General features: G+C 74.0%; 44 protein-coding genes and 1 pseudogene. 24 read left to right on the forward strand and 21 right to left on the reverse strand.

Translation table 11 applies throughout. The annotated features are described in order from the left end of the window. On the reverse strand, positions 1–1,761 hold a 1,761-nt coding region (locus IE330_RS19935; RefSeq protein ID WP_190137421.1), incomplete at its 3' end, for a helicase-related protein. A 127-nt stretch (positions 1,762–1,888) separates the two neighbouring features. Beyond that, positions 1,889–2,701: a class I SAM-dependent methyltransferase gene (locus IE330_RS19940; RefSeq protein ID WP_190137460.1), complete on the reverse strand. Its 813-nt coding sequence runs from the start codon at positions 2,699–2,701 to the stop codon at positions 1,889–1,891. A 378-nt stretch (positions 2,702–3,079) separates the two neighbouring features. On the opposite strand from IE330_RS19940, the gene rpsA reads away from it, so the two are divergent. Then, positions 3,080–4,579 (forward strand): 30S ribosomal protein S1, encoded by a 1,500-nt coding sequence (gene rpsA, locus IE330_RS19945; protein ID WP_190137422.1) that lies wholly within the window; start codon positions 3,080–3,082, stop codon positions 4,577–4,579. Positions 4,580–4,739: 160 nt separating this feature from the next. Here the strand turns inward: rpsA and IE330_RS19950 are convergent, their stop codons facing one another. Continuing rightward, positions 4,740–5,705 carry a right-handed parallel beta-helix repeat-containing protein gene (locus IE330_RS19950; RefSeq protein ID WP_190137423.1) on the reverse strand — a complete coding sequence of 322 codons (966 nt, stop codon included), beginning with the start codon at positions 5,703–5,705 and terminating at the stop codon, positions 4,740–4,742. Positions 5,706–6,088: 383 nt separating this feature from the next. Here IE330_RS19950 and IE330_RS19955 point away from each other — a divergent pair, with 383 nt between their 5' ends. From IE330_RS19955 to IE330_RS19970, 4 genes are all read left to right on the forward strand, one after another. Further along, a complete protein-coding gene (locus IE330_RS19955; RefSeq protein ID WP_190137424.1) occupies positions 6,089–7,027 on the forward strand; it encodes a PAC2 family protein in 939 nt (312 codons plus the stop codon). 45 nt (positions 7,028–7,072) lie between these two features. Beyond that, positions 7,073–7,672 carry a dephospho-CoA kinase gene (coaE, locus tag IE330_RS19960; RefSeq protein WP_190137425.1) on the forward strand — a complete coding sequence of 200 codons (600 nt, stop codon included), beginning with the start codon at positions 7,073–7,075 and terminating at the stop codon, positions 7,670–7,672. Positions 7,673–7,696: 24 nt separating this feature from the next. Beyond that, positions 7,697–8,077 carry a DUF3592 domain-containing protein gene (locus tag IE330_RS19965; RefSeq protein ID WP_190137426.1) on the forward strand — a complete coding sequence of 127 codons (381 nt, stop codon included), beginning with the start codon at positions 7,697–7,699 and terminating at the stop codon, positions 8,075–8,077. Between the two features lie 220 nt (positions 8,078–8,297). After that, complete coding sequence (locus tag IE330_RS19970; protein ID WP_190137427.1) at positions 8,298–8,684, forward strand: tetratricopeptide repeat protein; 387 nt, start codon at positions 8,298–8,300, stop codon at positions 8,682–8,684. A gap of 97 nt (positions 8,685–8,781) precedes the next feature. Here IE330_RS19970 and IE330_RS19975 read toward each other — a convergent pair whose 3' ends face one another. Further along, positions 8,782–9,039: a DUF6343 family protein gene (locus IE330_RS19975; protein ID WP_190137428.1), complete on the reverse strand. Its 258-nt coding sequence runs from the start codon at positions 9,037–9,039 to the stop codon at positions 8,782–8,784. 77 nt (positions 9,040–9,116) lie between these two features. On the opposite strand from IE330_RS19975, the gene IE330_RS19980 reads away from it, so the two are divergent. Beyond that, a complete protein-coding gene (locus IE330_RS19980) occupies positions 9,117–10,118 on the forward strand; it encodes an acyltransferase domain-containing protein (protein ID WP_190137429.1) in 1,002 nt (333 codons plus the stop codon). A 111-nt stretch (positions 10,119–10,229) separates the two neighbouring features. Here the strand turns inward: IE330_RS19980 and IE330_RS19985 are convergent, their stop codons facing one another. Next, complete coding sequence (locus tag IE330_RS19985; protein WP_190137430.1) at positions 10,230–10,658, reverse strand: RNA-binding S4 domain-containing protein; 429 nt, start codon at positions 10,656–10,658, stop codon at positions 10,230–10,232. A gap of 211 nt (positions 10,659–10,869) precedes the next feature. Between IE330_RS19985 and IE330_RS19990 the strand changes: the two genes are divergently transcribed. Then, positions 10,870–12,444 (forward strand): YfcC family protein, encoded by a 1,575-nt coding sequence (locus tag IE330_RS19990; protein WP_190137431.1) that lies wholly within the window; start codon positions 10,870–10,872, stop codon positions 12,442–12,444. Between the two features lie 263 nt (positions 12,445–12,707). After that, positions 12,708–13,688 carry a glycoside hydrolase family 6 protein gene (locus IE330_RS19995; protein ID WP_190137432.1) on the forward strand — a complete coding sequence of 327 codons (981 nt, stop codon included), beginning with the start codon at positions 12,708–12,710 and terminating at the stop codon, positions 13,686–13,688. A gap of 19 nt (positions 13,689–13,707) precedes the next feature. Here IE330_RS19995 and IE330_RS20000 read toward each other — a convergent pair whose 3' ends face one another. The 5 genes from IE330_RS20000 to IE330_RS20020 all read right to left on the reverse strand — a co-directional run bounded on the left by IE330_RS20000 (position 13,708) and on the right by IE330_RS20020 (position 18,126). After that, positions 13,708–14,163: a GNAT family N-acetyltransferase gene (locus IE330_RS20000; RefSeq protein WP_190137433.1), complete on the reverse strand. Its 456-nt coding sequence runs from the start codon at positions 14,161–14,163 to the stop codon at positions 13,708–13,710. Then, entirely contained in the window at positions 14,160–14,579 is a 420-nt protein-coding gene (locus IE330_RS20005) for a RidA family protein (protein ID WP_190137434.1), read from the reverse strand. The genes IE330_RS20000 and IE330_RS20005 overlap by 4 nt, the downstream gene beginning before the upstream one ends. A gap of 159 nt (positions 14,580–14,738) precedes the next feature. Beyond that, positions 14,739–15,743 carry a TolB-like translocation protein gene (locus IE330_RS20010; protein ID WP_190137435.1) on the reverse strand — a complete coding sequence of 335 codons (1,005 nt, stop codon included), beginning with the start codon at positions 15,741–15,743 and terminating at the stop codon, positions 14,739–14,741. Between the two features lie 4 nt (positions 15,744–15,747). Next, positions 15,748–17,055, reverse strand: a complete 1,308-nt coding sequence (locus IE330_RS20015; protein ID WP_190137436.1) for an MFS transporter — start codon at positions 17,053–17,055, stop codon at positions 15,748–15,750. Between the two features lie 21 nt (positions 17,056–17,076). Next, entirely contained in the window at positions 17,077–18,126 is a 1,050-nt protein-coding gene (locus IE330_RS20020; protein WP_190137437.1) for a metallophosphoesterase family protein, read from the reverse strand. Positions 18,127–18,389: 263 nt separating this feature from the next. On the opposite strand from IE330_RS20020, the gene IE330_RS20025 reads away from it, so the two are divergent. After that, a complete protein-coding gene (locus IE330_RS20025; protein ID WP_190137438.1) occupies positions 18,390–18,806 on the forward strand; it encodes a hypothetical protein in 417 nt (138 codons plus the stop codon). Positions 18,807–18,839: 33 nt separating this feature from the next. On the opposite strand, the gene IE330_RS20030 is transcribed toward IE330_RS20025, so the two are convergent. Further along, entirely contained in the window at positions 18,840–19,316 is a 477-nt protein-coding gene (locus IE330_RS20030; RefSeq protein WP_190137439.1) for a DUF3574 domain-containing protein, read from the reverse strand. A 389-nt stretch (positions 19,317–19,705) separates the two neighbouring features. Here IE330_RS20030 and IE330_RS20035 point away from each other — a divergent pair, with 389 nt between their 5' ends. From IE330_RS20035 to IE330_RS20055, 5 genes are all read left to right on the forward strand, one after another. Further along, a complete protein-coding gene (locus IE330_RS20035; RefSeq protein ID WP_190137440.1) occupies positions 19,706–20,764 on the forward strand; it encodes a phosphatidylinositol-specific phospholipase C domain-containing protein in 1,059 nt (352 codons plus the stop codon). A gap of 318 nt (positions 20,765–21,082) precedes the next feature. Beyond that, positions 21,083–22,438, forward strand: a complete 1,356-nt coding sequence (locus IE330_RS20040) for an amidohydrolase (protein ID WP_190137441.1) — start codon at positions 21,083–21,085, stop codon at positions 22,436–22,438. A 135-nt stretch (positions 22,439–22,573) separates the two neighbouring features. Further along, complete coding sequence (locus IE330_RS20045) at positions 22,574–23,845, forward strand: cytochrome P450 family protein (protein ID WP_190137442.1); 1,272 nt, start codon at positions 22,574–22,576, stop codon at positions 23,843–23,845. Between the two features lie 134 nt (positions 23,846–23,979). Next, positions 23,980–24,699 carry a DUF899 domain-containing protein gene (locus tag IE330_RS20050; RefSeq protein ID WP_190137443.1) on the forward strand — a complete coding sequence of 240 codons (720 nt, stop codon included), beginning with the start codon at positions 23,980–23,982 and terminating at the stop codon, positions 24,697–24,699. 189 nt (positions 24,700–24,888) lie between these two features. Then, positions 24,889–25,086 carry a DUF8839 family protein gene (locus IE330_RS20055; protein ID WP_190137461.1) on the forward strand — a complete coding sequence of 66 codons (198 nt, stop codon included), beginning with the start codon at positions 24,889–24,891 and terminating at the stop codon, positions 25,084–25,086. Between the two features lie 196 nt (positions 25,087–25,282). Here the strand turns inward: IE330_RS20055 and IE330_RS20060 are convergent, their stop codons facing one another. Beyond that, entirely contained in the window at positions 25,283–25,738 is a 456-nt protein-coding gene (locus IE330_RS20060; RefSeq protein ID WP_373314693.1) for a hypothetical protein, read from the reverse strand. Between the two features lie 99 nt (positions 25,739–25,837). Further along, the gene (locus IE330_RS20065) at positions 25,838–26,584 is read right to left on the reverse strand and encodes an ATP-binding protein (protein WP_229925783.1); all 747 of its coding nucleotides are present in this window, start codon (positions 26,582–26,584) and stop codon (positions 25,838–25,840) included. Positions 26,585–26,791: 207 nt separating this feature from the next. Here IE330_RS20065 and IE330_RS20070 point away from each other — a divergent pair. The 3 genes and pseudogenes from IE330_RS20070 to IE330_RS20080 all read left to right on the forward strand — a co-directional run bounded on the left by IE330_RS20070 (position 26,792) and on the right by IE330_RS20080 (position 29,006). Further along, positions 26,792–27,653, forward strand: a pseudogene (locus IE330_RS20070) (Sco1979 family transcriptional regulator). Between the two features lie 99 nt (positions 27,654–27,752). After that, entirely contained in the window at positions 27,753–27,968 is a 216-nt protein-coding gene (locus tag IE330_RS20075; protein WP_190137463.1) for a DUF397 domain-containing protein, read from the forward strand. Between the two features lie 198 nt (positions 27,969–28,166). Beyond that, positions 28,167–29,006, forward strand: a complete 840-nt coding sequence (locus IE330_RS20080; protein ID WP_190137445.1) for an SAM-dependent methyltransferase — start codon at positions 28,167–28,169, stop codon at positions 29,004–29,006. A gap of 144 nt (positions 29,007–29,150) precedes the next feature. Here IE330_RS20080 and IE330_RS20085 read toward each other — a convergent pair whose 3' ends face one another. Together IE330_RS20085 and IE330_RS20090 are read right to left on the reverse strand one after the other, a co-directional pair. Beyond that, complete coding sequence (locus IE330_RS20085; RefSeq protein WP_190137446.1) at positions 29,151–29,630, reverse strand: anthrone oxygenase family protein; 480 nt, start codon at positions 29,628–29,630, stop codon at positions 29,151–29,153. A gap of 206 nt (positions 29,631–29,836) precedes the next feature. Continuing rightward, entirely contained in the window at positions 29,837–30,568 is a 732-nt protein-coding gene (locus IE330_RS20090; RefSeq protein ID WP_190137447.1) for a DUF2293 domain-containing protein, read from the reverse strand. Between the two features lie 107 nt (positions 30,569–30,675). Here IE330_RS20090 and IE330_RS20095 point away from each other — a divergent pair, with 107 nt between their 5' ends. Together IE330_RS20095 and IE330_RS20100 are read left to right on the forward strand one after the other, a co-directional pair. Next, positions 30,676–31,308: a nucleoside/nucleotide kinase family protein gene (locus IE330_RS20095; RefSeq protein ID WP_190137448.1), complete on the forward strand. Its 633-nt coding sequence runs from the start codon at positions 30,676–30,678 to the stop codon at positions 31,306–31,308. Positions 31,309–31,411: 103 nt separating this feature from the next. After that, complete coding sequence (locus IE330_RS20100) at positions 31,412–31,831, forward strand: CBS domain-containing protein (protein ID WP_190137449.1); 420 nt, start codon at positions 31,412–31,414, stop codon at positions 31,829–31,831. Between the two features lie 109 nt (positions 31,832–31,940). Here IE330_RS20100 and corA read toward each other — a convergent pair whose 3' ends face one another. The 3 genes from corA to IE330_RS20115 all read right to left on the reverse strand — a co-directional run bounded on the left by corA (position 31,941) and on the right by IE330_RS20115 (position 35,439). After that, positions 31,941–33,095: a magnesium/cobalt transporter CorA gene (corA, locus tag IE330_RS20105; protein ID WP_190137450.1), complete on the reverse strand. Its 1,155-nt coding sequence runs from the start codon at positions 33,093–33,095 to the stop codon at positions 31,941–31,943. A gap of 272 nt (positions 33,096–33,367) precedes the next feature. After that, entirely contained in the window at positions 33,368–34,378 is a 1,011-nt protein-coding gene (locus IE330_RS20110; protein ID WP_229925784.1) for a carbohydrate kinase family protein, read from the reverse strand. A gap of 110 nt (positions 34,379–34,488) precedes the next feature. After that, entirely contained in the window at positions 34,489–35,439 is a 951-nt protein-coding gene (locus IE330_RS20115; protein WP_190137451.1) for a pseudouridine-5'-phosphate glycosidase, read from the reverse strand. A 46-nt stretch (positions 35,440–35,485) separates the two neighbouring features. Between IE330_RS20115 and IE330_RS20120 the strand changes: the two genes are divergently transcribed. After that, positions 35,486–35,854 carry a cupin domain-containing protein gene (locus tag IE330_RS20120; RefSeq protein ID WP_190137452.1) on the forward strand — a complete coding sequence of 123 codons (369 nt, stop codon included), beginning with the start codon at positions 35,486–35,488 and terminating at the stop codon, positions 35,852–35,854. Here IE330_RS20120 and IE330_RS20125 read toward each other — a convergent pair. The 3 genes from IE330_RS20125 to IE330_RS20135 all read right to left on the reverse strand — a co-directional run bounded on the left by IE330_RS20125 (position 35,851) and on the right by IE330_RS20135 (position 39,042). Further along, positions 35,851–37,146: an MFS transporter gene (locus IE330_RS20125; RefSeq protein ID WP_190137453.1), complete on the reverse strand. Its 1,296-nt coding sequence runs from the start codon at positions 37,144–37,146 to the stop codon at positions 35,851–35,853. The two genes, IE330_RS20120 and IE330_RS20125, sit on opposite strands and share 4 nt — an antisense overlap. 347 nt (positions 37,147–37,493) lie before the next feature. Beyond that, positions 37,494–38,072 (reverse strand): methylated-DNA--[protein]-cysteine S-methyltransferase, encoded by a 579-nt coding sequence (locus tag IE330_RS20130; RefSeq protein ID WP_190137454.1) that lies wholly within the window; start codon positions 38,070–38,072, stop codon positions 37,494–37,496. Between the two features lie 67 nt (positions 38,073–38,139). Beyond that, positions 38,140–39,042: a glycerophosphodiester phosphodiesterase gene (locus IE330_RS20135; protein WP_190137455.1), complete on the reverse strand. Its 903-nt coding sequence runs from the start codon at positions 39,040–39,042 to the stop codon at positions 38,140–38,142. A gap of 296 nt (positions 39,043–39,338) precedes the next feature. Between IE330_RS20135 and IE330_RS20140 the strand changes: the two genes are divergently transcribed. The 4 genes from IE330_RS20140 to IE330_RS20155 form a co-directional block, all read left to right on the forward strand. After that, complete coding sequence (locus IE330_RS20140; RefSeq protein ID WP_190137456.1) at positions 39,339–40,229, forward strand: MHYT domain-containing protein; 891 nt, start codon at positions 39,339–39,341, stop codon at positions 40,227–40,229. 63 nt (positions 40,230–40,292) lie between these two features. Further along, entirely contained in the window at positions 40,293–42,446 is a 2,154-nt protein-coding gene (gene uvrB, locus IE330_RS20145) for an excinuclease ABC subunit UvrB (RefSeq protein WP_190137457.1), read from the forward strand. Between the two features lie 149 nt (positions 42,447–42,595). Beyond that, positions 42,596–43,174 (forward strand): TerD family protein, encoded by a 579-nt coding sequence (locus IE330_RS20150; protein WP_190137458.1) that lies wholly within the window; start codon positions 42,596–42,598, stop codon positions 43,172–43,174. Positions 43,175–43,314: 140 nt separating this feature from the next. After that, a partial coding sequence (locus IE330_RS20155) for a TerD family protein (protein WP_190137459.1) occupies positions 43,315–43,983 on the forward strand: 669 nt, incomplete at its 3' end.

Genomic DNA, 43,983 nt, shown 5'->3' on the forward strand with positions numbered 1-43,983 from the left:
GGCCCCGGCGGGCCGGTCGGCCACCGCCACGGCCAGCCACGGCGCCCCGCCGAGCCGCGACCCGGCGGCAAGCTCGGCCCGGGTCCCGCCCGCCATGAGGTACGCCCCCTCGCCGGTGCGCCGGGCGACGCGCTCGGGGAAGGCGAGCGCGGCCACGAGCCCGAGCACGCCCTCGTCACCGCGGACGGGCGCCTCGGCCGTGGCGGGGCGGAGCCCGTCCGCCGCCGCGCCACCGGCGGCCGTGCGGGCAACCCCCGCGGTACCCACGGCGGCGGAGAGCCGCGACACCTCCGCCCGCCACCGCGCGGCATACCCGTCGCCCCCGCGCCGGGCCTCCCGCAGGGCCGCCGCCAAGTCGTCCCCGTACTCCCGGGGCGGCTCCTCGCTCAGCAGGGCGACGGCCTCGGCGACCCGGTGGGCGCCGAGCGCGAGCGCCGCGGCGAGCAGGGCCCGCGCCAGGCGCGGGTGCACGCCCACCCGGGACAGCCGCAGCCCCCGCTCGGTGGCCCGGCCGCTCGCCCCGTCGACCGCGCCGACGGCGGTCAGAACCTCCCGGGCCGCCGCCATGGCGCCGCCGGGCGGCGGGTCGAGCAGCGCGAGCCCGGACGCGTCCGGGTCACCCCAGCACGCCGTCTGCAGGGCGAACGCCGTCAGGTCCGCGACCTTGATCTCCGGGGCGGGGAACCGCGGCAGCCGCCCGTCCTCCGCCTGCGACCAGCACCGGTACACGGTGCCCGGCGCCTCACGCCCGGCCCGCCCCGCCCGCTGCCGCCCCGCCGCCTGCGAAGCCCGTACCGTCGTCAGGGAGCTCAGGCCCCGCGCGTGGTCCACGCGCGGCTCCCGGGCCAGGCCCGCGTCGACGACGACCCGCACCCCGGGCACCGTCAGGGACGACTCGGCCACGGACGTCGCGAGCACCACGCGCCGCCGCTCGCCCCCGGCGAGCACCGCGTCCTGCGTCGCGGCCGGGGCCCGCCCGTGCACCTGGAGGACCTCCACCCCGTCCAGGCCGCCGAGCTGTCCGGCCACCCGGCCGATCTCGCCGACCCCCGGCAGGAAGCACAGCACGTCCCCGTCCCGCTCCTCCAGGGCCCGCCGCACCACCGAGGCCACGTGCGCGAGCAGCGCCGGGTCCACGCGCAGGCCGTGCGGCGGGCGCACCGGGCGCGCCGGGGGCGCCCACACGACCTCCACGGGGTGCGCGGTCCCCGCCGCCTCCACCACGGGCGCGCCGCCGAGGACCCGCGCCCAGCCCGCCGCGTCCGTCGTCGCCGACGCGGCGATCAGCCGCAGGTCGGGGCGGAGCGTCTCGCGTACGTCGACGAGGAACGCCGCCACGGTGTCCGCGTCCAGGTGCCGCTCGTGGCACTCGTCGATGATCACGACGTCGACGCCGGGCAGCTCCTGGTCGCGTTGCAGCCGCTGCAACAGCACGCCGGTCGTGACGACCTCCACGCGCGTGCGCGGCCCCACCACGCGCTCCCCGCGCACCGTCAGGCCGACCCTGTCGCCTGGCTTCTCGCCGAGCAGCCAGGCCATGCGCCGGGCGGCGGCGCGCGCGGCGATGCGCCGCGGCTCGGCGACGAGGACGCGGTGCCGGGGGCCCTCGCCGGTCAGGCCCGCGAGCGCCAGTGGCACGAGCGTCGTCTTGCCGGTGCCCGGCGGCGCGCACAGCACGGCGGCACCGGACCCCTCCAGGGCGTCGCGCAGCGCGGGCAGCGCCTCACGCACGGGCAGGTCAAGAGCGGCGTCACGGATCACCCACCCAGTGTCGTACGGGCCCGGAAGCACCCCGCGCGCGGGCGCGGGCCTCGCTTCGGCCGAGCCACCCCCGCGCGCGGGCGCGAGCCGCACTCCGGTCCGGCCACCCGTGCGCCGTGCGCGCGCCTCAGTCCCGCTCGCAGACGAAGACCGCCGTGCCGGGGATCAGGTTGCCGCGCAGCGGGGACCAGCCGCCCCACTCCTGGGTGTTCCACGCGGGCCACTCCGGCTCCACCAGGTCCACCAGGCGGAACCCGCCGGCGACGACGTCCCGCACCCGGTCGCCAACCGTCCGGTGGTGCTCGACGTAGACCGCGCGGCCGTCCTCGTCCTGCTCCACGTACGGGGTGCGGTCGAAGTACGAGGCCGCCACCGTCAGGCCCTCGGGGCCCGGCTCGTCCGGGAACGCCCAGCGGATCGGGTGCGTCACCGAGAACACGAACCGGCCGCCGGGCCGCAGCACCCGCCGCACCTCCTTGAGGACCCGCACCGGCTCCGCGACGAACGGCAGCGCCCCGTAGGCGGAGCACGCCAGGTCGAAGGAGCCGTCCGCGAAGGGCAGCGCGCCCGCGTCGGCGCACACCAGCGGGAAGTCGCCGCCGATGCGCAGCGCGTGCTGGAGCTGGCGGTGCGAGAGGTCGAGCGCCACCGGGCGGGCGCCCTGCCCGGCCAGCCAGCGCGCGCACTGGGCCGCGCCCGCGCCGATCTCCAGGACGGTCTTGCCCTTCAGCTCCTCCGCCGGGCCGAGCAGCTCCGCCTCCACCTCGTCGAGCCCCTCGGGGCCCCAGACGAAGCGGTCGTCACCGAGGAACGTGCCGTGCTCGGTCTGGTACTCGTCGGCGTTCCGGTCCCACCAGCCGCGGTTGGCGCGCACACTTTCGGTGACGTCGGCGGCACGGCGCGTGGCCTCGGGCTCGGGTGCGGCGGACTCTTGGATGATCTGCTCCCTGGTCGGTACGCTGCGGGGCGCTGCCGTCCGGGCGCGGCGCGGCAGGGCGCGCTGCGGCCCGTGTGGCCTCTTGTAACTGGTTTTGTGCCGGGAATGCGGCGATCCGCCCCGGGTGTGCGCCTTCGCGCATTGACCCTGTCCGGCAGCCCCCGTATGCTACAAGTTGCGCTGCGGGCCTGCGTTCCTCAGACATAGCAGGTTGCGCTCGCGTCTGTTGTATGTCCCCTCGGTTGTCGAGGCGCCTTCCGTTTCCTTTGGGAACCCGGGAAGTAGGGCGCCTCCTAGGCTGTCCGGCTTCTGCAGAGCGAAACGGGCTCCGGCGTAAGCAGTACCTACGACTTCAATGTCCGTACCGGAGCCCTTTCCCACATGACGAGCAGCACCGAGACCACCGCCACCACCCCGCAGGTTGCGGTCAACGACATCGGTAACGAGGAAGCCTTCCTCGCCGCGATCGACGAGACGATCAAGTACTTCAACGACGGCGACATCGTCGACGGCGTCATCGTGAAGGTCGACCGGGACGAGGTCCTGCTCGACATCGGTTACAAGACCGAAGGCGTCATCCCGAGCCGCGAGCTCTCCATCAAGCACGACGTCGACCCGAACGAGGTCGTCGCCGTCGGTGACGAGATCGAGGCCCTCGTCCTCCAGAAGGAGGACAAGGAAGGCCGCCTGATCCTCTCGAAGAAGCGCGCCCAGTACGAGCGTGCCTGGGGCACCATCGAGAAGATCAAGGAAGAGGACGGGATCGTCACCGGTACCGTCATCGAGGTCGTCAAGGGTGGTCTCATCCTCGACATCGGCCTCCGCGGCTTCCTCCCGGCCTCCCTGGTCGAGATGCGCCGTGTCCGCGACCTGCAGCCCTACGTGGGCAAGGAGCTCGAGGCCAAGATCATCGAGCTGGACAAGAACCGCAACAACGTGGTCCTGTCCCGCCGCGCCTGGCTGGAGCAGACCCAGAGCGAGGTCCGCCAGACCTTCCTCACCACCCTCCAGAAGGGTCAGGTGCGCTCCGGCGTCGTCTCCTCCATCGTCAACTTCGGTGCCTTCGTGGACCTGGGTGGCGTCGACGGTCTCGTCCACGTCTCCGAGCTGTCCTGGAAGCACATCGACCACCCGTCCGAGGTTGTCGAGGTCGGCCAGGAGGTCACCGTCGAGGTCCTCGACGTCGATATGGACCGCGAGCGCGTCTCCCTGTCGCTGAAGGCGACCCAGGAAGACCCGTGGCAGCAGTTCGCCCGCACCCACCAGATCGGCCAGGTCGTGCCCGGCAAGGTCACGAAGCTGGTTCCGTTCGGTGCGTTCGTCCGCGTGGACGAGGGCATCGAGGGTCTGGTCCACATCTCCGAGCTGGCCGAGCGCCACGTGGAGATCCCGGAGCAGGTCGTCCAGGTCAACGACGAGATCTTCGTCAAGGTCATCGACATCGACCTCGAGCGCCGTCGCATCAGCCTCTCGCTGAAGCAGGCCAACGAGTCCTTCGGTGCCGACCCGGCCTCGGTCGAGTTCGACCCGACCCTGTACGGCATGGCCGCGTCCTACGACGACCAGGGCAACTACATCTACCCCGAGGGCTTCGACCCGGAGACCAACGACTGGCTGGAGGGTTACGAGGCCCAGCGCGAGGCCTGGGAGACCCAGTACGCCGAGGCCCAGCAGCGCTTCGAGCAGCACCAGGCGCAGGTCATCAAGTCCCGCGAGGCCGACGCCCAGGCGGCGGCCGAGGGCGGCGACGCCGCGGCTGCGGCTCCGGCCGCTTCCGGTGGCGGTTCGTACTCCTCCGAGGGCCCGGACAACTCCGGCGCCCTGGCTTCGGACGAGGCGCTGGCCGCGCTTCGCGAGAAGCTCGCCGGCGGCCAGAGCTGAGGCTCGCCTCTAGGCGTTAGCAGGTGACTGTGGGCCCGCACTCTTCGGAGTGCGGGCCCACAGGCGTTTTTTTGGGGGCCGCGCGTTTCTTCCTCGTCCGCGGGCCCCTTTGGGCTGGTCGCGCAGTTCCCCGCGCCCCCTTTGGGGCGGGGGCTTCGGGCTATGGCGTCACGGGGATGTTCGTCAGGCCCTTGCCGGACGTGACCGTGTTGCTCGCGTGGACCGTCGTGCGGCAGGTGTCGCTCTGGTTGGTCACGTTGATCGCCAGTTGCCGGGGGCCCGTCGCGCCCGTGAGGTCCGACCTGTTGCCGCGGAAGACCGTGCCGCAGCCCCAGCCGGGCTGCTGGGTGTGGGTCTCGTAGCCGTTGTTCGTGGTGTTCCTGCCGGTGTTGTCCTCGATGACGTAGCCGTTGCCCTTCACGTCGACCCACGAGTCGTCGTAGTGGTTGCCCGTCAGGCCCCGGCCGTCGAAGGTGTTGCCCGCGACGCGGCCGTTCCTGGTGCCCTCCTTGAGGTCGACGGCCTCACCGCCGACGTCAGGACCGATGACGTTGTTCAGGATCTGTACGTGGTCACTCCGGTCGGAGAGGGTGTTCGCCGAGCCGACGTACACGCCCTCGCCCATGCCGCGGTTGTCGTTCCCGGTGTCGTATATCCGGGAGTTCTTGATCACGCCGTCGCTGCTCGACCTGCGGAAGTGCACCCCCTCCATGGCGAGGCCGTGGACCGTGACGCCGTCCACGACGACACCCCGCGCCGCGTCGATCATGATGCCCTTCTGGCCGCCGGTCACGGTGACGCCCTTGACGGTCCAGTACGAGGCGCCGTCGAGGTGCAGGCCGTAGCCGCCGCCCGCCTTGAGGACCGCCTTCGGGGAGCCGGTCAGGGTGATGCGGGACCCGGCGCTCGCGGCGGCGGCAGTCTTGAAGTTCCCGGTGTACGTGCCGTCGGCGAGGCGGATCGTGTCGCCGGGCGAGGCGGACGCGAGGGCCGCCTTGAGCTGGGCGGCCGTGGAGACCTCGATGGTGCCGGCGGGCGCCGCGGCCCACGCGTGCGGGCCGAGGGTGAGAGAGCCCGCGGCGACGGCGGCGGCCAGGGCGGGGGTGAGCAGGGAGCGGCTGCGCATGGGGGGGTGCCTTCCCGTCGGGTTCCTGTACGCGGATTCTTGTGCGCGGATTCTTGTACGTGAATTCTGGGCGGGGATCTGAACCCTGCCGCTTCGTGACGGTAGGGCTGGGGCGCACCCGCGTCAAGGTCCGTACCAGAACCCTGGGTGCGACGACGTGCGTTGGGCGGGGCGCGGTGCGAACTCGTCGACGTGGATGGGCAGTTCATGGATGGGAACGCTCGGGGAGTCCCGGCCCGTCCGCGGGGCCTTCCTGGTCAGGCTCCGGTGCGCGTGTGCGCTGTGTCAGCGGCATATCAACCGACCCTGTGAATCTGGCCTGCGGGGAATGCCCGCCTCGCGGGGCGCGTTCTGCTCTATGAACACGAGGAGGAGCGGTCACTGTGCTTGATCCGCAGGGTTTGTACGCGTGGGAGCCCAAGGGGCTCGCGGTCGTCGACATGGCGCTCGCCCAGGAGTCGGCCGGTCTTGTCATGCTCTACCACTTCGACGGATACATCGACGCCGGTGAGACCGGCGACCAGGTCGTCGAGCGGCTCGTGGACAGCCTGCCCGGGCAGGTCGTGGCCCGCTTCGACCACGACCGGCTCGTGGACTACCGCGCCCGCCGCCCGCTGCTGACCTTCCGCCGCGACCGCTGGAGCGCCTACGAGGAGCCCACGCTGGACGTGCGGCTGCTCCAGGACGCCACCGGCGCGCCCTTCCTGCTGCTCTCCGGGCCCGAGCCGGACATCGAGTGGGAGCGCTTCGCCGCCGCCGTCAAGGAGATCGTCGAGCGGCTCGGCGTCCGGCTCTCGGTGAACTTCCACGGCATCCCGATGGGCGTCCCGCACACCCGCCCGGTCGGCCTGACCCCGCACGGCAACCGCACGGACCTGGTGCCCGGCCACACCAGCCCCTTCGACGAGGCGCAGGTCCCGGGCAGCGCCGAGGCCCTCGTCGAGTACCGCCTGGCGCAGGCCGGCCACGACGTCCTCGGCGTCGCCGCCCACGTGCCGCACTACGTGGCCCGGTCCTCCTACCCGGACGCCGCCCTCACCGTCCTGGAGGCGATCACCGCCGCCACCGGCCTGGTCCTGCCCGGCGTCGCGCACGCGCTGCGCACGGAGGCCCACCGCACCCAGACCGAGATCGACCGGCAGATCCAGGAGGGCGACGAGGAGCTGGTCTCGCTCGTCCAGGGCCTCGAGCACCAGTACGACGCGGCGGCCGGCGCCCAGGCGCGGGGCAACATGCTCGCCGAACCCGCGGACATCCCGTCGGCGGACGAGATCGGCCGCGAGTTCGAGCGCTTCCTGGCGGAGCGTGAGGGCGACGGCTGAGCACGGCCCCCCACGGCCCCGCGCCCAGGCCCTAAGCTGCCCGTCATGCTGAAGGTGGGTTTGACCGGCGGTATCGGCGCCGGAAAGAGCGAGGTGTCCCGGCTGCTCGTCGCGTCCGGGGCCGTCCTGATCGACGCCGACCGCATCGCGCGCGAGGTGGTGGCGCCCGGCACGGACGGGCTCGCCCGGGTCGTCGAGGCCTTCGGCGAGGACGTCCTCGCCGCGGACGGCTCCCTGGACCGGCCCAAGCTCGGCTCGATCGTCTTCGCCGACCCCGCGAAGCTCGCCACGCTCAACGGCATCGTCCACCCCCTGGTCGGCGCCCGCTCCGCCGAACTCGAGCGCGCCGCCGCGCCGGACGCGGTGGTCGTGCACGACGTGCCGCTGCTCACCGAGAACGGCCTCGCGCCGCTGTACGACCTCGTGGTCGTCGTCGACGCGAGCCCCGAGACCCAGCTCGACCGCCTGACGCGGCTGCGCGGCATGACCGAGGACGACGCCCGCGCCCGCATGGCCGCGCAGGCGACGCGCGAGAAGCGCCTCGCCGTCGCCGACATCGTCATCGACAACGACGGGCCCCTCGGCGACCTCGCCCCGCGCGTGGCCGCCGTGTGGCAGGAGCTGCGGAAGCGGGCGTCCGCCTAGCCGCACCGGGAGGGGGCGAGGCCCGTGGTCGTCCTGGCGTCGTTCACCGCGCTGGGCGGGCTCGTGGCGCTGCTCGCGGGCGCGTACGGCCTGTGGCGGACCCGGCGCATCACCGAGGCAGGGGCCCTGGCGGAGGCGCTGGTCAAGGCCGTACGACAGGGCGCGGACCGGCCCACGCTGCAGTTCGAGACGGCGGACGGCCGGGTCGTGGAGGTCGGCTCCCCGGTCCCGGGGACCCGGCGGCGGCCGCTGCGGGCCGGGCAGCGGGTGCCGATCGCGTACGACGCCGACGACCCGCGCGACGTGGTGGTGCTCGGCAGCGAACGCCGCGGCCTCGACCGCGCCTTCGTCGCCGCGGGCGCGGGCCTGGTGGTCCTCGGCCTGGCCCTCGCGCTCACGGCGTGACCCGCGCTCACGGCGTGACCCGCGCTCACGGCGTGACGGGACCGCGGCCCCCGGCGGCCCGGAGCCGGTGCGCGGAGCAGGCCCGTGCGAGACGCCGTACGGTGCGCGGAGCACGCCCGTGCGAGACGCCGCACCGCACGCGGCGCATGCCCGTGCGGGGCCCGGAATAGGCGTGCCCGTCCGAGGCGTTGCACCGGGGAGGCAAGGGAAGGAGTCCGGCGTGCCCGAACGCAGTCCGGAGAGCCATGTCATCGACTTCCGCGCGGCGGAGCAGCTCCTCGCCGCACGCGACCCCCGCGGCGCGGTGAAGCTCCTCGACGAGGTCATCGCCGCCCACCCGGAGAACACGGCGGCGCGCCTGCTGCGGGCCCGCGCGTTCTTCGCCTCCGCCCAACTGCGCGCCGCCGAGCTGGAGTTCAGCATCGTCCTGGAGCGCGAGCCGGACAACGCGTTCGCGCACTTCGCGCTGGCCCGCACCTATGAGCGCGCCGCGCGGCCCGACCAGGCCCGCCGCCACTTCCGGCTCGCGGCGGCGCTCGACCCGCAGCCCGAGTACCTGGCGGCGGCGCGGTTCGACCGGGCGGACGGCGCCGACGGCAGCACGTGAGGCCCCGCCCCCCCGGCCGCCCCGCACTCCGCCCCTCCTGGCCAGGGACCCCGGTGGGCTCCCACGCGGCCCCCTCCCGGCCCCGGCGGGCCCCCGCTCAGGACCCCGGCGGCTCGTACGGCGGCACGTCGCGGCCCGGCTGGTAGTGCGGCCCCTGCCGGATGTGGCGCAGCACCAGGACCAGGTCGACGGTGACCACGAGCCACAGCGCGCCGCACGCCGCCGCCCAGCCGGGGCGCCCGGCGAGCGCGAAGGCCACCGTGCCCGCAATCGTCCAGACCAAGCCCCATACGCTGAACCAGAAGCGCATGCGCAGGGGGCTGCGTGCCGTGACCGGTTCACTGCCTGTGCGCATCGGACGTCACCTCTCCTTCCAGGGTCCCCCCCGGCGCGGGCGGAGCGGAAGGGGCGATTCGAGGGAAGGGCGGGACCGTGCTGGACGTGCTGCGGGCCGCGGCGGAGAGTGACCAGGGGCTCGCCGCGTGGCTGAAGGAGCTGCGGGAGGCGGGGGAGCCGCGGACCGAGGTGGTCCTGCCGGACCCCGACGACCTGCCCGAGGTCCTGCTCGACCTGGCCGTGCCCCACGAGGACGTCAACGCGCTCGTCGCCCTGCGCGCGCACGTCCTGGGCCACGACGACACCCGCTGGCTCCTCGCACGCTGCGCCGACGCGCTCGTACGGGACCTGGGCGAGCCCGGCGGGCAGCCGCGGACGCCGGTCCTGCCGGAGGAGCTCGGCGAGCTCGGCACCTGCTTCTACGTGTTCGTGTTCCTCGCCGCGCTGCCGCACGTGCGCGCCTACCACCGCCGCCGCGGCATACCCGACGACGTCGCCCGCCGCACCCTCGCCGACCTCGGGCGGCACATGGCCGTCCACCGCAGGGGCCACGGCGGCCGGGGCGTCCCGGTGCCCGGCTGGAACGCGCTGCACTTCCGGGGCGAGCTCTACCAGCTCGGGCGGCTGCAGTTCCAGCGGGCGCGGCTCGGCGCGCGCATGGCGGAGGCCGTCGCCCGGGACGGCCGCGCGCTCGGCCCCGACGACCGCTGCCTGAGCGTGCACATACCCGACTTCCACGGCCCGCTCCCGCCCGCGGCGTGCGACCGGTCGGTGGCGCTCGCCCGGGACTTCTTCCGGCGCCACTTCCCCGACGAGCGCTACGAGGTCGCGGTGTGCCACTCGTGGCTCCTCGACCCCCAGTTGCGGCGCTACCTGCCCGCCGACGCGAACATCGTGCGCTTCCAGGACCGCTTCCGGCTCGTCCCCAGGGGAGCCGACGAGGAGCCGGACGACACCGTCCCCATCGGCTTCGTCTTCGGCGACCGCGACCTGCCGGTGGACCGGCTGCCCCGGCGCACCCGCGTGGAGCGCGCCGTCGGGGACCATCTGCGCGCGGGCGGCCACTGGTACGGCGGCGACGGCTGGTTCGCGCTGTAGGCGCCGTGCCCGGGGCGGAGGACGCGACGCCGTGCCCGGGGGTGGGGGCCGCGACGCCGTGCCCGGGGGCGGAGGACGCGACGCCGGGGGCGGTGGCCGCGGCCTCCGCCCTCACGCGTCCGAGGGACCGTCCTTCCGGCCCAGCACGCCCCGCAGCCGCTCCAGCTCGCGGCGGTCCCGCTTGGTCGGGCGGCCGGCGCCCCGGTCGCGGACGCCCGCCGGGGCCACGGCCTCGCGCGGGGGCGGCGGCGGGCTGTTGTCGACGTAGCACTCCACGGCGACGGGCGCCCCCACGCGCTTGCGGATCAGGCGCTTGACGACCACGACCCGCTCGCGGCCCTGGGCCTGGCGCAGCCGGACCTCGTCGCCGGGCTTCACGCCGTGGGCGGGCTTGACCCGCTCGCCGTTCACCCTGACGTGGCCGCCCTTGCAGGCCGCCGCGCCCATCGACCGGCTCTTGACCAGGCGTACCGACCAGATCCAACTGTCGACGCGCACGGTGCCGCCCGCCGCGTCGCCTCCCGAAGTCTCCGAAGCCATGTGCCGACCTTAATGCGACATCGGTGCGGGTGCCCGGGGCGACCGGCGAGCCGTCCGTCATCCGCGTGCCACCGCACCCGATAATGCGGGCTTATCGTGGCAAAGCGTGCGCCCCAGCCGGTGCGGAGGATGCGGAGGTGCTGCCCATGACGCCCCAAGAGCCCGCCCCCACGGCCGAAGGGCCGGCGGACGGCTCCCGCGGGGGCCGCGCATGAGCGCCCCGCCACCCCCGCCCGGCGGCGAAGGGCCCGCGGCCGGCGGTGAAGAGCCCGCGCCCGGCGGTGAAGGGCCCGCGCCGCGGGCGAAGTTCACCTTCCCCAGCGCCCTGACCGTGCTGGTGGTCGTCACCGTGGCGGTGTGGCTGCTCGCCTTCCTCGTCCCGTCCGGGGTCTACGACCGCGACGACAAGGGTGCGCCCGTCCAGGGCAGTTACCACCGCGTCCCCGGCGACCAGTCCGTCACCGACCGGCTCGACGAGCTGTTCCTGGCGCCCGTCAACGGCCTGTACGGCGTGCGCGACCCCGAGTCCGGCCGGGTCGGGCCCGACCTCACCGGGGAGCTGTACGGCAGCGCGGGCGTGTTCCTCTTCGTCCTCGCGATCGGCGCGTTCATCACCGTCGTCTTCGCCACCGGCGCCCTCGACCGCGGCATCGGCCGCCTCGCCCACCGGCTGCGCGAGCGCGGCGCGCTGCTCATCGCGGGCGTCATGGTGGTCTTCTCCCTCCTCGGGACGGTGGAGGGCTTCGCCGAGGAGACGCTCGGGTTCTACGGCCTGGTCGTGCCGCTGATGCTGGCCCTCGGCTACGACCGCATGACCGCCGTCGGCGTGATCATCCCGGGCGCGGGCATCGGCGTGCTGTGCTCGACCGTCAACCCGTTCGCGACGGGCGTGGCCTCCTCGGCCGCGGACGTCCCGCTCGGCGACGGCATCGTGCTGCGCGGGGTGATGTGGCTGGTCCTGACGGGGGTGACGGTCGCGTACGTCCTCCGGTACGCGCGGCGCGTACGGAAGGACCCGGGGCGCTCGCTCAGCGGCTTCCTGCCCGGCGACCGCGAGCGGGCCGGCGCCGGGCGGGCGGCCGCGGAGGCGCCGCCGCTGACCCGGCTGCACCGGACCGTGCTCGTGGTGGTCGCCCTCGTCTTCGCCTTCATGATCTTCGCGGTGGTGCCCTGGTCGAGCGCGCTGACCGGGGACGCGGACGCCGCGCCGTACGGCTTCGAACTCGGCTGGTCCTTCCCGCGGTTGGCGGCCCTGTTCCTGTGCGCGGCGGTGCTCGTGGGCCTGGTCGCCCGGATGGGGGAGCAGGAACTCAGCGCCACGGTCGTCCGCGGCGCGGCCGACTTCCTCACGCCCGCCCTGGTGATCGTCCTGGCGCGCGGGGTCACGGCCGTCATGAACAACGCGCGGGTCACGGACACCGTGCTGCACTCGATCGAGGGCGTGGTCGAGGACACCTCGTCCGCGGTGTTCGCGGTCGCCGTGTTCCTGGTCAACCTGCCGCTGGCCTTCCTCATCCCGTCCACGTCCGGGCACGCCACGCTCGCCATGCCGATCCTCGTGCCGCTCGCGGACTTCGCCGGGGTGCCGCGGTCGGTCGTCGTCACCGCCTGGACCGCGGCCAGCGGGTGGATGAACCTGTGGGTGCCGACCACCGCCGTGACGATCGGCGGGGTGGCGCTGGCGAAGGTCGGCTACGACGCCTACCTGCGGTTCGTGTGGCCACTGCTGGCGCTGCTCGCCGTGCTCGTCTGCGGGTTCGTGGCACTGGGCGCGGTGGTGACGTGACGGGCCGCCGTTCCCCGGGCCTGCCGGGTCGCCGTTCTTCGGGCCTGCTGGGTCGCCACGTTCCGGGCCTGCCGGGTCGCCGCGTTCCGGGCCCGCCGGGCCACCGCTCTCCGGGTCGCGCTTCGGCTCCACCGGGTCGCAGCTTCCCGGACCCACCGTCCACCCCCGGCGCGGTCGGCCCCGTCCGCCGCGCCCCGTTGTCCCCCGTCCTCCGCGCCCGGCCGCACCCGTCGGCCGGGCCCAGACCCTTCCCGGGAGCCCGGATGTCGTTCCTGCCTGCCGCCCGCCGCCTCGTCGTCGCCGTCCTCGCGCTGGCCGCCCTCGCCGCCGCCCCGGCCCCGGCTCCCGACCGGGACGAGGGCGACGACGACGTCTCCTTCTGGGTGAACCCGGACACCGGCGCCGCCCGGCAGGCCGCCGCGTGGAGCCGCCAGGGGCGGTTCGCCGACGCCTGGACGCTGGCCCGCATCTCCGTACGGGCCCAGGCCGAGTGGTTCAGCCAGGACGACCCCGGACCCCGGGTGCGGTCCGTCGTCGAGCGGGCGGCCGAGGCGGAGCGCGTCCCCGTGCTCGTCGCGTACTTCGTCCCGGACCGCGACTGCGGCGCGTACTCGGCCGGGGGCGCGAGCGACGGCGACCACTACCGGCGGTGGATCGACGACTTCGCGGCCGCGCTCGGCCCGCACGGCGCGTACGTGGTCGTCGAGCCGGACGCCGTCGCGCACGCGGTGGCGGAGGACTGCGAGGGGGCCGACGACGAGGAGCGGTACGAACTGCTCGCGTACGCCGTGGACCGGCTCAAGCGGCAGGCGGGCACCCGGGTGTACCTCGACGCCGGCAACGCCGGGTGGATCCCGCAGGTGCGCCGGCTGGTCACGCCGCTGCGGCTGGCGGGCGTCGAGCGCGCCGACGGCTTCGCCCTGAACGTGTCCAACTTCCACACCGACGAGGTGAGCGCCGCGTACGGGCACGAGCTCGCCCGGGCCCTCGGCGGCGAGCCGCACTTCGTCATCGACTCCAGCCGCAACGGCAACGGCCCGTACGAGGGCGACGAGCCGTGGTGCAATCCGCCCGGCCGCGCCCTCGGCAGGGCGCCCACGACCCGCACCGGCGACCCCGCCGTCGACGCCTACCTGTGGATCAAGCGCCCCGGCGAGTCCGACGGCACCTGCCGGGGCGGGCCCGCGGCGGGCCGGTGGTGGCCCCGGTACGCCCTGGAGCTGGCCCGCAACTCCCTGGTCTGAGGCCGGTCCCGTCGGCGGGTCAGGGGCGCCAGACGTAGCGCACGTCCGGCACGCCCTCCTCGTTGTCGCCGTCCGTCCAGCGGTCGGCGGTGAAGCCGTGGCGCTCGTAGAAGCGCCGGGCGGGCGCGTTGACCTGGAACGTCCACAGCGACAGACCGCTCGGGGAGCGCTCCTTGGCGAGCGCGACGAAGCGGTCGCCGATGCCGCGGCCGCGCCGGTCGGGGGCGAGGTGGAGCTGGCTCAGCTCGGTGCCGTCCAGGACCATCATCCCGACCACCGCGCCCGCCTCCTCGGCGACCCACGTGGTGCCGCGCTCCACCACGTGGCGGAAGAAGTCCCGCACCTCGTCGTCGGTGTGGGCGCGCCGCACGGTCGGCAGGGCCGCGTCGTACGCGCGCAGGTAGACCTCGGCGACGGCGGGTCCTTCGGCGGCGGTGGCCGGGCGCAGGGTGACCGTCGCCGGTCCTGCCGTCACGCGCCGGTGCCTTCCGGTACGACGGCCGTGGCGGTGATCTCCACGAGCTGCCCGGGGTAGCCGAGGACCGTCACGCCGAGCAGCGTGGACGTGTGCGGCTCGGTCGCGAGCAGCCCCGAGGCGCGGACGACCGCCCAGGCCTCGCTGAGGACGCCGGGCTCGTCCCCGACGACGTACACCGTGCTCGCCACCACCTGGGACAGGTCGCTGCCGACGGCGCGCAGGGCCTCGTCGAGGTTGGCGACGACCTGCCGGGTCTGCGCCGCGACGTCGCCCGCGCCGACGAGCGCGCCGTCGGCGTCCAGCGGCACGGAACCGGCCATGAAGGCGAGCCGGGTCCCGGCCTCGACGACGGCGGCGTGGGCGTAGCCCGGGGGAGGGAAGAGGGACGGGACGACGGTGCGGTGGGTGGCCATGGCCGCATCCTCCGGGTCCGCGCCCGCGCCCGCACCTGAATTTCACACGCCTCCGGCACGGCGCCGCACCCGCATGTCGCGCCCCTCCGGCACGGCGCCGCAGCCGCGTTCCGCGCGCCCCCGGCGCGTGCCGCGCCCCCGGGGCGCGCGGCGTCGGGCTCAGCGCACCACCGCCGGTGAACTCCCGCCCGGCACCAGCAGTTCCGGGCGGCCGGAGCCGTCGGCGGGCACCGTCCAGATGTCCGACTTCCGCCCGTCGCGGCCCGGCAGGGCGTACGCCAGGGTGCCGTCGTCGCGCCACGCCGCCTGGTCGTCGACGGAGCGGTCCTCGGCGAGCGGGCGCTCGCGCATCGTGCGCAGGTCCAGGACGTACAGCCGCCAGGGGTCCTTCGTGCCGCCCCGGACCCGCTTCTTGAAGGCGAGGCGCGTGCCGTCGGGGGACAGGGACGGGCACTCGGCGTTCTCGCGGAGGGTTTCGGCGGTCCACTTCCGCAGGTCGCCGCGGACGAGGTACGTCTTCCCGCGCGTCGAGACGGTGGCGTAGAAGCGGTTGTCGTCGCGGGCGAAGGTGACGCCCCAGTAGTTGACGTCGGGGGAGTGGTACCGGCGGCCGCCGAGGGTGAGCGGGATCTCCTCCATGTTCTTGATCAGGTAGCCGGTGCGGGTGTCGAGGAGGGAGGTGCGGGTCGAGAAGGACGCGCCGCCGCCCGCGTAGGAGTCGCCGGTGGTGAACATCGTCCACGACAGCATCCGGCCGGACGCCGACACGCGGGCCCGGTTCGGGATGCCCGGCAGCGCGATCCGGCGCTTCTCCCGCAGCCTGCCGTCCAGGACGACGGCGTACGCCTTGGGCGGGATGCCGGGGCGGCGCAGCAGGCACAGGCCGGTGCCGCCGGACGCGTGGAAGCGCTCGCAGGAGGGGCCGTCGGTGGTGCGCCGCCCCGCGCCGGTGAGGGGCAGCCGGGCGACACGGCCCGCGCCCGCCTCGGTGGAGCGGAAGTACAGGTGTCCCCGGTCGAGGGCGAACGCGGAGGTGGCGGCGGTGGGCTGGGCGTCGTGGGCGGCGCGCACGGTGTAGGTGACCGCCACGGTGGCGAGGACGGCGGCGGCCACCGAGACGGCGAGGACGCGCAGTTTGGGGGAGACGTGCGGGAAGGCGTTCATACGGTCACGCGGTCCTTTCCGAGGCGCGGGCACCGGCGGGGGGAGCGGAGGAGCCGGTCCGGGGCAGCAGGGCCGCCGCGCCCGCGATGGCCGCCGTGAGCGCGAGGGCCGCGCAGGCCAGCGCGGTGCCGACGCCCCACAGCGTCCAGGCGGCACCGAACCCGGCGGCGGCGACGAGGCGGCTGAGCGCCTGGCCGGTCTGCACCACGGCCATGCCGCTGGCCCGCCGGTCCGGCGGCACGTACGGGGCGACGAGCGCCATCAGGACGCCGTCGGTGGCGGCGTAGAACACCCCGAGGGCGAGCAGCACCCCGACGAGCAGCGTCCGGCCGCCGGTCGGCAGGAGCAGCAGCGCGTACGCGGCGAGCAGCGCGGCGTGCCCCGCGAGGAACGGCCCGCGGCGCCCGAACCGGTCGGCGAGCCGCCCCACGGGGACGGCGAGCAGCAGGTACACGGCGGCGGTGCCGAGCGGAAGCAGCGGGAACCAGCTCTCCGCGAAGTCGAGCCGCCGCTGGAGCAGCAGGTACAGGAAGGCGTCGCCGACGGTGGCGGCGCCGAGCAGCGCGGCGGCGCCGCACACCCGCCGGAAGGCGCGGTGGCGGAGCAGGGCGAGGGCGGAGCGGGCCCCTGCGGCCGCGCGCGCCCTGCGGCCGGCGCGCCCGGCGCCGGGGGAGCGCTCCGGCGACGGCGGGCCCGCGGGGACGAACGCGACGAGCAGCAGCACCCCGAACAGCCCGAAGCAGAAGCTGACGACGAACACGGCGTCGTACGCGTCCGCCGTCGCCCACAGCAGCGCGAACGCCGCGAGCGGGCCGAGCAGCGCGCCGACCGTGTCCATCGCCCGGTGCACGCCGAAGGCGCGGCCCAGGGCGTCGGGCGGGCTGTGCAGGGAGATCAGCGCGTCGCGCGGGGCGGTGCGGACGCCCTTGCCGAGCCGGTCCGCGGCCAGGGCCGCGCCGATCCCGGCGGTGGCCCCGCCCGCGAGCAGCAGCCCGAGCCGGGAGAGCGCGGACAGCAGGTAGCCGGAGCCGGCGACGGCCTTGTGCCCGCCGCGCCGGTCGGCGACGTACCCGCCGAGCAGCCGGACGACGGCCGTCACCCCGTTGTACAGCCCGTCGAGGAAGCCGAACTGGAGCGGGGAGAGCCCGAGCCCCAGCACGAAGTAGAGCGGGAGCACGGCGGCGACCATCTCCGAGGAGATGTCCGTGACGAGGCTGACCGCGCCGAGCGCGAGGACGGGACCGGTGACGCGGCCGCGCGTGCGGCGGTTGCCCGCGGCGGTGGCGACCGCGTCCGTACTGGCCAGATACATGGGCGGGGACCGGGTCCGGCGTCAGCGGCAGGAGTAGGCGGGGCTGGTGTCCTTCGTGGACCCGTCGGTGCCGACGAGCTTCCACGAGTACCCGTCGTCCCTGAAGTCGAACTGCACCACGCCGTAGACGTTGGTGATCCGCTTCTGGCTGTGGGGCTGCACTTCCTCGATCTTGTACGGGTTGGCGCCGCCGGTCCCGGCGATGACCTCGACGATGCCCTTGCTCGCGTCGGCCTTCCCGTTCTCGTCCTGCGGCGCGAACCGCTCGTAGTGGTGGTCGTGCCCGCCGAGCACGAGCTCCGTCCTCGCGCCGCGCAGCAGCTTCCACACGGGCTTGCCGACGGGGTTGTTGCCGTGCCCGCCGGAGGAGAACAGCGGGTGGTGGAAGTACGCGGCCACGCACTTCTTGTCGTTGTCGGCGAGGTCCCGCTTGAGCCAGTCGATCTGCGCGCGGTCGTCGAAGCTGTTGGAGTCCAGCGCGATGAAGTGCCAGTTGCCCTTGTCGAAGCTGTAGTAGCTCTTGCCGTCGGGGTAGGCGACGGACCCGAAGTAGCTCTTGTACCCCTTGAGCGGGCCCGCCGGGTCGTACGTCTCGTGGTTCCCCGGCACCGGCCGCGTCTTGTCCTTGAAGGCGCCCCACGTGGTCGCGTAGTACTTCTGGAAGTCCTTGAGCCGGGCGTCGTCGTACTGGTTGTCGCCCATGGTCATCACGAAGTCCGGGTTGAGCCGCTGCACGAGCGCGGCGGTCTTCGGGTGCGCGCAGTCGCTGTCGCTCTTGGTGCACTGCTCGGCGATGTCGCCGACGGCTACGGCGGAGAACGCGGCGGCCGCCCGGCTGGGACTGGCGCCGGCCTCCCCGGCGGGGGACCAGAGCAGCAGCCCTCCGGTGACGGCGAGCGCGGTGGCGGCGGCCACGGGCACGAGCCGGCGGGCGCGGCGCGCACGGTGGCCGGCGGCGGGGCCGGTGTCGGTGGTGGTGCCCGTGGCGGTCTCGGCGGTGGCGGCGCCGGGCTCGCTCGCGGCGTCGCCGTTCGTGGCGTCGCGGTTCGTGGCGTCGGGTGTCTGCGGCATGTCCGTCTCCTGGGTGGGGGGTGCGGGAGGGGGCGTGCGGAAGCGGCGCGCGGGGCGGTGCACGGGCTGTGCACCGGCGGTCCGCGGGGCCGTGACAGGAATGGTGGCCACTGGTCATGAGCAGGTCAATGGGCTCGACCGAGAATTGTTAGGAAAGTTTCCTACCGGATGTGGGCGGCGCGCAACACCAACTGCCGGACACGCGGCTACCGTTGACGTGAAGCGGCCGCCGACCGCTGTCGGCCCCTGACGAAGGAGACCCCGTGGACGCAGAGTTGGCCGCCCTCGCGGCGTCCGGTGCTACGGCGCTCGTGCAGGCGATGGTGGGGGACGGGTGGGCCGCCGCGCGCGGGCGCGTCGCGGCCCTCCTCGGGCGGCGGGGCGGCGCCGGTGAGGACGCGGTGGGGCGCGAACTCGACGCGGCCCGGGCCGAGTTCACCGCGGCCCAGGACGCCGGGGACGGCGCGGCCGCGGACGACGTACGGGCCGAGTGGCGCGCCCGGATGCGGCGGGCGCTGCGCGCGGACCCCGAGGCGGCGGCGGAGCTGCGGGCACTCCTCGACGAGCTGGGGTACGGGGACGACGGCCGGGGCGGGACCGTGCGCAACACCATCAGCGGCGGGGTGCAGCACGGCGGCGTGATCCAGGCGCACACCGTGGGGGACGTGCACCTCGGGTAGCGCCCCGGCCGGGCCAGGCCGGGGCGCGCTCTCTCAGAAGTCGACCCGGGCCCGGTCGTCCAGCCGGCCCACCGACTCCTGCGCGAACTTCTTCTCGTAGTCCGAGCGGATCTCCTCGATGAGCTTGTCGCGCCGCCCGGCCTGGGCCGTGGGGTACAGCAGGATCAGCTCGTAGCTGCGCTCCCGCTCGATCGTGCCGCTGCGGTCCTTCCACTGGCCGCGGCCCTGCTGGATGGTCAGGCCGTCGGGGAAGCCCGGTGTCACCTCGGTGTCGACGAACCGCATGAACTGCTTGTCCGTGACGGCGGGGCCGCCGTCGGGGCGTGCGGTGCCGAAGAACAGGTGGGTCTCGACGTAGGGCTCGCCCCGGGACTGCGTCGCGCCGGCGGCCGCGGGCCGCGGCTGGTCGCCGTCGAGCGCCGCGTACGCGGTGGGCGCACCGACCGCGAGCGCGGCGGCCGTCGCCGCCAGGGCCAGGCGGGGGCCGGTGAGCGTGAGGGTGAGGGGCATGGCGGGGGCCTTTCCGTGGTCGGGCGGGGCAGGGGGGTGGACCTCTGCCCGCGGGCTCCGTCGGCGGGCGTGTGGCTGTGGTGGTGGCTGGTGCGGTCGGGGGGGGGTGCGGCCGGGGGTGGTGCGATCGGTGGTGGTGCGGCTGGTGATGATGCGGCCGGTGGAGGTGTGTCCGGCGATGGTGTGTCCGGCGGTGGTGCGACGGGTGGCGGTGTGTCCGGTGGCGGTCGACCACAGTAGGGGCCGCGGGGGGTGCGCGACGGCCACGCCGTGCCGGGTGGCCGTAAAGAGCCGTCTTCCGTGACGCCACGTCAATCCCGTACGTTTCCGTGGGCTTGATCAGCGGACCTGATCAGCGGATTCCATCAGTGGTGCGGAAGGGGACGGTTGTGCGCGCGGTGACGGTGCGGAAGGCGGTACGCGGGGTGGTGGCGGGGTGTGTCGCCGCGGGGGTGCTCGCGGGGACACCGGTGGCGGCACAGCCCCGGACCACCGCCACGGACGACCCCTCGTACGCCGCGACCACCGGGGTGGGCCTGCACAACGCGTACGAGAAGGCCAAGTACCCCTACCTCGCCGACGCGCTCGACTCCGGCGCCGCCATGCTTGAACTCGACGTGTGGACCAACGCCTTCGGCCGCGGCTGGCGCGTCTCGCACGGCAACCCCCTCGGCAACGACAACAACTGCGAGAACGCGCAGCGGCCCGAGGAACTGCGCACCAAGCCGCGCGACCAGCGGCTCGACGGCTGCCTGGCGGACCTCAGGGCCTGGCACGACGCCCACCCGGGGCACCGGCCCGTGCTCCTCAAGATCGAGCTGAAGGACGGCTTCCAGGCGCGCCACGGGCGCGGCCCCGCCGACCTCGACGCGCTGCTGCGCACCGGGCTCGGGGACGCCCTGTACCGGCCCGGCGACCTCGCGACGGGCGGGCAGACGCTCGACGCGGCCGTCCGCGCCAAGGGCTGGCCCGGCCGGTCCGCGCTCGCGGGGAAGTTCGTCGTCGAACTGATCCCCGGCACCGTCGAGCAGAACAACCCGGTCGACACCCTGTGGACCGACCGCGAGTACGCCACCCACCTGCGGGACCTGGCCGCCGCGGGCGGACTCGGCGACGCCGCTGCCTTCCCCGCCGTGCTCGGCGCCGCATCCGGCGACCCGCGCACGCGGTACGCGGACGCCTCGATCCGGCCGTGGTTCGTGCTGTTCGACGGGGACGCGTCGGTGTACGCGGGCGGGTCCGTCGACACGAAGTGGTACGCCGACCGGGGCTACCTGGTCGTCATGACCGACGCCCACAAGGTGCCGCCCGCCATCGACGGCACCCGCCCGACCGAGACCCAGGCCCGCGACCGGGTCACCCTGCTCGCCCGCCGCCACGCCAGCGTCGTGTCGGCGGACTGGTATCCGCTGCCGGGGGTGCTGTCGACGGTGCTGCCGCGCGGTTAGGGCGGCGCCTTCGGGTCTGGGGGCTCGGGCTCGGCGGCCTGTCCGGGCTCAGTGGCCTTTTCGGGGAGTGGTGGCTGCCCCTTGGGGTGTGGCGGGCCCTTCGGGTGGCGGGCGCGCGTGCGGTGGTCGGGCCGCGAGGGGCGCGTGTCCGGGCCGGAGCGGCCGTGCGCCCTTGCTGGACCCCGCCCGGCGCCCGCGCCGGACCTGCCCCGCACCCGCGCCGGACCTGCCCCGCACCCGCGCCGGACCTGCCCCGCACCCGCCCCGGGCCCGCCCCGCACCCCTGCCGGAACGGCCCGCGCCCCGTACCGTGAACGGATGACAGCGCCCCCCGCCCCCGCCGACCTCGTCATCAGCGGCTGCACCGTCCTCGTCCACGACCCGGCGGAGGGCATCGCCTTCGCCGAGGACGCCGCCGTCGTCGTCCGCTCCGGCGTGATCAGTGACGTCACCACCGCCGCGGCGGCCGCCGGGATCGACGCCGTCGAACGCCTCGACGCACGCGGGCAGGCCGCCCTGCCCGGCCTGATCAACTGCCATACGCACGCGCCGATGGTGGCCCTGCGCGGGGCCGCCGAGGACCTGCCCGTGGAGGAGTGGTTCAACGACCGCGTGTGGCCCATCGAGTCCAACCTCCGCGAGCGCGACGTGGAGCTCGGCGCCCGGCTCGCCTGCGCCGAGCTGATCCGCGGCGGCGTCACCACCTTCGCCGACCACTACTTCGCCATGGACACCGTCGCCGACGTCGTCGCCGAAACCGGTCTGCGTGCCGTGCTCGGACAGGCATACTTCTCCTCGCAGGGGCCCGGCGGCCGGGAGGCGTCCCTGGACTTCGCGCTCCGCCGCGCGGGCGCCGCCGAGGGCCGCGTCACCACCTGCCTCGCCCCGCACGCCCCGTACACCGTCGACGACGCCGACCTCGCCGCCACCGCCGAACTCGCCCGCGACCACGGCCTGCTCGTCCATCTGCACGCCGCCGAGAGCCGCGCCCAGACCGAACACAGCCTCGCCCGGCACGGCGCCACCCCCGTCGAGATCCTGCACCGCGTGGGCCTGCTCGACGTCGACGTCCTCATCGCCCACGGCACCGGCATCGTCGACCGCGACGCCGCCGCGCTGCGCGCCGCCACCGGCCGCGTCGCCGTCGCCAGCGCGCCGCGGGGCTATCTGAAGTTCGCCTGGGACCCCACCCCCGTACGGTTCCTGGCCGACCTCGGCATCCCGGTGGGGCTCGCCACCGACGGCGCGGCCTCCAACAACACCCTGGACGTGTGGGAGTCCATGGCGCTCACCGCGCTCGTGCAGAAGTCCGCCACCGGCGACCCCCGCCGGCTGACCGCCCGCCAGGCCCTCCACCACGCCACGCTCCAGAGCGCCCGCGCCGTCGGCCTCGGCGACCGGATCGGCTCCCTCGCCCCGGGCCGCCGCGCCGACCTGATCCTCGTCGACCTCACCGGGCCGCACACCCAGCCCGTGCACGACCTGGCCGCGACGCTCGTCCACAGCGCCCGCAGCGGCGACGTCCGTACGACGATCGTGGACGGGCGGATCCTGATGCGCGACCGCGAGCTGCTGACCGTCGACGTCGCGGCGGTGGCGGCCGAGTTGACCGAGCGGCTGCCCGCCCTCGTCGAGCGGGGCCACGGCCGGCGGATCCAGGAGTACGACGCGTGAAGGAGACGGTGGGGGTACGGCGCGTGAGCCGCCGCGCGGGCCGGGCCGTTGCCCGTGTGCCGAAGCGGCCTCCCGCCCGTGCGCGACCACAGCCCGGCCGTGAGCCCCCGACCACCACTCCTTAGGGTGAGCACCATGGCGACACCCCGGCCCTCCGCGTCCCCTGACGAGTCCTCCGCGGCCCCTGCGGCTCCCGCACCGCTCGAAGGCGCCCCCGAAGGCGCCCCCGGCACCCCCGACGGGCTCGTCGACGACCCCTACGGCACCTACGCCGCGCTGCGCGAGCACGCGCCCGTGCGCCGCGTCACCGGCACCGACGGCAACGCCGCCTGGCTCGTCACCCGTTACGCCGACGTCCGCGAGGCCCTCGCGGACCCCCGCCTCTCGCTGGACAAGTCGCACGCCCTGCCCGGCAACTACCAGGGCTTCGCGCTGCCGCCCGCCCTCGACGCCAACATGATGAACATGGACCCGCCGGACCACACCCGGATCCGCCGCCTGGTCGTCAAGGCCTTCACCCCCGGCCGCGTCGAGCGGCTGCGCGCGCCCGTGCGCCGCGCCGCCGCCGAACTCCTCGACGCCGCCGAGGAGGCGGGCCGCACCGGCGGCGTCGACCTCGTCGCCGCGTACGCGGCCCCGCTGCCCATCGCCGTCATCTGCGACCTGCTCGGCGTGCCCGCCGCGCTCCGCCGGGACCTGCGGACCTGGACCGACGCGCTCGTCGTACCCGACCCGGAACGGCCCGGGCGCGCCAAGGAAGCCGTCGGTGAGCTGCTCCGCTACTTCACCGCGCTCCTCGCGGAGAAGCGCGCGGCGCCGGGCGACGACCTGCTCTCCGACCTGATCGCCGCCCGCGACGAGGGCGACCGGCTCAGCGAGGACGAACTGATGTCGCTCGCCTTCCTGCTCCTGTTCGCCGGGTACGAGAACGTGGTGCAGCTCATCGGCACCGCCGTCATCGGACTGCTCCGCCACCCCGCCCAGCTCGCCGCGGTGCGCGCCGACCCGGCCCTGCTGCCCGGCGCCGTCGAGGAGTTCATGCGCCACGAGGGCCCGGCGCTCCTCGCGATCCGGCGCTTCCCGCTGGAGGACGTCACCATCGCCGGTGTGCGGGTGCCCCGTGGCGAGACCGTCCTGCTGTCCCTCGGCTCCGCGGGCCGCGACCCGGAGCGCTTCCCCGACCCCGACCGCCTGGACATCACGCGCGACACGAGCGGCCACCTCGCCCTCGGCCACGGCATCCACCACTGCCTGGGCGCGCCCCTCGCCCGCCTCCAGACGACGATCGCGCTCGACGAACTCCTCCGGCGCTTCCCGCGGCTCGCCCTCGCCGTACCGGAGGAGGAGCTGCGGTGGCGCCCCTCCATCCGGGCGCGCGGTCTGCTCGCCCTGCCGGTCACGCTCTGAGGACGTCGTGCCGCTGTGCCGCTGTGCCGCTGTGGGAAGCCCTTCCCGAAATTCCGCGCCGCACCGATGAGTTCCGGTGGCGGCGGGGGTCAACCCTGCCGAGAACCGCGGACCGCGACCCGGAGGAATGCGCCATGGGACTTCCGCACATCGTCACGCGCGAGGAGTGGCAGGCGGCGCGCGACGAACTGCTGGCCAAGGAGAAGGCCGTCACGCGCGCCCGCGACGCGCTCAACGCCGAGCGGCGCGAGCTCCCGATGGTGGAAGTGGTCAAGGAGTACGTCTTCGACGGTGCCGACGGCAAGGTGACGCTGCTCGACCTCTTCGAAGGGCGCGCCCAGCTCGTCGTGCACCACTTCATGTTCGCCCCGGAGTGGGACGCGGGCTGCCGCGGCTGCGCGGCGTTCCTCGACCAGATCGGGCACCTGGCCCACCTGCGGGCCCGGGGCACGACGTTCGTCGCGCTCTCCCGCGCCCCCTTCACCCGCATCCTGCCCTTCAAGGCCCGCATGGGCTGGGTCGTGCCCTGGTACTCCACGTGCGGCGCCGAGTTCAACCGCGACTTCGACGCGACGCGCCCCGACCCGCGGGGGCACCTGGTGGACCGCCCCGGCATCAGTTGCTTCCTGCGCGACGGCGACCGCGTCTTCCACACGTACTCGACGTTCGACCGCGGCCTCGACGGCCTCGGCTCCACCACCAGCCTGCTCGACCTCACCGCGCTCGGCCGCCAGGAGCAGTGGGAGGAGCCCAAGGGCCGCGCCACGGCACTCGGCGCGCCGGCCGGCGGCGGAGAGGTGCGCTACCACGACGAGTACGAGGAGTACGAGCTGCACGGACCGTACGGGTACTGAGCCCACGGGACGGGAGGGGGGACCTGGGGACGGTGGATTCCGTGGGGGCGGGGGTGCGGAATGCCCGGGAACGGCCCCGGCTCCGTCTCGGTTGGGTCACGCCGCGAGTCCTTCCGCGTGTGTCGCGCGTTCTCCTCAGTGCGGAGCCGTCGCTCCGCACGGGACACACACGGGGGATCAAGGAACATGATGAACGGACGAGTGGTGCTGGAGCGCTTTCCCGCGGGCGGGCCGCGTGGATCGTGGCCCGCGGAGGAGTTCGCGCGGGACCGGCGCAGTGAAGGACAGCCCGCCGAGGTCGTGATGGACCTGGCGACCGACGCCTTTCTCGTGATCGTGCGGGACGGGCCGGAGCGCCGGGGTGCCGACGAGTGCTCCGTCGCCTGAGCGGGAGCCGGGCCGAAGGCCATATGCCCGCGACCCGGTGGTGACGGACGGTCATAATGAGCGGTGACAGACAGTCACCCATGCTCCATGGGCCAGGGTCCGTCCGTATCTGACGCAAAACGAACGGATTGCGCCAACAAAAGGGGCGGCGCACGCCGATCGGCGTGCGCCGCCCTCAGTGCTGTGCGCCCGGGAGTCAGGCGCGCACGGGCCCGGCCCAGCCCGGGACGGCGCCGGACATCCGGCACAGGGCCAGGTACAGGGGGATGGGCGGCGTGTACGGCACCGAACTCTCCGGCCGGTGCACGAGCACGGGCTCCCGCGTCGCGTCCGGCACCAGCGCGCCCGGCGAGTAGAACGCCGAGGGCGGCCACTCCAGCGCCACGTCGGACTCCGCGGGAACGATCCACCACCAGCGCGGTCCGTCCTCGTACACGCAGCCGACGCGGGGCAGCCGTTCGAGGAGCCGCGGTCCGAACTCCGCGGGTGCGGCGACGGCGTCGCAGCCGAGCGGCTGCCGCATTCCGGCGGGGACGGCGAGCCGTGCCACTGGCTGCACAATCACGGCTCGCCGTCCGGTCGCCCGCTCCCGCTCGCGCGAGAGCCGTACCAAGGTGTCAAGGTCGAACGGTCGTGCTGTCCCCGTGCTCACATATCCCCCGACCGCATCACTGTCGCACTCGCATCCCTGCCCCGGCGGCTCGCGGGCCGTCGGTCACGCGCTGGTTGGTCCGATGGCGCACGCCGCCGGTCAGGCCTCTGCCGTGGCCGCCGGGGGCGCGGCACCCGCAGGCGCCGAAGCCGTCCGTCTCTGCTGTGTTCCCTGTCCCGGCCGCCGGCCGGAGTGACCGCCGCCGAGGCGATCGGTCCCGCTCCCGCGGTGCTCGGTTCCGAGGCGATCCGTCCCGAGGCGATCGGCCCCGAGTGGATCGCTCACGCGTGGATCGCTCCCGAGTGGACCGGTGCCGAGGAGATCGGTGCCGGTGTCGAAGGCCAGGCTGTCGAGATCCCCGCCGAACTGGTCGGTCGGCGGAGACATCGGTAGCTCCGCCCACACCGAAAGGCCGGTTCCGGACTGCTGGACACCCCATGCGTTGCTCACGGCACTCACGAGGAGCAACCCCCTCCCGTGCTCCTCGTCAGGCCCGCGCAGGCCGGTCGGGCGTGGAACCCCCGATCCACAGCCCTCGTCGCGTATGGCTATCCGCACGGTGTCGGCTTCCGTGCGGATCTCACAGACGACGGTCCGGCTCGCGGTGTGCACGATGGCGTTGGTGACCAGCTCCGACACGACGAGCGCCGCGGTGTCACAGGCGTCGTCGCCGACCGCGAGGGAACTGAGCCGGTCGCGCGTCAGCCGCCTGGCACGGCCGACAGAGCTCGGCAGCGCGGCCAGGGTGAAGGTGACGCAGGGATCGGCGCCCTCGGTCCGCTCCTCGGCGCGGGCGCCAAGTCGGGGCTCGGTGGCTTCAGTTCCTAACGATGCGGGCGGAGTCACGCTCTCCACTATCGCCCCGTCGCGAACACCTTGGCAAGAGCCACTCTGAAAAGTGCACAGTGACATGTTCCTTTGAGACGTCCCATGGCACACTTCTCGCAACGCCTCACCATGCGGCGTGAGTTGACGCACCGCGTGACTACGTACAGTGACGCGAAGTGGCAAGATGCGATGCAGAGAGTGACGCGTAGTGGGTGGAGGTAAGTCGTGAGCGAACCGCGGTCGGCGCCGACCGTCGGGCAGGTCGTTCTCGGTCGTCGCCTGCAGGACCTGCGTGAGCGCGCGGGACTCAAGCGCGACGAGGCCGCGCGGGTCCTGCGTGTGGCCCCGGCCACCGTGCGCCGCATGGAGACCGCCGAGGTCGCGCTGAAGATCCCGTATCTGCAGCTCCTCCTGAAGGCGTACGGCGTGCCGGACGACGAGGCCGAGGCGTTCGTCGCCCTCGCCGAGGAGGCGAACAAGCCGGGCTGGTGGCAGCGGTTCCACGACATCCTGCCGAACTGGTTCAGCATGTACGTCAGCCTGGAGGGCGCCGCCAGCCTCATCAGGTCGTACGAACCGCACTTCATGCACCGGTCTGCTGCAGACCGAGGACTACGCGCGTGGCGTCCTGCTGTCCGGGGCCATCGGTCAGACCCGGCCCGAGGACATCGAGCGCTACGTCGCCCTGCGCATGGAGCGCCAGACGCTGCTCAGCCGCGAGGACGCGCCGCGCCTGTGGGTCGTCATGGACGAGACGGCGCTGCGGCGGCCCGTCGGCGGCCCCGAGGTGATGCGCGCGCAGATCGACCGGTTGCTCGAGGCGACCGAGATGCCGCATGTGACGTTGCAGGTCGCGCCGTTCGCGGCGGGCCCGCACCCGGGCACGTTCGGACCGTTCGTGCTCTTCCGCTTCGCCATGGCGGAGCTTCCGGACATGGTCTACAGCGAGTACCTCACCGGCGCCGTCTACCTGGACGCACGCGCCGAGGTGGCGACGCACCTGGAGGTCATGGACCGCATGGCGGCCCAGGCCGCTACCGCACAACGCACGAAGGAGATCCTCCGGGATGTCCGCAAGGAGCTGTGAATGGACCGAGATCGACACCGTGCGGGCACGGGCCCCGCGTCCCGGCCCGACACCCGCGCCGATTCCCGGCCCCCAGGGTCCTCCCGGGTCTACAACGGCATGCCCGCCCGCGACCTCGGCAACGAGGGCTGGCACAAGCCCTGGAGCGGCGGCAACGGCGGCAACTGCCTGGAAGCCATGAAGCTCGCCGACGGCCGCGTCGCCGTACGCCAGTCCTCCGACCCCGACGGCCCCGCCCTCATCTACACCGATGGCGAGATCCGGGCGTTCATACAGGGCGCGAAGGCGGGGGAGGCGGACTTCCTGCTGTCGTGACGCGCGTAGCGGCCCCGCGCCGCACGCGTCCGGATCTGGCGCGATCCCTACGCCCGCCCGCACCTTTGTCCGTACGGTGTCCGTAAGTTGTCCACCGCCCCTTCCGTACGTGGCTGTGCCTGGGCCACCGTGCGGGACGTACGAGGTGCGCGTGCAAGCTGCCGCGGTCCGTTGCGGCCGAGCCGACGAGGAGTCCCCATGACCGGGTCCGGAGCCGGCCGCCCCCGCGCCGCGGCGGAGGCGGCCGCGTCGCCGTACATCGACACCAGCAAGCCGCACCCCGCGCGGATGTACGACTGGTGGCTCGGCGGCAAGGACAACTACCCGGTCGACGAGGAGATGGGCCGCCGGCTCGTCTCCATGGACCCGCGCATCCCCGGCATCGCGCGGGCCAACCGGGCGTTCATGCAGCGCGCGACGCGGTGGCTGGCGGCGTCCGGGGTCCGCCAGTTCCTCGACATCGGCTCCGGCATACCGACCGAGCCGAACCTCCACCAGATCGCGCAGGGCGCCGTACCCGACGCCCGCGTCGTGTACTGCGACAACGATCCCATCGTGCTGGCCCACGCGGAGGCACTGCTCCGCTCGACCCCCCAGGGCGCGACGGAGTACATCCAGGCGGACGTCCGCGAACCGGCGGCGATCCTCGACCGGGTCCGCGCGACGCTCGACCTCACCCGGCCCGTCGCCCTCTCCCTGATCGCCCTGCTGCACTTCGTGCCGGACCAGGACGGCCCGTACGAGCTGGTGGACCGGCTCATGTCCGCGCTGCCGTCGGGTAGCTGGCTGATGCTGTCGCACGGCACCGGCGAGTTCACCCCCGACCGCGCCAAGGCCGCGGGGGACCTGTACAGGTCCCGCGACCTGGACCTCGCCCTGCGCGACCGCGCGGACGTCCTCCGCTTCTTCGACGGCCTCGATCTCACACCCCCGGGCGTGACGGTCGTGGACGCGTGGCATCCCGAACTGGGGGAGCCCGTTCCGGTGGCGGGCGAGGGGCCGGTGCCCATCTACGGCGGCGTGGCACGGAAGGCGTGACCCGCGGGGTGTGACCTCTCGCGGTGTGGTGCCGTGGCGTGGTGCCGTGGCGCGGGGGAGGGGCACGGGAGTGCCGCGGGACGGGCAGCGGGTCAGGCCGCACGTCAGGCCGCGGGGCGGGCCGCGGGTCAGGTGATGCCGAGGTCAGGTGATGCCGATGACGAAGGACGCCGCGGCGGCGGTGGCGGCACCGGTGCGGACGTGGTTCCACACCGTCCACTCCCGCACGTACGTACGCCAGTACGCGGCGCCCTGCTCCGACTCCGCGTCCACCTTCGCCAGCGCGTCGTTGCGCGGCACGTTCGCCGCCACGGTCACGCCGAAGCAGCCCACCAGGTACAGCGCGGCGCCGAGCAGCAGCTCCACCGTGCCCTCGTCCGGCCACAGCACGAAGGTGACCACGGCGAGCACCGCGCACAGTCCGGTCGCGCCCATGAACAGGGCCATGAATGCCGGCGTGACCGCCGCGACGTTGATGGCGTTCATCGCGGCGATGCCCCGGGCCGGGTCCAGCGCGGCCAGGCCCTTCATCACGAACGTGGAGAAGCCGATGAACACACCCGCGACCAGACCGCAGGCGACGGCGCCGAGGACGGTGAGCACGAAGTAGGGTCCCTCGATCATGGCAACTCCCTGACTGGTCCGGCCTTCGGACGATCGCTGCTCCCGGGGGACCGGGCCTCGGGGCGGTCGGCGCGCCGCGCAAGATCCTGCACGGTGTGGTGTGTCTGCGACAAGTGAAATGCCACGACGCGCTTTCGGCCATGTCCCTGCCCCGCCCCCTCATACGCGCCCGTCTCACCGCCCTGCCGGGCCCCGCCCCGGCGGGGTCACTCCCGCCAGACCCGCAGGGCCGCTTCCACCGCGCCCGCCGTGTGGCGCCTGGCCTCGCCGCGGGGGACGCCCCGCATCAGCAGCGCGTCGTACTCCGTCCCGCCGTGGCGGACCGCCGCGGTCACGGCCGCCGTCACCGCGCCCGGCGTGAGCGCCCGGCCGGCCGCGCTGCGGCCCACGCGACCGCTGCCGCGCACCGAGGCGTGCCCGGCGATCCGCCGGGCCCGCTCCGGCGGACAGCGGGGGAAGAGCCGCAGTATCTCCGCCGCGAACGCCGCCGCGAACCGCTCGTCCCCCGCCGCCCGCCGGACCGCGTCCCGCGCGCGGCGCCGCGCCCGCGCCTCCGCGTCCGCGAGGCACCGCTCCTCGGCCCGCGCGAGCGCCGCCTCCTCGACCAGCACGCCCTGGCGCTCGTACCGGCTCTTGCGCCGGTTGAAGCGGACCACCACCGCCCACAGGCCGCTCCCCTCCCGCGACCGCCGGGTCAGGGCGGTGTCGCCGCGCGGCAGGTACACCAGGTGGCCGAGGTCGGCGCAGCCCAGACAGCGCGGCCTGCCGTCCGCGAGGACGAGCAGCGACAACGGCCCGGCCCCGCACTCCGCGCACCGCTTGCGCTTCAGGGGCCGGAACACCACAAGGCGCGCGGTGCCCTGGGCCGCCGCCGGCTGGGGCGGGGTCGTGGAGGGCTCCAGGGCGGGTTCCACGGCGGGGTCCACGGTGGGTCTCATGGGAGGTTCCTTCCCGCCCGATGGCAGGCCGTACGCGGAAGCGCCCCCAGGCCGATCGGCCCGGCCCGGCCCGGCCCGCGCCCCGGGCCGCCGGGCATCATGGCCCCGTGCGACTCGAAGCGATCACCTGGGAACGGCTCACCGACAGCCTCGCCGACCGGCTCCTGGAGCTGAGCCCCGCGGACGGCGCCCCCTGGCCCCGCGTGGCCTTCGACGGCGCGCCCGCGGCCCGGCCCGGCGACCTCGCGGCCCGGGTCGGCGAGGCGCTGCGGGTACGCGGGCGGCCCGCGCTCGTCGTCGGCACGCAGGGCTTCCTGCGGCCCGCCTCGCTGCGGTTCGAGTACGGGCACGAGGACGTCGAGGCCTACTACAGCGGCTGGTTCGACACGGCCGCCCTGTGGCGCGAGGTCTTCGGCCCCCTGGAAGCGGGCGGCACCGGCCGGGTCCTGCCCGACCTGTGGGACCCGGTGTCCGACCGCGCCACACGCAGCCCGTACGTCCACCTCGCTCCCGGCAGCCTGCTGTTGCTGCACGGCCCCCTGCTGTTCGGTCACTGGTTCCCCTTCGATCTGACGGTGCACGTACGCCTCTCCCCGGGCGCGCTGCGGCGGCGCACGCCACCGGAGGAACAGTGGACGCTGCCCGCCTTCGAGCGCTACGAGGCCGAGCACGACCCCGCGGCCGCCGCCGACGTGCTCGTCCGGGCCGACGACCCCCGGCACCCGGCCTGGAGCGGCTGATTCCGCTGCGGGTGCACCGGCCGGGCGGGGCGATGACAATGAAGTCGTCGGGACTAGCGGTGCCCCCGCGCCGCGCCGGCCGTCCGGCACCGGGAGGTACGTCATGACCACCGCCGGAGACATCATGCACAGCGGGGCCCATTGGATCCCCGCCCACGAGACCCTGGACCGCGCGGCGCAACTGATGCGCCAGCTCGACGTGGGCGCCCTGCCCATCAGCGACGAGAACGAGCGCCTGTGCGGCATCCTCACCGACCGCGACATCGTCGTCCGCTGCGTGGCGATGGGGCACGACCCGTCGCAGGTCACCGCGGGCGAACTCGCCCAGGGCACGCCGCGCTGGATCGCCGCGGACGCCGACGTCGACACCGTCCTTGAGGAGATGCGCGGCCACCAGATCCGCAGGCTGCCCGTGATCGAGAACAAGCGCCTCGTCGGGATGATCAGCGAGGCCGACCTCGCCCAGCACCTGTCGGAGGAGCAGCTCGCGTCGTGGTGCGAGAGCGTCTACGCCAAGAGCTGAGACTGCGCCGGGCCGAGGGCTGACACCTCGCTGCGCCGAGGGCCGGAACCCCACGCGCCGGAGGCTGGGCCCCGCCCGGAATGGGAGCCCGCCGCCGGCGCGGCGCCCCTCACAGCCAACCGTTGCGCCGGAAACCCCGGTACAGCGCGCAGCACGCCGTGGCGATCACCCCCATGACCAGTGCGTAGCCGTACTGCCAGCGCAGCTCGGGCATGTGGTCGAAGTTCATGCCGTAGACCCCGCACACCATCGTTGGCACGGCCACGATGGCGGCCCAGGCGGTGATCTTCCGCATGTCCTCGTTCTGCGCGACCGTCACCTGGGCCAGGTGGGCCTGCAGGATGGAGTTCAGCAGTTCGTCGAAGGCGGCTATCTGGTCGGCCACGCGCTTGAGGTGGTCGTCCACGTCGCGGAAGTACGCCTGTATCTCTGGGGCGATGACGCGCATGGGCTGGGTGGCGAGCACCTGCAGCGGGCGGCCGAGCGGCACCGCCGCCCGCTTCAGCTCCAGCAGTTCACGCTTGAGCTGGTAGATACGGCCGGGGTCGGCCGTGCGCCCGCCGGTGGGGGAGAACACCTCCGACTCGACCTCGTCGATGTCGTTCTGCACCGCCTCCGTCACCGCGAGGTAGTCGTCCACGACCTGGTCCGCGATGGCGTGCAGCACCGCCGCCGGGCCCTGCGCGAGCTGCTCGGGCGTCGACTCGAGCTGCTCGCGGAGCGGGCCAAGGGAACCGTGCCTGCCGTGCCGCACGGTGATGACGAAGTCCCGGCCGACGAAGACCATGATCTCGCCGGTGTCCACCACCTCGCTGGTCGCCGTCAACTCGGCGTGCTCCACGTAGCAGACCGTCTTGAACACGGCGAACAGCGACTGTCCGTACCGCTCGACCTTCGGGCGCTGGTGGGCGTGGACCGCGTCCTCCACCGCCAGCGGATGCAGGTCGAACAACTCGGCGACGTCCCCGAACTCCGCCTCCGTCGGCTCGTGCAGACCCAGCCAGACGAAGCCGTCGTCGTCCTTGCGGACCCGCGTCACGGCCTCGACGAGATCGTCGTCGCGCGCCGTGCTCTGCCGCACCCCCTTGCGGTACGTCACGCACTTCACCACCGAGGAGCCCAGAGGGGACCGGGCCGGGTGGCTCAGGTCGACACGCGGGCTGCGCCGGGTCAGGCGCGCCACCTTCCGCAGACCGCGGACGGTCCGCAGGCTCCCGACCTTGCGGAACCCGCCCACCTTCCGCAGATTGACCCCCATCGACATGAGCGACTCCTTGCATCTGGACTCGATGAACAAGTCTGCCAGCCGACCCCGACATCGCGTGGAGGCCTGTGGGAACGGAAGATTCCGGTCCATATCCCCCTGCCTCGCGCGTTTTTCCTCGCCGCTCCTTCGCTCCTCCCGCTCTCCATCCTCCGCTCCTGGCTGCACTACTCCTTCGCCGCTCCTGCGCTCCTCCTCCGGCGCTCCTGCGTTACTCCTTCGGTGCTCCCGCGATGTCATCCGCCTCGCGGCCGTTCGGCGCTCCGGCGATGTCATCCGCCTCGCGGCCGTGGCAAGGGCGCCGTCGGCGCGGGCACCGGTAGGGAGGCCGTCCGTGGTGGCGGCGCCGGCTCGGGCCGTGCCCCCACCCGCGACACCGCCCGTGCCCCGGCCCGGCAGCCCTCGGCCACCGCGTCCCGCAGGCCCGCTCCGGCGAGCCGCGACGCGATGAACGCGCCGGTGAAGGCGTCGCCCGCGCCCGTGGAGTCCCGTGCCTCCGCCCGCACCGCGGGTGCGCGGACCCGCACCGCGCCACCCCGGGCGACCAGCGCGCCCTCGGCGCCCAGCTTCACGACCACCTCGGCGAACCGGCGGTTCAGTTCCACCGCCGCGGCCGCCGGGTCCCGGAGGCCGGTGAGCAGTTCCGCCTCGTCCCGGCTCGGGAGCAGGACGTCGACGCCGTCCGTCCACGTCAGGAACCGGTCCGGCCCGTGCCGGGCAAGGAAGCCCGCCGAGGCCGGGTCCACGCTCACCGTCACACCGCGCGCCCGGGCCGCGTCGAGAGCTGCCCGCGCCGCCGCCCGGCTCGGCTCGGCGAAGAACAAGTAGCCGGACAGGTGCAGCCAGCCGACCCCGTCGAGCAGCTCGGGCGTCCAGTCGCCGGGCGTGAGGCGCAGGGACGCGCCGCTGTCGGTGAGGAACGTACGCTCCGCCGCGGCGTCGCCCGTGTCGACGAGGCTGATGACCGTGCCGGTCGGTGCCTCGGGGTCGACGGCGAGACGAGCCCGTACGGCCGCCCGGGACAGGTGCTCCTCGTGCCATGACGCCGCGTCGGCGCCCACGCGGCCCAGGAAGCGGACGTCCGGGTGGCCCCAATGGGACGCCCAGCAGGCGACGTTGGCACCCGCGCCGCCCGGCACCACGCGGACGGCGGCGGCCGTGTCGGTGCCGGGGGAGAGCGGCGCGCGGTGCCGGGCGACGATGTCGGTGACGACGTCTCCGACGACCAGCAGGCCTGGGGAGCGGTTGGGCAGGTGGGCGCTGTTCGACGCGCTGCTTGGCATGGTGGTGTCGCCTGGCCGGTGGGCGCTGCTCGGCTTGGAGGCACCGCCTGACCGGTGGCCGCTGCCTGCTGTGGAGGCGCCGCCCGGCCCGCTCCCGGGGCCCTCCTGCCTCATCCCTGCGCCCACGCGGTGGCGATCCGTGCCGCGAGGCGTACGTTGCCGCGTACCGCCGCGAGGTTCGCCTCCAGTGACGCCCCCTCGGTGTGCCGTACCAGGAAGTCCAGGAGGAACGGGGTCACTGCCTGCCCCGTCACGCCCCGCGCGTCGCACTCCCGTAGGGCCCGGTCGAGTACGCGCGCGTGCAGCGTGGGATCGAGCTGCTCCTCCTCGGGCACGGGGTTGGCCACGACGAGCGCCGACTCGGGCCCGTCCAGCGCGTCCTGGGCCCGCATCACCTCCGCCACGTCGTCCGGCGTCCGCAGCGTCCAGTCCACCGGGTGGCCGGAGTCGGCGAGGTAGAAGCCGGGGAAGCGCTCCGTCCGGTACCCGGCGACCGCGACGCCGAGGGTCTCCAGGCGCTGGAGGGTCGCCGCCACGTCCAGGATCGACTTCACGCCCGCGCACACGACCGTGACGCGCGTCCGCGCCAGCAGCCCCAGGTCCGCCGACTCGTCCTGGGTCGCCGTCCACTCGCGGTGCACTCCACCGAGCCCGCCCGTGGCGAACACCCGCAGTCCCGCGCGCGCGGCCAACAGTGCCGTCGCCGACACCGTCGTCGCCCCGCTCGCGCCCGTGGCGACGGCCAAGGGCAGGTCGCGGTGGCCGAGCTTGCGGATGCCGTCCTCCCCGGCGATCCGCTCCACCTGCTCGTCGTCCAGGCCGACGTGCGGGCGCCCGTCCAGGACGGCGATCGTCGCCGGGACGGCGCCCTCCTGGCGTACGGCCGCCTCCAGTTCCCGTGCCACCCGCAGGTTGCGCGGGCGCGGCAGCCCGTGCGCGATGATCGTGGACTCCAGGGCCACGACCGGCCGCTGTCGTGCGAGAGCCGTCTGTACCTCGTCGGACACCACCAACACAGGTCTGCCTCCTGCCGGTCGGGACGCCTTCGCTCCTGGCTTCATCCCTGGCGGCCGGTGCGGCACGGCAAACCCATTAGGGTGACCGGCCATGACCACGAACGATCAGAACGCCGCGTCTTTTGTCGTCCACATTCCGGATGCCGAGCTGGAGGAGGAGCCGCTCGACCCCGAGCAGATCGTGTCGGGTGACCCCGTGGTCACCGGCAAGGTCCTGTGGGAGTCCGCCGACGGCAAGCAGGTGCGCGGCATCTGGCAGATCACCCCCGGCGTGGTGACCGACACCGAGGCCGACGAGCTGTTCGTGGTCGTCAGCGGGCGGGCCACCATCGAGGTGGAGGGCGGCGGCGTCCTGGAGGTGGGCCCCGGCGACGCGGCCGTCCTGCGCGAGGGCGACCGTACGACGTGGACCGTCCACGAGACGCTGCGCAAGGCCTACCACATCACGCAGAGCGCCTAACCGGCCCCTGCGGCGTCCGAGCCCCGCCCGTGGCCCGGCCCCCGGGTACACAGGGCCAGGGCGGCCAGCGGCAGGAGCAGCAGCGCCGCCCCGAGCGTGAGCCAGCCGTAGCTCGCCCGCGCGACCACGAGTCCCGCGACCGCGCCGCCGACGCCCGCCGCCGTGTTCATCGTCAGGTCCGACAGACCCTGCGCGGCGGCCCGCGCGGCCTGCGGTACGGAGTCGGTGAGCAGCGCGGAACCGGACACCAGCCCCGCCGACCAGCCGAGCCCGAGGAGGAACAGGCCCGCCGCCGTCTGCGCGTGGCGGCCGCCCGCCGTGCCCGCCAACAGGGCCGAGACGGCGAGCAGGCCCACGCTGAGGCCGATGACACCGAGCCGCCCGAACCGGTCCGCGAGCCGCCCCATCACGGGGGAGAAGGCGTACATGCCCGCGATGTGCCCGCTGATGACCAGGCCGATCAGGTCGATGCCCGCCCCGTGGTGGCCGAGGTCGACCGGTGTCATCGACATGACGGAGACCATGGCGGTGTGCGCGACCGCGACCGTCATCAGGGCCAGCCGGGCCCGGCCGGACGCGGCGACGGCGGCGATTCCGGCGCGCAGCGAACGGCCGGCCGCCGAGGTGTCCGCGTCCGGCTCCAGGGCGCGGGCGGTCAGCAGCGGGTCGGGGCGCAGCAGCACCGCCACGACCACCGCCGAGAGCAGGAAGGCCCCGGCCGCCCACACGAACGCGCCGGACGCCTCCGGGACGCCCAGGGCCGAGACGCTGCGCCCCGCGGGCGCCGCGATGTTCGGGCCGAGGACCGCGCCGATCGTGGTGGCCCACACCACGTTCGAGATGGCCCGGGCCCGCACGGAGGGCTCGGCCAGGTCGGCGGCCGCGAACCGCGCCTGCAGGTTCGCCGAGGACGCCGCGCCGAACCCGGCCATGCCCACGAGCAGCAGCGGGAAGTTCCCGACGGCCGAGGCCACGACGACGACCACCGCGCCCGCCGCGCCGATCAGGTACGCCAGGACGAGGCCGGGACGCCGGCCCCGCGCGGTCATCAGCGCGGCCAGCGGCACCGAAAGGACGGCGGTGCCCGCGACCGTCGCGGTGGGGGCCAGACCGGACAGCGACTCGGTGCCGCTGACCTCCTTCGCCAGCACGGCGGCGAGCGCGACACCGGTGGCGACGCCGAGGCCGCCCAGGATCTGACTGGCGACGAGGACCGCGGAGACGCGGCGGCGCAGCGCGGGCAGATCGGCCACGGCGACGGGCGCGAGGCCCGCCCCCTCCACGGCGGTCACCGGCCACGCGCCGGACAGCGGTCCGACAGGCCGTCCGTCAGGTGCCCCGGGCGGCGGGACGGACGGCGCGACGGGCGCGGCGGGCGCGGGGCGTGCGGCGAGCGCGATGAGCGCCGGGCGCGCGACGGGTGCGGCGGGTGTGAGGCTATGGAGGATGCGGTCACGCGCGCAGTGTGCCAGCACCCCCTGACAGCCCTGACAGCCCTGACCCTGACAGCCCGACAGCCCCGGCTTTGAAAGCCCTGACGGCGCAGCCCCTCCATGACAGCCCTGGCAGCAGCCCCGGCCCCGACAACCTCGGCTCCCTGGTACGCGGCCTCGTCGGCGCTGCGCCCCGGCGCCCCGCCTCAGAACAGCGGCGCGGGCAGGACCCCCTCCAGCGCGAGCAGGTGCCGCTTCGTCTCCAGGCCGCCGCCGAAGCCGCCGATGCCGCCGTCGCTCTCGACCACGCGGTGGCAGGGCACCACGACCGGCAGCGGGTTGGCGCCCATCGCGACGCCCACGGCCTGGGCCGCGCCGGGCTGGCCGACGCGGCGGGCCAGGTCCCCGTACCCCACGACCGTCCCGTACGGGACGCCGGTCGCCAGCTCGCGGAGCACCTGGCGGTTGAAGCCGGAGATCAGCGACCAGTCGAGCGGCAGCTCGAAGTCGCGCCGCCCGCCCGCGAAATAGGCCTCGAACTGGCGTATGGACTCCGCGAGCAGCGGGGACGTGGGAGCCTCGACCGGCTCGGCGCCCAGGCGGGCGCCGAGCCGCTCGACGGCCTTGTCCCGCACGGCGTCCGACGCGTGGAAGACGACGTTGACCAGGCCCTTGCCGGTCGCGGCGAGCAGCAGCGGGCCGATGTCGCTGGGGACGACGGCCCACACCGGGCCCGGCTGCGCGCCCCGCTGCTGACCCTGCTCGGTGTGCCCCATGGCGTTCATGCACACCACCGTACGACCGGGCACTGACAACGCCCCCGGCACGGTCCCGCCGCCGAGGGCTTCGCGGTCAGTCGCGCAGGGCGGCCCGGACCACGTCGGGCTTGTTGGTGATGATGCCGTCCACGCCGAATCCGGCGACCCGCCGCGCCGCCGCGGCCTCGTCGACGGTCCAGGTGAAGATCTCCAGCGGCTTGCCGTGCGCTCCCTTGAGCTGGTGGATGCGGGCCACGTAGTCGGCGGTGATCGACGTGTGCGTCGAGTTGATCTGGTCGGCGAACTCCGTGTACTTGGGCAGCTCCGAGGCCGCCGGCGTGCCCAGGAAGCCCGTCTTGACGTCGGGCCGCAGGTCGTGCACCGTCCGTACGCTGTCCGCGCTGAAGCTCTGGACGACCAGCTTGTGCTTCACGTGGTGGCGGTCGAGCCAGCCGGTCTTGCGCAGCACCCGCAGTGTGTCCCGCTCGATGCCGGGGTACAGCTCGGGCTTCTTGATCTCCAGGACGAGCCGCTGGTGGTTGTGCGAGACCCGGTTCATGTACTGGGTGAGCGTCGGCACGCGCGCGCCCTTGTACGCGGGGCTGAACCAGCTCCCCGCGTCGAGCTTCGCGATCTCCTTGTAGGTGAAGTCCTTCACCTTCCAGGGCGCGCGGTCGGGGAAGACCTCCTCGACGTTCGTCGTCCGCTTCAGGTTGTCGTCGTGCACGATGACGAGCACGCCGTCCTTGGTGCGCTGCACGTCGTTCTCGACCCACCGGAAGCCCATCTCGTCGGCCTTGTCGATGGCCGCGAGGGTGTTCTCGGGGGCGTAGGCGGAGGCCCCGCGGTGGGCGACGACCAGCGGCCTGTGGTGCTGACCGGCCGCCTGTACCCCCGCCTGCGGCGCGGGCGTCGCGGCGGTGGCGGTGCCGGGCAGGACAAGGGCGCCTGCCCCCAGGAGGGCGGCGGTCGTGGCGGCGGCTGCGCGTGCGGGCACGTCTTCTCCTCGCGTCAGAACTCGGGGACGCGACGAGCGTGACAGTCCACGGCCAACGAGAAACAGGTGCAGGATGGCCACAGGTTGAACACCAGCCCCCCATGTGGGGACCCCGCGCGTGGGACCCGTGTCTCTTTGCCGGAAAATCGTTCGTACGTTCCTGGACGGGCCCTACCCTCGCCTCAGCCGACGCCCCGTCACCTGACGGCCGGCCGGGGCCGGACGGGCTGTTCCGGGGCGCTCGGGCACGACCATCCCGGGGCATTCGGGTACGACAGGCGGGAGGGCTAGCGCTCATGGAGGGCACGGTCGACGGCTTCAGCTACGGGCTCGTCACACCTGTGGTCGCGTACCTCATGGCCTGTCTCGGCGGTGCCCTCGGCCTGCGCTGCACCACGAGGTCCCTGCTCGTCGCGCACTCCTGGCGGCCGGGCTGGCTCGCCCTCGGCTCCGCCGCGATCGGCTCCGGCATATGGACCATGCACTTCATCGCCATGATGGGCTTCACCGTCCAGGAGACCCCGATCCACTACGACCGGGCGACCACCTTCGCGAGCCTCGCCGTCGCCATCGTCATGGTCGGCGTCGGGATCTTCATCGTCGGCTACCGGGGGGCCGGGGGAACCGCCCTGTTCACCGGGGGCACCCTCACCGGCCTGGGCATCGCGACGATGCACTACCTGGGGATGGCCGGTATGCGCCTTGGCGGCAGGCTGGAGTACAACACCCTCACCGTCGCCGCCTCCGTGGTGATCGCCGTCGTCGCCGCCATCGCGGCGCTCTGGGCGGCCGGGCAGGTGCGCGGCTTCCTGTGGAGCCTGGGCGCCAGCATGGTCATGGGCCTGGCCGTCAGCGGCATGCACTACACCGGCATGGCCGCCGTCAGCGTCCACCTGCACAGCACCCCGAAGACGCCCTCCGAGGGCACGTCCGCGGAGCTGCTCGCGCCCCTCATGATCGGCCCGCTGGTCTTCCTGCTGCTCGCGGGCGTGATCGTGATGTTCGACCCGCTGATGATGCTGGGCAAGGCCGACCTCAAGAAGGCCGCCGCCCGCCCGCGCCCCCACTCCTCCTTCGTGCCGCGCTCCGGCGACCGCCCGTACGCGCACGTCGGCCGCCGTGCCCCGGTGCGCCCGGGCCGGCGCGTCCGCCGCAGGCCCGGCGTCCGCGCCCCGCAGAAGTGGTGAGGGCGGCGGCGGGCGGCGCCGCGCGGAGCGGCGTTGTCAGTGCGGAGTCGTACGGTGGAACCCATGCGGCCCGTATCAAAGATCGAACGCACGGTGGCGCCCTTCGAGGTCGTCAGCCCGTACCAGCCCAGTGGCGACCAGCCCACGGCCATCGCCGACCTGGAGAAGCGCATCCGCGCAGGTGAGAAGGATGTCGTCCTGCTGGGCGCGACCGGCACCGGCAAGTCGGCCACCACCGCGTGGATGATCGAGAAGCTCCAGCGCCCCACGCTCGTCATGGCGCCGAACAAAACCCTGGCCGCCCAGCTCGCGAACGAGTTCCGCGAGCTCCTGCCGAACAACGCGGTGGAGTACTTCGTCTCGTACTACGACTACTACCAGCCCGAGGCGTACGTCCCGCAGTCCGACACCTACATCGAGAAGGACTCCTCGATCAACGAGGAGGTCGAGCGCCTGCGCCACTCGGCGACGAACTCGCTGCTCACCCGCCGTGACGTGATCGTGGTCGCCTCCGTCTCCTGCATCTACGGCCTCGGCACCCCCCAGGAGTACGTGGACCGCATGGTGCCGCTCAAGGTCGGCGACGAGATCGACCGCGACCAGCTCCTGCGCCGCTTCGTCGACATCCAGTACACGCGCAACGACCTCGCCTTCACCCGCGGCACCTTCCGCGTGCGCGGCGACACCATCGAGATCTTCCCGGTCTACGAGGAGCTCGCCGTCCGCATCGAGATGTTCGGCGACGAGATCGAGGCGCTGTCCACGCTGCACCCGCTCACCGGCGAGGTCATCAGCGACGACGAGCACCTGTACGTCTTCCCGGCGTCCCACTACGTGGCGGGCCCGGAGCGCATGGAGAAGGCGATCAACGGCATCGAAAAGGAGCTCGCCGAGCGCCTCGCGGAGCTGGAGAAGCAGGGCAAGATGCTGGAGGCCCAGCGGCTGCGCATGCGCACCACGTACGACCTGGAGATGCTCCGCCAGATCGGGTCCTGCTCCGGCGTCGAGAACTACTCGATGCACTTCGACGACCGCGCGCCGGGCACCCCGCCGCACACCCTCCTCGACTACTTCCCGGACGACTTCCTGCTCGTCCTCGACGAGTCGCACGTCACCGTCCCGCAGATCGGCGCCATGTACGAGGGCGACGCCTCCCGCAAGCGCACCCTCGTCGACCACGGCTTCCGGCTCCCCTCGGCGCTCGACAACCGCCCCCTGAAGTGGGAGGAGTTCCTGGAGCGCATCGGCCAGACCGTCTACCTGTCGGCGACCCCGGGCCCGTACGAGCTGTCCCGCTCCGACGGGTACGTGGAGCAGATCATCCGTCCCACCGGCCTCGTCGACCCCGAGGTCGTCGTCAAGCCCACCGAGGGCCAGATCGACGACCTGGTGCACGAGATCCGCAAGCGCACCGAGAAGGACGAGCGGGTCCTCGTCACCACCCTCACCAAGAAGATGGCCGAGGACCTCACGGACTACTTCCTGGAGATGGGCATCCAGGTCCGCTATCTGCACAGCGATGTCGACACCCTGCGCCGCGTCGAGCTCCTGCGCGAGCTGCGCGCCGGTGAGTACGACGTCCTGGTCGGCATCAACCTCCTGCGCGAGGGCCTCGACCTGCCCGAGGTCTCCCTGGTGGCGATCCTCGACGCCGACAAGGAGGGCTTCCTGCGCTCCGGCACCTCCCTGATCCAGACCATCGGCCGCGCCGCGCGGAACGTCTCGGGCCAGGTCCATATGTACGCCGACAAGATCACCCCGGCGATGGAGAAGGCCATCGAGGAGACCAACCGCCGCCGGGAGAAGCAGATCGCGTACAACAAGGAGAAGGGCATCGACCCGCAGCCCCTCCGCAAGAAGATCAACGACATCGTGTCGGCGATCGCGCGCGAGGAGGTCGACACCGAGCAGCTCCTCGGGTCGAACTACCGCAAGTCCAAGGACGGCAAGGGCGCCAAGGCCCCCGTACCTTCCCTCGGGACGGCGGCCGGCGACGCCCCCGGCAAGGCGGCCAAGAAGGGCGCCAAGGCCAAGGCCGGACAGGGCACGCCCACGGACAAGCCCGCCACCGAACTGGCCGCGCAGATCGAGGACATGACCGCGCGCATGCGGGCCGCCGCCGCGGACCTCCAGTTCGAGATCGCCGCCCGGCTGCGCGACGAGGTGTCGGAGATGAAGAAGGAGCTGCGGCAGATGAAGGAGGCCGGACTGGCATAGCCCGGAACGGCCCCGGCGTCGCGGTGTGTTGCAAGACCGACACAATGTGCCCACAGGCCTGCGGCGCGCTGGACACGGCTGCATAGGGTGAACGGGCGGCCGCCGAAACGGCGGCGGTCGCCCAGGGCAGTTCGAGAAGGGGACAGCGCGTGACGGTCAACATGACCAAGGGCCAGGCCATCAGCCTGCAGAAGAACGACGGGGGCGCCCTGACCGCGGTGCGCATGGGACTGGGCTGGAAGGCCGCCCAGCGGCGCGGCCTCTTCGGCACCCGGACCCGCGAGGTGGACCTGGACGCGTCGGCCGTCCTGTTCGCCGACAAGCAGCCCGTGGACGTGGTGTTCTTCCGCCACCTCGTCAGCGACGACGGCTCCGTGCGGCACACCGGCGACAACCTGGTCGGCGGCGTCGGCCAGGGCGGCGACGACGAGGCCATCCTCGTCGACCTCCAGCGCGTCCCGGTCCACATCGACCAGATCGTCTTCACGGTGAACTCCTTCACCGGACAGACGTTCCAGGAGGTGCAGAACGCCTTCTGCCGCCTGGTCGACGAGACCAACGGCCAGGAGCTGGCCCGCTACACCCTCGACGGCGGCGGCCAGTACACCGCCCAGGTCATGGCCAAGGTGCACCGCGCGGGCTCCGGCTGGCAGATGACGGCCCTCGGCAGCCCCGCCAACGGCCGCACCTTCCAGGACCTGATGCCGGCGATCCTGCCGCACCTGTAGGAACCGCCCCGCCGCCCTGGGGGGACCGCCTGCCGCACCCGCACGGACCGGCCGCCGCACCGGCGGCCCCGTCCCGGCCTGCCGGCACGACAGCACGTACGAAGGCCCGGCGAGGGGGCCGACAAGGGGGAACGAACGCGATGACGGCCGAGCTGGTCAGGGGGCAGAACCACCCGCTTCCCGGCACCCGCGTCGAGATCCGGGTGTCGGCCGCCCAACCGGTCGTCGCGGGCGCCACGCTCAGCGACGACCAGCACAAGGTGCGCGGCGCCTCCTGGGTCGCGCACCCCGGAGCCCCCACGCTGCCGGGGCTCGAGGTGTCCCGGCAGGCGGCCGCCGACCACCGCCTGGCCGTCGACCTCGAAGCGCTGCCGGGCGAAGCCCACCGGGTCAACGTCCTGCTCGCGCTGCCCGTCGGCACCGCGGGACCGGCGAGCTTCGGCGCCGTCGCCGCGCCGTTCGTGGCCGTCACCGCCCTCGACGGCACCGAGATCGCCAGCTACACCCTCACGGACCTCAGCACCGAGTCGGCCGTCGTCGCCCTGGAGCTGTACCGCAGGCAGGACGCCTGGAAGGTGCGCGCCGTCGGCCAGGGCTACGCCGGCGGCCTCGCCGAGATGCTGCACGACCAGGGCCTGCCCCAGGCGCAGGAGCTCGCGGCGGCCGTCAACGAAGCCGTGGCCCGGGGCCTCGCACGCGCCGTGGCCCCACCGCCCCGCCCGGCCGACGGGACCCGGGTACGGGCCGCCGCCCAGGGGCAGGCCGCGCCCGTCCCGGCGGAGGGCCACCCCGTGGGACAGCACCCGCCC

The sequence above is a fragment of the Streptomyces longispororuber genome, from assembly GCF_014656095.1.
GTDB classification, from domain to species: Bacteria; Actinomycetota; Actinomycetes; order Streptomycetales; family Streptomycetaceae; genus Streptomyces; species Streptomyces longispororuber.

Excerpts from the sequence above, each read along its gene's own strand:
- IE330_RS20045 (WP_190137442.1), top strand. The coding sequence starts at position 22,574 with ATGGCGACACCCCGGCCCTCCGCGTCCCCTGACGAGTCCTCCGCGGCC.
- IE330_RS20020 (WP_190137437.1), bottom strand. The coding sequence starts at position 18,126 with ATGCCGCAGACACCCGACGCCACGAACCGCGACGCCACGAACGGCGAC.
- IE330_RS20005 (WP_190137434.1), bottom strand. The coding sequence starts at position 14,579 with ATGGCCACCCACCGCACCGTCGTCCCGTCCCTCTTCCCTCCCCCGGGC.
- IE330_RS19985 (WP_190137430.1), bottom strand. The coding sequence starts at position 10,658 with ATGGCTTCGGAGACTTCGGGAGGCGACGCGGCGGGCGGCACCGTGCGC.
- IE330_RS20110 (WP_229925784.1), bottom strand. The coding sequence starts at position 34,378 with ATGCCAAGCAGCGCGTCGAACAGCGCCCACCTGCCCAACCGCTCCCCA.
- IE330_RS20140 (WP_190137456.1), top strand. The coding sequence starts at position 39,339 with ATGGAGGGCACGGTCGACGGCTTCAGCTACGGGCTCGTCACACCTGTG.
- IE330_RS20080 (WP_190137445.1), top strand. The coding sequence starts at position 28,167 with ATGACCGGGTCCGGAGCCGGCCGCCCCCGCGCCGCGGCGGAGGCGGCC.
- IE330_RS20120 (WP_190137452.1), top strand. The coding sequence starts at position 35,486 with ATGACCACGAACGATCAGAACGCCGCGTCTTTTGTCGTCCACATTCCG.
- rpsA (WP_190137422.1), top strand. The coding sequence starts at position 3,080 with ATGACGAGCAGCACCGAGACCACCGCCACCACCCCGCAGGTTGCGGTC.
- IE330_RS19990 (WP_190137431.1), top strand. The coding sequence starts at position 10,870 with ATGAGCGCCCCGCCACCCCCGCCCGGCGGCGAAGGGCCCGCGGCCGGC.
- IE330_RS19950 (WP_190137423.1), bottom strand. The coding sequence starts at position 5,705 with ATGCGCAGCCGCTCCCTGCTCACCCCCGCCCTGGCCGCCGCCGTCGCC.
- IE330_RS20010 (WP_190137435.1), bottom strand. The coding sequence starts at position 15,743 with ATGAACGCCTTCCCGCACGTCTCCCCCAAACTGCGCGTCCTCGCCGTC.
- IE330_RS20050 (WP_190137443.1), top strand. The coding sequence starts at position 23,980 with ATGGGACTTCCGCACATCGTCACGCGCGAGGAGTGGCAGGCGGCGCGC.
- IE330_RS20030 (WP_190137439.1), bottom strand. The coding sequence starts at position 19,316 with ATGCCCCTCACCCTCACGCTCACCGGCCCCCGCCTGGCCCTGGCGGCG.
- IE330_RS20055 (WP_190137461.1), top strand. The coding sequence starts at position 24,889 with ATGAACGGACGAGTGGTGCTGGAGCGCTTTCCCGCGGGCGGGCCGCGT.
- uvrB (WP_190137457.1), top strand. The coding sequence starts at position 40,293 with ATGCGGCCCGTATCAAAGATCGAACGCACGGTGGCGCCCTTCGAGGTC.
- coaE (WP_190137425.1), top strand. The coding sequence starts at position 7,073 with ATGCTGAAGGTGGGTTTGACCGGCGGTATCGGCGCCGGAAAGAGCGAG.
- IE330_RS20090 (WP_190137447.1), bottom strand. The coding sequence starts at position 30,568 with ATGAGACCCACCGTGGACCCCGCCGTGGAACCCGCCCTGGAGCCCTCC.
- IE330_RS20115 (WP_190137451.1), bottom strand. The coding sequence starts at position 35,439 with ATGAAGCCAGGAGCGAAGGCGTCCCGACCGGCAGGAGGCAGACCTGTG.
- IE330_RS20130 (WP_190137454.1), bottom strand. The coding sequence starts at position 38,072 with ATGAACGCCATGGGGCACACCGAGCAGGGTCAGCAGCGGGGCGCGCAG.
- IE330_RS19995 (WP_190137432.1), top strand. The coding sequence starts at position 12,708 with ATGTCGTTCCTGCCTGCCGCCCGCCGCCTCGTCGTCGCCGTCCTCGCG.
- IE330_RS20075 (WP_190137463.1), top strand. The coding sequence starts at position 27,753 with ATGCCCGCCCGCGACCTCGGCAACGAGGGCTGGCACAAGCCCTGGAGC.
- IE330_RS20100 (WP_190137449.1), top strand. The coding sequence starts at position 31,412 with ATGACCACCGCCGGAGACATCATGCACAGCGGGGCCCATTGGATCCCC.
- IE330_RS20085 (WP_190137446.1), bottom strand. The coding sequence starts at position 29,630 with ATGATCGAGGGACCCTACTTCGTGCTCACCGTCCTCGGCGCCGTCGCC.
- IE330_RS19975 (WP_190137428.1), bottom strand. The coding sequence starts at position 9,039 with ATGCGCACAGGCAGTGAACCGGTCACGGCACGCAGCCCCCTGCGCATG.
- IE330_RS20040 (WP_190137441.1), top strand. The coding sequence starts at position 21,083 with ATGACAGCGCCCCCCGCCCCCGCCGACCTCGTCATCAGCGGCTGCACC.
- IE330_RS20015 (WP_190137436.1), bottom strand. The coding sequence starts at position 17,055 with ATGTATCTGGCCAGTACGGACGCGGTCGCCACCGCCGCGGGCAACCGC.
- corA (WP_190137450.1), bottom strand. The coding sequence starts at position 33,095 with ATGTCGATGGGGGTCAATCTGCGGAAGGTGGGCGGGTTCCGCAAGGTC.